General features: G+C 70.5%; 41 protein-coding genes. 15 read left to right on the top strand and 26 right to left on the bottom strand.

Annotated elements, in window-relative coordinates; all coding sequences use genetic code 11:
• The first annotated feature begins 228 nt into the window (after positions 1-228).
• The 4 genes from VGF64_13705 (at position 229) to VGF64_13690 (ending at position 4,176) form a co-directional block, all read left to right on the top strand.
• The gene (locus VGF64_13705; GenBank protein HEY1635812.1) at positions 229-1,773 is read left to right on the top strand and encodes an MFS transporter; all 1,545 of its coding nucleotides are present in this window, start codon (positions 229-231) and stop codon (positions 1,771-1,773) included.
• Positions 1,773-2,366, top strand: a complete 594-nt coding sequence (locus VGF64_13700) for a TetR-like C-terminal domain-containing protein (GenBank protein HEY1635811.1) — start codon at positions 1,773-1,775, stop codon at positions 2,364-2,366. Before VGF64_13705 ends, VGF64_13700 begins: the two co-directional genes overlap by 1 nt.
• Positions 2,367-2,437: 71 nt before the next feature.
• Positions 2,438-3,349 carry an alpha/beta hydrolase gene (locus VGF64_13695; protein HEY1635810.1) on the top strand — a complete coding sequence of 304 codons (912 nt, stop codon included), beginning with the start codon at positions 2,438-2,440 and terminating at the stop codon, positions 3,347-3,349.
• Positions 3,346-4,176 carry an aminotransferase class IV gene (locus tag VGF64_13690; protein ID HEY1635809.1) on the top strand — a complete coding sequence of 277 codons (831 nt, stop codon included), beginning with the start codon at positions 3,346-3,348 and terminating at the stop codon, positions 4,174-4,176. The genes VGF64_13695 and VGF64_13690 overlap by 4 nt, the downstream gene beginning before the upstream one ends.
• Before the next feature lie 26 nt (positions 4,177-4,202).
• Here VGF64_13690 and VGF64_13685 read toward each other — a convergent pair whose 3' ends face one another.
• A complete protein-coding gene (locus tag VGF64_13685) occupies positions 4,203-5,150 on the bottom strand; it encodes a protein kinase (GenBank protein ID HEY1635808.1) in 948 nt (315 codons plus the stop codon).
• 105 nt (positions 5,151-5,255) lie between these two features.
• Here VGF64_13685 and pdxH point away from each other — a divergent pair, with 105 nt between their 5' ends.
• On the top strand, positions 5,256-5,837 hold the full coding sequence (gene pdxH, locus VGF64_13680) for a pyridoxamine 5'-phosphate oxidase (GenBank protein HEY1635807.1): 582 nt from the start codon (positions 5,256-5,258) through the stop codon (positions 5,835-5,837).
• 4 nt (positions 5,838-5,841) lie between these two features.
• Here the strand turns inward: pdxH and VGF64_13675 are convergent, their stop codons facing one another.
• The 4 genes from VGF64_13675 to VGF64_13660 all read right to left on the bottom strand — a co-directional run bounded on the left by VGF64_13675 (position 5,842) and on the right by VGF64_13660 (position 9,768).
• Positions 5,842-6,720 (bottom strand): ABC transporter permease, encoded by an 879-nt coding sequence (locus VGF64_13675; protein HEY1635806.1) that lies wholly within the window; start codon positions 6,718-6,720, stop codon positions 5,842-5,844.
• Positions 6,720-7,694 carry an ATP-binding cassette domain-containing protein gene (locus VGF64_13670; GenBank protein HEY1635805.1) on the bottom strand — a complete coding sequence of 325 codons (975 nt, stop codon included), beginning with the start codon at positions 7,692-7,694 and terminating at the stop codon, positions 6,720-6,722. Before VGF64_13670 ends, VGF64_13675 begins: the two co-directional genes overlap by 1 nt.
• A 114-nt stretch (positions 7,695-7,808) precedes the next feature.
• Positions 7,809-8,831, bottom strand: coding sequence for a hypothetical protein (locus VGF64_13665; protein ID HEY1635804.1), 1,023 nt, complete (start codon positions 8,829-8,831; stop codon positions 7,809-7,811).
• 7 nt (positions 8,832-8,838) lie between these two features.
• Positions 8,839-9,768 (bottom strand): MBL fold metallo-hydrolase, encoded by a 930-nt coding sequence (locus VGF64_13660; protein HEY1635803.1) that lies wholly within the window; start codon positions 9,766-9,768, stop codon positions 8,839-8,841.
• 39 nt (positions 9,769-9,807) lie between these two features.
• Here VGF64_13660 and VGF64_13655 point away from each other — a divergent pair, with 39 nt between their 5' ends.
• Positions 9,808-10,737, top strand: a complete 930-nt coding sequence (locus VGF64_13655) for a fumarylacetoacetate hydrolase family protein (protein ID HEY1635802.1) — start codon at positions 9,808-9,810, stop codon at positions 10,735-10,737.
• 18 nt (positions 10,738-10,755) lie between these two features.
• Here the strand turns inward: VGF64_13655 and VGF64_13650 are convergent, their stop codons facing one another.
• Both VGF64_13650 and VGF64_13645 read right to left on the bottom strand, forming a co-directional pair.
• Complete coding sequence (locus VGF64_13650) at positions 10,756-11,139, bottom strand: Rv0909 family putative TA system antitoxin (GenBank protein HEY1635801.1); 384 nt, start codon at positions 11,137-11,139, stop codon at positions 10,756-10,758.
• 19 nt (positions 11,140-11,158) lie between these two features.
• Positions 11,159-15,580, bottom strand: a complete 4,422-nt coding sequence (locus VGF64_13645) for a DEAD/DEAH box helicase (protein ID HEY1635800.1) — start codon at positions 15,578-15,580, stop codon at positions 11,159-11,161.
• 124 nt (positions 15,581-15,704) lie between these two features.
• Between VGF64_13645 and VGF64_13640 the strand changes: the two genes are divergently transcribed.
• A complete protein-coding gene (locus VGF64_13640) occupies positions 15,705-16,469 on the top strand; it encodes a hypothetical protein (GenBank protein ID HEY1635799.1) in 765 nt (254 codons plus the stop codon).
• Here the strand turns inward: VGF64_13640 and VGF64_13635 are convergent.
• Complete coding sequence (locus tag VGF64_13635; protein ID HEY1635798.1) at positions 16,449-18,281, bottom strand: APC family permease; 1,833 nt, start codon at positions 18,279-18,281, stop codon at positions 16,449-16,451. The two genes, VGF64_13640 and VGF64_13635, sit on opposite strands and share 21 nt — an antisense overlap.
• A 159-nt stretch (positions 18,282-18,440) precedes the next feature.
• Positions 18,441-19,676, bottom strand: coding sequence for a zinc ribbon domain-containing protein (locus VGF64_13630; protein ID HEY1635797.1), 1,236 nt, complete (start codon positions 19,674-19,676; stop codon positions 18,441-18,443).
• Between the two features lie 177 nt (positions 19,677-19,853).
• Between VGF64_13630 and VGF64_13625 the strand changes: the two genes are divergently transcribed.
• On the top strand, positions 19,854-21,383 hold the full coding sequence (locus VGF64_13625) for an AMP-binding protein (protein HEY1635796.1): 1,530 nt from the start codon (positions 19,854-19,856) through the stop codon (positions 21,381-21,383).
• A gap of 100 nt (positions 21,384-21,483) precedes the next feature.
• Here VGF64_13625 and VGF64_13620 read toward each other — a convergent pair whose 3' ends face one another.
• Positions 21,484-22,287 (bottom strand): enoyl-CoA hydratase, encoded by an 804-nt coding sequence (locus VGF64_13620; protein ID HEY1635795.1) that lies wholly within the window; start codon positions 22,285-22,287, stop codon positions 21,484-21,486.
• 283 nt (positions 22,288-22,570) lie between these two features.
• Here VGF64_13620 and VGF64_13615 point away from each other — a divergent pair, with 283 nt between their 5' ends.
• Positions 22,571-24,094 carry a trypsin-like peptidase domain-containing protein gene (locus VGF64_13615; protein ID HEY1635794.1) on the top strand — a complete coding sequence of 508 codons (1,524 nt, stop codon included), beginning with the start codon at positions 22,571-22,573 and terminating at the stop codon, positions 24,092-24,094.
• A 39-nt stretch (positions 24,095-24,133) separates the two neighbouring features.
• Here VGF64_13615 and VGF64_13610 read toward each other — a convergent pair whose 3' ends face one another.
• The gene (locus tag VGF64_13610) at positions 24,134-24,490 is read right to left on the bottom strand and encodes a metalloregulator ArsR/SmtB family transcription factor (GenBank protein HEY1635793.1); all 357 of its coding nucleotides are present in this window, start codon (positions 24,488-24,490) and stop codon (positions 24,134-24,136) included.
• 136 nt (positions 24,491-24,626) lie between these two features.
• Here VGF64_13610 and VGF64_13605 point away from each other — a divergent pair, with 136 nt between their 5' ends.
• Entirely contained in the window at positions 24,627-26,147 is a 1,521-nt protein-coding gene (locus tag VGF64_13605) for an MFS transporter (protein HEY1635792.1), read from the top strand.
• 19 nt (positions 26,148-26,166) lie between these two features.
• On the opposite strand, the gene VGF64_13600 is transcribed toward VGF64_13605, so the two are convergent.
• The 7 genes from VGF64_13600 to VGF64_13570 all read right to left on the bottom strand — a co-directional run bounded on the left by VGF64_13600 (position 26,167) and on the right by VGF64_13570 (position 32,504).
• Positions 26,167-26,391, bottom strand: a complete 225-nt coding sequence (locus tag VGF64_13600; protein HEY1635791.1) for a ferredoxin — start codon at positions 26,389-26,391, stop codon at positions 26,167-26,169.
• A complete protein-coding gene (locus VGF64_13595; protein ID HEY1635790.1) occupies positions 26,388-27,536 on the bottom strand; it encodes an NADH-ubiquinone oxidoreductase-F iron-sulfur binding region domain-containing protein in 1,149 nt (382 codons plus the stop codon). The genes VGF64_13600 and VGF64_13595 overlap by 4 nt, the downstream gene beginning before the upstream one ends.
• A 153-nt stretch (positions 27,537-27,689) precedes the next feature.
• Positions 27,690-28,853: a ferric reductase-like transmembrane domain-containing protein gene (locus tag VGF64_13590; GenBank protein ID HEY1635789.1), complete on the bottom strand. Its 1,164-nt coding sequence runs from the start codon at positions 28,851-28,853 to the stop codon at positions 27,690-27,692.
• Positions 28,850-29,830, bottom strand: a complete 981-nt coding sequence (locus VGF64_13585) for an FAD:protein FMN transferase (protein ID HEY1635788.1) — start codon at positions 29,828-29,830, stop codon at positions 28,850-28,852. The genes VGF64_13590 and VGF64_13585 overlap by 4 nt, the downstream gene beginning before the upstream one ends.
• On the bottom strand, positions 29,827-30,138 hold the full coding sequence (locus VGF64_13580) for a hypothetical protein (GenBank protein ID HEY1635787.1): 312 nt from the start codon (positions 30,136-30,138) through the stop codon (positions 29,827-29,829). Before VGF64_13580 ends, VGF64_13585 begins: the two co-directional genes overlap by 4 nt.
• A 165-nt stretch (positions 30,139-30,303) precedes the next feature.
• Complete coding sequence (locus tag VGF64_13575) at positions 30,304-31,743, bottom strand: HAMP domain-containing sensor histidine kinase (protein ID HEY1635786.1); 1,440 nt, start codon at positions 31,741-31,743, stop codon at positions 30,304-30,306.
• A gap of 38 nt (positions 31,744-31,781) precedes the next feature.
• Positions 31,782-32,504, bottom strand: coding sequence for a response regulator transcription factor (locus VGF64_13570; GenBank protein HEY1635785.1), 723 nt, complete (start codon positions 32,502-32,504; stop codon positions 31,782-31,784).
• Between the two features lie 119 nt (positions 32,505-32,623).
• Between VGF64_13570 and VGF64_13565 the strand changes: the two genes are divergently transcribed.
• Both VGF64_13565 and VGF64_13560 read left to right on the top strand, forming a co-directional pair.
• On the top strand, positions 32,624-33,424 hold the full coding sequence (locus tag VGF64_13565; protein ID HEY1635784.1) for an ABC transporter permease subunit: 801 nt from the start codon (positions 32,624-32,626) through the stop codon (positions 33,422-33,424).
• A 92-nt stretch (positions 33,425-33,516) separates the two neighbouring features.
• Complete coding sequence (locus VGF64_13560; GenBank protein HEY1635783.1) at positions 33,517-34,734, top strand: NAD-dependent epimerase/dehydratase family protein; 1,218 nt, start codon at positions 33,517-33,519, stop codon at positions 34,732-34,734.
• A 196-nt stretch (positions 34,735-34,930) separates the two neighbouring features.
• Here VGF64_13560 and bioB read toward each other — a convergent pair whose 3' ends face one another.
• Complete coding sequence (bioB, locus tag VGF64_13555) at positions 34,931-36,004, bottom strand: biotin synthase BioB (protein ID HEY1635782.1); 1,074 nt, start codon at positions 36,002-36,004, stop codon at positions 34,931-34,933.
• Between the two features lie 140 nt (positions 36,005-36,144).
• Here bioB and VGF64_13550 point away from each other — a divergent pair, with 140 nt between their 5' ends.
• Entirely contained in the window at positions 36,145-36,342 is a 198-nt protein-coding gene (locus VGF64_13550; GenBank protein HEY1635781.1) for a hypothetical protein, read from the top strand.
• 69 nt (positions 36,343-36,411) lie between these two features.
• Here the strand turns inward: VGF64_13550 and VGF64_13545 are convergent, their stop codons facing one another.
• From VGF64_13545 to VGF64_13530, 4 genes are read right to left on the bottom strand one after another with little or no spacing between them, the layout of a single operon-like run.
• A complete protein-coding gene (locus VGF64_13545; GenBank protein ID HEY1635780.1) occupies positions 36,412-38,010 on the bottom strand; it encodes an ABC-F family ATP-binding cassette domain-containing protein in 1,599 nt (532 codons plus the stop codon).
• Between the two features lie 51 nt (positions 38,011-38,061).
• Positions 38,062-38,226, bottom strand: a complete 165-nt coding sequence (locus VGF64_13540) for a hypothetical protein (GenBank protein HEY1635779.1) — start codon at positions 38,224-38,226, stop codon at positions 38,062-38,064.
• Complete coding sequence (locus VGF64_13535; protein ID HEY1635778.1) at positions 38,223-38,576, bottom strand: MmcQ/YjbR family DNA-binding protein; 354 nt, start codon at positions 38,574-38,576, stop codon at positions 38,223-38,225. Before VGF64_13535 ends, VGF64_13540 begins: the two co-directional genes overlap by 4 nt.
• Positions 38,576-39,022: a hypothetical protein gene (locus VGF64_13530; protein HEY1635777.1), complete on the bottom strand. Its 447-nt coding sequence runs from the start codon at positions 39,020-39,022 to the stop codon at positions 38,576-38,578. Before VGF64_13530 ends, VGF64_13535 begins: the two co-directional genes overlap by 1 nt.
• Before the next feature lie 150 nt (positions 39,023-39,172).
• On the opposite strand from VGF64_13530, the gene VGF64_13525 reads away from it, so the two are divergent.
• On the top strand, positions 39,173-40,126 hold the full coding sequence (locus VGF64_13525) for a WYL domain-containing protein (GenBank protein ID HEY1635776.1): 954 nt from the start codon (positions 39,173-39,175) through the stop codon (positions 40,124-40,126).
• 96 nt (positions 40,127-40,222) lie between these two features.
• On the top strand, positions 40,223-41,188 hold the full coding sequence (locus tag VGF64_13520; GenBank protein ID HEY1635775.1) for an SDR family oxidoreductase: 966 nt from the start codon (positions 40,223-40,225) through the stop codon (positions 41,186-41,188).
• On the opposite strand, the gene VGF64_13515 is transcribed toward VGF64_13520, so the two are convergent.
• The 3 genes from VGF64_13515 to VGF64_13505 all read right to left on the bottom strand — a co-directional run.
• Entirely contained in the window at positions 41,185-42,285 is a 1,101-nt protein-coding gene (locus VGF64_13515) for an adenylate/guanylate cyclase domain-containing protein (protein ID HEY1635774.1), read from the bottom strand. The two genes, VGF64_13520 and VGF64_13515, sit on opposite strands and share 4 nt — an antisense overlap.
• 52 nt (positions 42,286-42,337) lie before the next feature.
• A complete protein-coding gene (locus VGF64_13510; GenBank protein HEY1635773.1) occupies positions 42,338-42,724 on the bottom strand; it encodes a DUF4440 domain-containing protein in 387 nt (128 codons plus the stop codon).
• A 225-nt stretch (positions 42,725-42,949) separates the two neighbouring features.
• The coding region (locus tag VGF64_13505) for a CDGSH iron-sulfur domain-containing protein (protein ID HEY1635772.1) at positions 42,950-44,993 on the bottom strand (2,044 nt) is incomplete at its 5' end.

Here is a 44,993-nt window from a genome sequence, read left to right as displayed (position 1 = left end):
CTCGCCGCGAGACACCGCGGTGCAGCGCCTCCTTCCAAGTCGGGTCCCCAGCGACCGTCCCCACGGTTTGTGAGGCTACGCCTTCGGTCCACAAAACACCACGTGACGTGGGCCACAGCCACGGTCTGGTCAAAGATGTTGCCCAGTCCAGACTTTGGATACGATACGTTGCGTAGCTGATGGCGGCGCTCGGGCGGGCGCCAGGTGCACACCACTCCGGGAGGTCACATGGTCGATCGAAAGTGGATGACGCTCACCGCCGTGTCGGTGGGCACGTTCATGCTGCTGCTCGACATCACGATCGTGAACATCGCCCTCCCCGATATTCAGCGTTCGCTCCACTCCAGCTTCTCCGACCTCCAGTGGGTGGTGGACGCCTACGCCCTCACCCTGGCCGCGGTGCTGCTGGTCTCGGGATCGGTGGCCGATCTCATCGGGCGTCGCCGGATCTTCACGATCGGCCTCGTCGTCTTCTCGACCGCGTCGCTGCTGTGCGGCCTGGCCGTCAATCCGCTGATGTTGACGTCGTCCCGAGCCCTCCAGGGCATCGGCGGGGCCATGATGTTCGCCACCTCGCTGGCCCTGATCGCCCAGGCCTTCCGGGGACCGGAGCGGGCGACGGCGTTCGGGATTCTCGGGGCCGTGATCGGCGGCGCCGTGGCGATCGGTCCTCTCCTCGGGGGCGTGTTGACCGACGCCTTCGGCTGGGAGTCGATATTCCTCGTCAACGTCCCCATTGGTGTCCTGGCCGTCGCGTTCACCCTGCGCTATGTGACCGAGTCACGCGACCCAAGTCCCAGTCGGGTCGACGTGCCTGGAGCCGTCACCTTCAGCGGAGCGCTGGCCCTGCTGGTCTATGCCCTGATCCGTGGCAACAGCGACGGCTGGACGAGCCCTCTGATCCTGTCCTTCCTCATCGGCTCGGGTGTGGCCATGGTGGCATTCGTGACGATCGAGGCCCGGAGAAGGCACCCGATGCTCGATCTCAGCCTCTTCCGCAAGCCCGCCTTCGTGGGCGCCTCGACGACGGCCTTCTTCATCGCCGCCTCGATGTTCTCGATGTTCCTCTACATCAGCCTGTATCTCCAGAACGTCCTCGGCTACAGCCCCCTCAAGGCCGGCCTCGTCTACCTTCCCGTCACCCTCCTCGCGTTCGTCGTCGCCCCGATCGCCGGGAAGCTGTCGGCCCGGGTGCCGATCCGCATCTTCCTCGCTGGAGGGCTGGCGCTGGTGGGAATCGCCCTGGTCCTCATGGGCGGCCGGCAGCTCGGCGCCACGTGGACCGGGCTGCTGCCCGGCTTCATCCTGGCCGGCATCGGGATCGGGATGATCAACCCGCCGCTGGCCTCGGCCGCCGTCGGGGTGGTCGAGCCGGCGCGCAGTGGCATGGCGTCCGGCATCAACAACACCTTCCGCCAGGTCGGGCTCGCCACCGGGATCGCCTATCTGGGGGCGCTCTTCCAGAGCCAGGTCCAGAGCAAGCTGGGCGACCTGTTGGCCGGCACCCCGGCCGCCGCCCACACCAGCCAGATCGCCCAGGGCGTCGCCGCCGGCGGCAGCCAGCAGGTCCTCTCCGCAGTGCCACCCCAGTTCCGGGGAACGGTCAGCCACGCGGCCAACCAGGCCTTCATCAGCGGACTCAACGAGCTGTTCATCGTGGCCTCGGTGACCGCCTTCGTCGGGGCCGTGCTGGCGGCCGTGCTGATCCGACAGCGGGACTTCGTCGTGACGTCGTACGAGCCCGATGCCGCCGCCGCGGTGGGGGCGTCCTAGTGGTCGACGCCGCTGGCCCGGTGGCCTCCCGCGGCCGGCCGCGGGACGAGCAGACCGATGAGGCGATCCTCGCGACCACGCTGCGGTTGTTGAAGCACAGCGGCTACCGGCATTTGTCGGTCGAGGCGGTCGCGGCCGGGGCGGGCGTGGCCAAGACGACGATCTACCGGCGCTACCGCAACAAGGCCGACCTGGCCACCGCCGCCCTGGCCGCCATGATCCCGGTCGACGAGCTCCTGCCGGCATCCGACGACCCGCAGCGCGATCTGGTGGACTTCCTGGACAACTTCGAGAGGGTCCACGAAGACGTCGGCCTCGACGTGATCGCGTCGCTGTTGGGCGACGGGGAAGACTCCGAGTTCACCGAGCTGCATCGTCAGCGCATCATTCACCCCCGTCAGCGGCGCAGTCGAGAGCTGTTGCGGCGAGCCCAGGAGCTCGGCCTCATCCGCCCCGATGCCGACCTCGACCTGGTCATGGAGATGCTCATCGGTTCATTCATCGCCCGCCATCTGGCCGGCAGGAAGCGCCCGCCGAGGTGGGCCGAGACCGCCGTGGCCACGGTGTGGAAGGGGCTCGAGCTCCGCCGCTGACGAGCTACAAGACGGTCGCGGCGGTCGACACGCTCCGGTGTCGCTCACGCCGAACCCCGTAGGCTGGGGGAATGACGGCCGAGGCCTTCGACCCATCCGATCACTCCATCGTCCCGATACGGGGCCGATCAACCGGCCGTACCACCCGCGCCGCCGACACCCGGACCTTCCGCTTCGAGGGGCGGGAGCTGGCGTACGAGGTACACGGCGAGGGCGACCGCCTACTCGTCTACCTGCACGGCATCCTCCTCGACGCGGACATCAACCGGGGGATCGCCGAGGCGCTGGCCCGCCGGGGCAACAAGGTCGTGCTCCTCGACCTGCTCGGGCACGGGCGGAGCGACAAGCCCGAGCACGCCTCGCTGTACCGCATCGACCTCTACGCCCATCAGGTCTTCGCCCTGCTCGACGAGCTGGGCGCCGACCAGGCGGTCCTCGGCGGCGTCTCGCTCGGCGCCAACGTGAGCCTCCAGGCAGCCGTGCTGAACCCGGAACGGGTCCGTGGGCTCGTGCTCGAGATGCCGGCGCTCGAGTGGGCCGTGCCGGCGGCAGCGGTGCTGTTCGTGCCGCTCGTGCTGGCGCTGCACTACGCCACACCCTTCGCCGCTGCCCTCAGCAGGCTGGCGCGAGGCCTCCCGAGAACGCCCTTCGCCCCGCTCAACAGCTTCGTCAACGCGGCGTCGCTCTCGCCCGGGCAGATGGCGGCCGTGCTCCACGGCATCCTCGTCGGCCCCACTGCGCCCTCGGTCGAGGAGCGGCGCACCATCGACGTGCCAGCCTTGGTGCTGGGCCACCGGAACGACCTCATCCACCCGTTGAACGACGCGACCAACCTCGTGCGCGAGCTACCAGACAGTCACCTGGTGCGGGCCCGCTCCCCGTTGGAGCTGCGGCTGTGGCCGGACCGCCTCACGCAAGAGATGGCCGATTTCCTGGCTGACGTGTGGGCCACCGACGAGAGCTCCACCAACGCCGGTCCATGAAGGTGTGGGTGAACGGGGAGCTGCTCGAGCATGACGACTCCCAGGTCGGCGTCTTCGACCACGGCCTTACCGTCGGCGACGGTGTCTTCGAGACGATCGCCGTGCGCGACGGCCGTCCCCTGGCCGCCACCCGGCACCTCACCCGCCTGGTGCGGTCGGCCGTCGCCCTCGGCCTGCCGGCTCCTGAGACCGGCGCCCTGCGCGCCGCCGTCGATCAGGTGACCACCGCCAGTGGCGCCACCGACGCAGTCATGCGGCTCGTCTACACGAGCGGGACAGGGCCGCTCGGCTCCGACCGGGGGAACGGGACGCCGACGACGGCCGTGCTGCTGGGCCCGCTCCCGGATCGCCCTCCGATCACCGATGTCGTCACGGTCCCGTGGCCGCGCAACGAGCGAGGCGCCCTCGTCGGGATCAAGACCACGTCGTACGCCGAGAACGTGCTGGCCCTGGCCGAGGCAAGGCGACACGGGGCAACGGAGGCGATCTTCGCCAACACGGCCGGCAACCTCTGCGAGGGAAGCGGCACCAACGTCTTCCTGGTTGTCGACGGTCTGCTGCTGACCCCGCCGCTGTCGGCCGGCTGCCTGGGCGGGGTGACGAGGAACTTGATCATCGAGTGCTGCGGGCTCGACGTCGTCGAACGTGACGCCCCCATCGCGGCCCTCGCCCGAGCCGAGGAGGCCTTCCTCACCTCGGCCACTCGCAACGTGCAGGCGATTCGGGCCGTCGACGGGACCGCGCTGCCCGCTTCCCCAGGGCCGCGGACGCAGACGGCGGCGGCAGCCTACGCCAACCTTCAAGCGATGAACCCCGACCCCGTGTAGCTCGGCTGACACCCAGCCGACGAACGTCAATCGACGAAGAGCTGCTCCATGTTGCCCGTCGACGCTGTGCGCCCGGCGGGGACGAACTCCCGCCAACCGTCGTCCGCGCGTCGATCGAGGTGAGAGCCGACCAACGAGAGGCTCGACGGGTCCTGGGCGACAGATCGCACCCAGGACGAGTCCATCTCGGCCGCCGAGGCGAAGCGCCGGCCCGGGTCCTTCTCCAGTGCCCGCATCACGACGCGCTCGACTTCGACGTGCACGGTCGGCAGCCACGACCGCAACGGTGCTGGCTGATCATTGTGGTGCTTGAGAGCGACAGCCAGGACGCTGGGACCGACGAACGGGGGCTGTCCGGCTAGGCACTCGTACAGCACACAGCCCAGAGAATAGAGGTCGGACGCGGGCGTCACGGGGCGACCAGCCGCCTGCTCGGGCGAGACATAGGCGGCGGTGCCGATGACCATCCCTGCCGGGCTCAGGTCTGTCGTGTCCTCGGCCGCCTTGGCGATGCCGAAGTCGGCCACCTTCACCACGTCAGCGGAGTTGATCAAGATGTTCGCTGGCTTGATGTCGCGATGCACGATGCCACGGGCGTGCGCGTGCGACAGCGCGGCGAGCACCTGGCGACCAAGGCGGGTCGCATGGCCCAGGGCCACCGGTCCCACGGCAGACGAGAGGATCGAACGCAGGGACTCACCCTCGACCAGCTCCATCACCATGAAGAGGGTCTCGCCGTCCTGGCCCGAGTCGTGGACGGTGACGATGTTCGGATGCGTCAAGCGGGCAGCGTGGTGCGACTCTCGCTCGAAGCGCCCACGGAAGCCCTCGTCTTGGGCCAGGCCCTCGTGGAGGATCTTGACGGCCACCGGGCGCCCGAGGATGAGGTCCTCGCCACGCCAGACGGTAGCCATCCCGCCCCATCCAAGCCTGTGGACAAGTTGATATCGGCCGCCTACGACCAACGGTGGCATCGCTGCTCCCCCCGGGTTGTCATACGGCCACCGCCCTCTGGCTCGCAAAGACACTGTAACGCCTGTGTTTGATTCGCGCATCACCTAGCGGCGCACAATCGTGCTGTGGCCATTCTGCGAGAGGAGGATCTCGATCCTGACCCGATACGACAGTTCCGGCGCTGGCACGAGGAGGCCGCCACCGACGCCATGGTGGTGGCGACGGGGACGCCGGACGGCGTGCCTGCAGGACGCGTGGTCCTGCTGAAAGACGTCGATCACCGGGGGTTCGTCTTCTACACCAGCTACGAGAGCGCAAAGGCCTCGGATCTACGCGCCAATCCCCGGGCCGCCCTCGTCTTCCACTGGCCTCCCGATCACCAGGTCCGGGTGGGCGGAGCCGTCCACGGCGTCTCCCGCCAGGAGACCGAGGACTACTGGCGGACGCGTCCCCGCGCCAGCCAGATCGGGGCGTGGGCCTCACACCAGAGCGCAGTCATCCCCGGGCGCCACGTCCTCGAAGATCGCGTGGCCGAGCTCGTCGAGCGCTTCGGCGACGGCGAGGTCCCCTGCCCGCCCACGTGGGGCGGCTACCGGGTCGTGCCGGACTGGATCGAGTTCTGGCACCACCAGGAGGACCGGCTCCACGACCGCCTGCGCTACCGCCGCCAGGGCGACGGCTGGATCCTCGAGCGCCTGTCGCCCTAAAGGTCTACGCGAGCACCCGCTTGCGAAAATGCCGGAACCCGTACCACAGAAACACGACGCAGAACCCGATGAGCACCGGATAGATGATGTACAGGTGCATGTGGGGCGCTCTGGTCAGCGCGGCCCGGAATCCCTCCGTGACGTAGATGAGCGGGTTGATCAGCACCACCGTCTGCAGCCACGACCATCCCCCGATCTTCAGGCCGGAGAGGCTCGTCCAGGGGTAGTAGGTGCCACCGAGGAAGGTCATGGGCAGCACCAGGAACCCGAAGATGGCCCCGATGTTGCGGGGCTCGACCCGCGAGCCGATGAGCAGACCGAGGCTGGCGCACATGACACAGGTCAGCGGGATGAGTGTCACCACGACGGGCCAGTGGATGGCGAGGTGGGCGGTCACGTTCTTGGCGTGCACCACGGAGGCGATGGGGAAGACGATGAGGGCTGCGATGAGTCCCTGGATCGCCCCGGTGGTGACCTTCCCCACGGCGACGAGCGTCACCGGGAGTGGTGCGAGCACCCGGTCCTGGATCTCCTTGGTGTAGCCGAACTCGGTCGCCATAGGGAGCGCGACGGACTGGATGCCCTGGAACATGATCGACAGGCCGACCACCCCGGCGACGAGGATGGTGGCGAACGCCGACTCGCCCGCCGTCCCCCGGCCGCCACCGATGCCCTGGCCGATGGTCGGGAAGACGTACAGGAACACGAACACCAGCAGAAACGGCTGGATGACCGTCCGCCCCAGGAACAGGCCGAGGTCCTTGCGCAGGACCGCCAGGTCCCGCTGGAGGAGGGCGACGAACGCGGCCCGGCTTGCCTGCACCGCCGAACGCGTCGGGTGGGTCACCACGCTGGAGGGTGCCTCGACACTGATCGTGGCCATCAGTCGCGCAGCTCCTTTCCGGTGAGGTTGATGAACACGGTCTCCAGGGTGGGCTCGGCGACCGACAGGTCGTTGACCTCGAACCCGCCCCGCTCGGCGGCCGTCACCACCTGGGGCAGGACGCGCGAGGCCCCCTTGACGTGGAGCCGTACCGTGCCGTCGACCTGGTGGGTCTGGGTGACGCCCTCGACCTCTCTCTCGAGCAGGTCAGCCAGGGAGGCGAGGTCGCCGTTGGCGCTCACCGTGACGATCGTGTCGGCCCCAACACTGGCCTTGAGGCCCGCCGGCGTGTCCAGGGCCAGGATCAGACCGTGGTCGATGATCGCCAACCGGTCGCACAGCTGGTCGGCCTCTTCCATGTAGTGCGTGCTCAGCAGGATCGTCTGCCCGCCGTCGTGCAGCAGGGTCAGGATCTCCCACAGGGCGATGCGGCTCTGGGGATCGAGGCCCGCGGTGGGCTCGTCCAGGAACAGGATCGCCGGCCGGTGCAGGATGGCTCGGGCCACCATGAGGCGCTGGGCCATCCCACCGGAGAGGGCGTAGACCGACGCCTCCCCCCACTTGGACAGCTGGAACAGGTCGAGCATGAAGTCGGCGGCGGACCGGGCGTCCTTGCTCGACATGCCGAAGAACCGGCCGTGGTAGAAGAGGTTCTCCCACACGTTGAGGGCGCGGTCCAGGGTGTTCTCCTGGGGCACCACGCCGATGACCTGCTTGGCAAGGGCCGGGTGGGCGACGACGTCGATCCCGGCCACGAAGGCCTCGCCGCTGGTCGGGATCACCCGGGTGGTGAGCATCCCCGCCGTCGTCGTCTTCCCGGCGCCGTTGGGGCCGAGCAGGCCGAAGATCTCGCCGGCGCCAACGGAGAGGTTGAGCGAGTCGACCGCCTTGAAATCAGTGCCCGGGTACACCTTGGTCAGGTCGACCGTCCTGATGATCTGCGCGTCCTCCGCCGGGCCCGGCGGGGTAGCCACCGGCCCGCTATCGACCGGACGTTCGGTTCTCTGCTCGCGGTCTACGCGCCCCATGGCCATGGCTGATCGTTCGCTCCACAAATGATTATCGGCCAAACGATACCCCGGACGAGCTCAGAGTCCTGTCTCCCGCAGCGTGGCCAGCCCGCCGGACGAGTCGACGGCCTGTCGCAGCTGGGCGGCGCCGGCTGGCCGTCCCTCGAGGTACCGGTCAAGGAAGTCGATCGACATCCGAGCGACCAGGTCGACCTGGCGCGTGAGCTGATCGCCCTGGTACGGGCTGCTGTGGGTGCCGCCGACGATCATCACCAGGGCCTTTGGCGGCCGGGCCCGGTTGTAGGCCAGGACGCTCGTGTCGGGGACCACCCTCTCGTCGGCGGAGCCCTGGATGAACAGCGCCGGTGGCGACGCCACCCGGCCGAAGTACGTGCCTCCGGGGAAGGGCAGCGGTGACCCCGCCATCACGACGACGGCCCTCACCCGCGGGTCGAGACAGCAGGTGTTGAAGGCGACTCCCATGGTCGTCACACCTCCGAGCGAGTGGCCGGCCAGCCCAATCCGCCCGCTGTCCACCATGCCGGCCAGCTCGACCGGCGGAGCCCGCACCATCTGGTCGATGACGAACCGGACGTCACCGGGTTGGTTGACGTAGTCGGCGACGACCGCACCACCGGGCGCGTGGGCGCCGGTCAGCGGGAACTCTGGGGCGGCGACCACGTACCCCGCCTCGGCCCACGAGCCGAGCAGGGCACCGAAGTCGGCCGGCGCGCCCCCGCTCCCGGGGGCGAAGACGACGAGCGGGAACGGTCCGGCGGCGGTGTCCGGCGGAGCGTTGGGCCGGGCGGCGGGGCCGGGCGGGCCGAGCGCCGGGTACAGCATCGTCGTCACCAGCGTGCGGCTGGGCTTGGCGGGGGCGCCGCCCTGCGCCGCCGTCGGCCGGCTGGTGTCGACGAACGGACGGACCAGCATGCCGACGGCGAAGGGCCCGGCCGGCGGTCGCCCCGTCGGCGCCGCCGTCGTCGCCGTGCCCGCGCTAGTCGAGGCCCCGTTGGAACCGGAGCCGCACGAGGCGACGACGAGAGCGGCGACCAGGCCCGCGCCTGCGATCGCCGCACGTCCTCCGCGCCGCAGCCTCATGGCGCGCTCAGTGGTACGAGGCCATCGCCTCGATCAGCTGCAACACGCCCGACCGCTCCCGCGTGGGGTCCAGCTCCCGGTAGATGCTGTCGACGGTGACGACGATCCGTTCGGTGTCCACCCAGCCCGCGAACGGGCCGAGGTCGATGTCGCGCACGGCGTCGGCGGCGGACATCCCCGCCTCGAACCGGCTGGTCGCCTCGTCCCGAACCCACACCAGATAGGCGCGCACCCCGCTCACGCCGCTGGCGCCGGTCACCGGACCGTGACCGGGGACGATGGTCTCGGCGCCGAGCGCGGTGATGCGATCGCACGCCGCGATCCAGTTGGCGATCGGACCGGCCCACATCACCGGCGTGACCCCCACGAAGAGGATGTCGCCGGTGAAGACGGTCCCGGCGTCAGGGACGTGGACGATGACGTCGCCCAGGGTGTGCGCGGGCCCGACCTCCAGGAGCTCAACCCGGCGGCCTCCCACGTCGAGGTCGAGGCGACCATCGAAGGTCCGGGTCGGCGACCGAAGCGTGATCTCGTCGAAGTGGAAGGGGCCGAAGGCGTCCTTCACGAATCCCGCCAGAGGCTCGTCGAGGTCGGCGGACACCAGCTGTCCGAGGAGCCCGGGCGGGGCGTCGGAGATCTCCGCCGCCGCGGCCCGGGATGCGATCACCTCGGCATCCGGGATCAGCTCGTTGCCGAAGCAGTGATCGCCGTTGGCGTGCGTGTTCACCACCGTGGAGATCGGCCGCCCCCCCAGCTGGCCGTGCATGGCCAACAGCATCTCGCCGGTCAGGCGCAGATCGAACAGGGTGTCGACGAGCAGCGCCTCGTCGTCACCGAGCACCAGCCCGGCGTTGCTCCAACCCCAGCCGCCGTCGGGTTGCAGGTAGGCGTACGCGCCGGGGCCGACAACATGGAGTCCTCGCTCGTAAGGGATCACGGGGTTTATCTTCGCCTCGGGCCGGAGAGGGTGTCGAGCATGCGCTGGGTCACGTACACGTCGCCGACCCTCGGTGCCGACCGTCCGGGCCTGGTTCGCGACGACCTGATCCGCGGCCTGGAGGAGCCTACGAGGCTGCTCGACCTGCTGGGCGACGAGGCGACGATGCACGCCGCGGCCCAGCGGGCCGTGTCGAGTCCCCTCGAGATCGTCCCGATCAGCGGCGCTCGTCTCCGCTCACCGGTCCCGATGCCCCCGTCGATTCGGGACTTCATGGCCTTCGAGTCCCACGTGGCCAACAGCCGCCGGCGCCTGGGCCAGGATGTCGACCCCGACTGGTACGAGCTGCCTGTCTTCTACTTCACCAACCCGGCCGCCGTCTGCGGGCCACACGACGACGTGGCTGTCTCGCCGGGCAGCTCCCAGTTCGACTACGAGCTGGAGATCGCCGCCGTCGTGGGCCGCCCCGGGACGAATCTCTCGCCCGAGCGGGCCGAATCGCACATCGCCGGCTACATGGTCCTGTGCGATTGGAGCGCGCGCGACCTCCAGATGCGGGAGATGCGCCAGCTCCTCGGACCCGCCAAGGGCAAGGACTCGGCCACGTCACTCGGTCCGGTCCTCGTGACACCGGACGAGCTCGAGTCGCGGCGTCAGGGCCGCGCCTACGACCTCGAGATGACCGCCTCGGTCAACGGGGTCCCGTACAGCCGGGGCAATCTCGCCGAGCTGTACTGGTCCTTCGGACAGATGCTCGCCTATGCCTCGCGGGGCACCCGGGTGGAGACCGGCGATGTGCTCGGGAGCGGCACAGTCGGCAGCGGCTGCATCCTCGAGCTGTCGGGCCTCCACGGCCTCGAGCGCTATCCGTGGCTCCGCCCGGGCGACGAGGTCCGCCTCGAGGTGGAGCAGCTGGGCGCCATCACCGCCACGATCACCGAGTCGGCACCGGTGTTACCGCTCAGATAACGGGGGATCGCCGGGGCGCTACTGATCCCCGGGGCTGGGCGGGCCCTCGTCGCCCTCGCCCTTCGACCCACCACCAGCGTCGCGTCGCTCGAGACGCTCCACGTACCCCTGGGCCTTGTCCGCCGTACCAGCGATCTTGTCGTGGTACTTGCCCTTGGTCTTGTCGTCGGCGGTCTTCGCCGCCTTGTCGATCGCTCCCGACATCGTGTCCTTGCGGTCGGCCGCCGCGTTCTGGGCCTTGCCGGCGAGCTCGTCGGCCTTGGCCTCGAGCTTGGCGGCGAGCTCCCCGGTCTTCTCGCCGGCCTTGTCGGCCTTCCCCGAGAGATCGTGGTCCGTCGCGGCCGCCTGGGCCTTGTCGGCCAGCTCCTCTGCCTTGGCCTTGGCCTTGTCGAACAATCCCATTGCCTCTCCCCTTCGTTGCCTACGCGTCTCGAACCTCGAAGGTACCCTGCGATCGTCCGACGGGGGGCGCCGAGCCTCCGAGCCCGGGGTCTACGGGCAGGCCATCGCGGTACACCACCCGGTTCGACCGAATTGCCGGGACTCGGGCGCCGGGAACCACGATGCCCACCAGGTTGAGCGGATCGGCGGCGCTGACGCGGACCACCTCGCCGGCGCGCTGGGCCCGCCGCACCCGACGCAGCTCCTCGACAGCGTCGGGCAGCGCGTACTGCTCGCCGACGAAGCCCGACACGAAGCGCCCGCCACGGATGAGACCCCTCGCCTCCATGCGACGGAGGGCCCAGATCACCTCGCGCCAGGGAACAGCCAGGTTCTCGCGGGTCATGAGATCCCAGAAGACCACTCCCCAGCGGGCCAGCAGCTGCTCGGCCACCGTCTCGGCCAAGCCGTCGGCGTCGTCAACGGATTGGGCGTCCGGCAGCAGGGCCCACCGGCCCTCTCCGCCCTCGCGCCACGCCGAGGCCCGGCGGCGGCCGAGGGCGCGCCTCCGGTCGTGGCCGTGCTGTCGCCGGCGCCACATCTCCCTGGCCGACAGGAGGGACCGAACGGCCTGGAACCCGTCGGCCGTGACCAGGCCTCGCGACACGAGATCCCACAAGCCCTCTTCCACCTCGACCGGAAGCCGCCGGGTGAACGCCCGCAGCTCCGAGTGGAACAGCGCTCCCCGGGCCTCGAGGGCTTCGAGAACCTCCCGGGCCGCCCCGTGGGCGGGCTCGACGGGCTCGGCGTCGCCCCGGTAGGCCTGGAGCAGCCACGGCAGGTCCTCTCGCACGGCGAAGGTGATGGGAGTGGCCCGGGACGGCGTGGCCGCGCCCCGTCGGGGCGACCCATCCGAGTCTTGTGACCGCACGCTTAGCCGTCCCCACGCCAGCTCGCCCGACCGGCACAGGTCCTCCAGCCACGGCGACTGGTATCCCTCGACGCGAGCCGGGAAGACGGCCTCCTCCCACGCGCCGGCGGCCACCTCGAAGCCCTGGACCTGATCGACGACGGCCAGCACACCCCGCCGCCCCTGGCGCTGGGCGCCCGGAGCGGCGTACTGCCACCGCAGGAGGAAGCGCATGAAGTCCTGAGCCGTCACGGGGTCGATCTCCTGCCGGAGCCGGGTCCGGGTGTAGGAGTGGATACGCGTGAGCAGTCGCCGCGCGCACCACTGCTCCTCGACCTCGACCCCTGGGTCGAACGAGCCGCGGATGGCGAAACCCTCGGCCTCCAGACGGCCGAGGGCGATGCGGACGGTCCCGGCCGACAACGCCGTCCGCTGCGCCAGGTCCTCCACCGTGACCGGGCCGGTCACGTCGAGGTGGCCGCGGATGACCTCGGGCGCCGTCTCGTCGGGGTCCGGCGGCGGGCCGGACGCCACGGCTGCGGGCACCGGGAGGTCAGGCGCAAACGCCGCCTCGGGCAGCAGCGCCTCGACCTCGCGGCGCCGCTCGATCGCGCACCAGAGTGCTCCCCCGGCGACCATCGCCGTCGTCGCCCGGCCGGCCGCCGGCAGCTGCTCGAACCAGTCCTGATGATCGGGCATGGGGCGGGCCACCACGAGCGACAGCAGCAGGTCGTGAAGCTCCTCGGCGTCGCGCAGCTCGGGTGCGGCCTCTTCTCGGACCCGGGCGATGGCAGTCTCGTCGAGCCGACCGAGCTGGTCGGCGTCCACGGGCAGGCTGCGGCGGAGCTGGACGGCTCGAGTGCGCCGCTCCTCGAGCGGGGCATCGTCGAGGAAGGTGTACGGCCGCCCGTTGAGTATCTCGTGGGCGAGGACGGACGGCTCGGCCGTCTCCACCAGGTGCACCCGAACTCCGCCCGTCTCCAGGCGTCCGACGAGGTGACGCAGTCCGTCGATGTCCATCGCCTCGTGGAGGCAGTCGTAGAGCGTCTGGCGCACGAGCAGGTGACCGGGAACGGCGACCGGTCCGGCGACGGCGTTCTCCTGACAAGCGGCCAGCGCCGGGAAGACGGCGGCCATCAGGTCGTCGGACTCCATGCGCTGGATGGGCAGCGGGTTCCGCCGTCCGCCCCTGAAGCGCAGCACGGCCAGGGCGCGGGTGAGGTTCCAGCGCCAGCGGGCGGTGAACATCGGCGATGCCAGGACCGCCTGGACGAGCACGTCCTCGACCGTGGGTGAGCGCAGCATCCTCGGCGTGTCGGCCAGCGGGAAGCTGTGCTGTGGCCCGAGCGACAGCACGACCGCATCGTCGTTGGCGGCGGCCTGGAGCTCGAAGTCGAAGGTGGCGCAGAACCGCTTGCGCAGGGCGAGCCCGAAACCTCGGTTGATCCGTCCACCGAAAGGCGTGTGGGCGACGAGCTGCATCCCCCCGGTCTCGTCGAAGAAGCGCTCGAACACGACGTCGTCGGTCGTCGGCAGGACTCCGAGGACGGCGCGCCCGGCGGCCAGGTACTCGACCATCTGGGTCGCCGCCTCGGCGTCGATGCCGCACACCTCGACCAGGTGGGCAACGGCGCCGGGCTTGTCGCCCGCGGCCAGCCTCTCGTCCACGGCCCGGCGCAGGCCCGAGACCTCGGCCGAGAGCTCGTCCGTACGGGCCGGTGCCTCGCCGAGCCAGAACGGAATGGTTGGGTGGACGCCCTCGGCATCGACGACCCGGACCACGCCCTGCTCCACGCGGCGGATCCGCCAGGAATGAGAGCCGAGGAGGAACACGTCGCCCGCCATCGACTCGATGGCGAAGTCCTCGTTGACCGTGCCGACGAAGGTGTCGTCGGGATCCAGCAGGACGCGGTAATCACCGACCTCGGGGATGGCTCCGCCGCTCGTCAGCGCGGCCAGGCGGGCACCCCGACGCCCCCGCAGCGAGCCGTTGACCCGGTCCCGGTGCACGTATGCGGCTCGCCGACCCCGGCCGGTCTGGACACCGTCGGACACGAAGTCGAGCACCCCTTCGTAGTCGGCGTCCTCGAGATCGGCGTACGGCGCCGCGTGCCGGAAGAGATCGAGCAGGTCTGTCTCCTTCCACTCCTCGGCCGCCACCTCGGCCACGACCTGCTGGGCGAGGATGTCGAGAGGCGCGACCGGAGGCTGGAGGGCGTCCAGGCGACCCGCTCGCACCGCGGTCAGGAGGGCGGCGCACTCCAGCAGCTCGTCCCGGGTCAGGGGAAACAGGCGACCCGAGGGCGTGCCCGCACGGGAGTGGTTCGAGCGACCCACCCGCTGGAGGAACGTGGCGATGCTCCTCGGTGAGCCGACCTGGCAGACGAGCTCTACCGGCCCGATGTCGATGCCGAGCTCGAGCGATGCCGTGGCGACCAGGGCTCTCAGATCGCCGGCCCGCAGCCGCGCTTCCACCCGCTGGCGCCGCTCCCGGGAGAGGCTGCCGTGATGGGCCGCCACCTGCTCCGGGCCGAGTCGCTCTCCCAGCTGGTGCGCCAACCGCTCCGACAGGCGGCGGGTGTTGACGAAGACCAGGGTCGTGCGGTGCTCCCGCACGTGGCCGGCGATCCGGTCGAGGACCTCCCCCAGCTGCTCGGTCGACGCGGCCGCGCCGAGCTCGGTGCCCGGGAGCTCGAGGGCGAGGTCGAGGTGGCGTTGATGGCCGCAGTCGACGATGGACGCCTCCGGTCGGTCGCCGACGCCGACGAGCAGGCGGCCGATGGCCTCGATCGGGCGCTGGGTGGCCGACAGGCCGATGCGCTGGGGGCGCCGACGGTGCTCCTGCGGGCCGCCCTCCCGGGCCGGCTGCTCGTCGGGGCCGGCCTCCCGGGCCGGCTGCTCGTCTGGGCCGGCCTCTCGGGCTGGCCCCTCCTGCACGTGCTCCAGGCGCTCGATGGTGAGGGCCAGGTGCGAGCCTCGCTTGTCGCGAGCCATGGTGTGGATCTCGTCCACGATCAGGGTGTCTACGTGGCGGAGCAGTGCCCTGCTCCGCTCGGCCGTGAGGAGCAGGTACAGGCTCTCAGGGGTCGTGATGAGGAAGGTCGGTGGCACCTTGAGCATGGCGGCGCGCGCCGAGCTCGGGGTGTCGCCGGTCCTGACGGCGACCGTCAGGTCGGGAGCGTCGAGGCCCAGCTCCCTCGCCGTCTCCTCGATCTCGCGCAGCGGACGCTCGAGGTTCTGATGGATGTCGACGGCGAGGGCCTTGAGCGGCGACACGTACACGACGCTGGTGCCGGCGACGCCCTCGCCCCGCTCGTGGGCCCGGTAGAGGGCGTCGATCGCCACGAGGAAGCCAGACAGCGTCTTGCCCGACCCCGTCGGAGCGGCGACGAGGGTGTCCCGCCCCGAGCGGATCTGCGGCCAACCCAGTCGCTGCGGCTCGGTGGGACCCTCGGGAAAGCGGCGCTCGAACCAGGAGCGAACGGCCGGGTGAAAGTCGGCGAGTGCGTCCTCCCCGAGGGGCGGTGCCGGGGACGGGGCGTGAGTGGTCATCGGCACTATTTCATCACAAGGGTGTTATTTCGAGCCATCGGATACCCGCGCAGCCAGGGGCCGCCGGCGGCGAGGAAGGGCCGCGTGTCCGGGGCGGCCGAGCCGCCGGAGCTACCGTGTCCGCGTGCTCCGGCTGTTTCCGCGCGTGCGAGGCGCGCCGCCATCGGCCAACGGGGCGTCCTCGTTCCATCTGTGGTGGCGTTTCGACCACCCCGAGCTGCTCGACGAGGTGACGGCGGTGCTGGAGGTCGTCGTCCCGCCGAGCGTGCCGCAGCTGTACTTCTGGGCCCTCCAGGCCGGTTTTCACGATGGGCAACACACCGTGGGCGCAGGTCACACCGGCCTCCAGTGGCTTCCGACCGGCTCACCGAAGCCAGCAGTCAACTGGGGCGGCTACCACGCGGGCGGTGGCGAGCTGGGCGGCTCGCTCTCGGGACTGCCCGGCCTGGACGGCAACCCCAACACGCGGTTGTTTCCGTGGCAAGCTCGGCGCCAATACGAGTTGTGGGTGCAGCGGGTGCCGTCATCACCTGGACCCGACGGCACGCACGTGTGGCGGGCCTCCGTGCGCGACCTGTCGTCGGGCGAGCAGACCGTGATCCGGGATCTGCACGTCCCCGGCCGCTACCTGGCCGACCCCGTCGTGTGGTCCGAGGTCTTCGCCCGTTGCGACGACCCCACGGTGACCGTCCGCTGGAGCCGCCTCCGGGCGGTCACGGCCGCCGGCCGCTCGATCGCCCCCGAGGCCGTGGCGGTGACCTACCAGGCGAGGAGTCAGGGCGGGTGCGACAACACGACCGCCCGTCTCGACGAGGACGGCGTGGCTCAGGACACCAACGCAGCGCGCAGCGTGCCCAACGGGAGTGTCCTACGCCTCGGGCCGGGTTGAGTCTTCACTCAGGCGGAAGGGCAGTCGGGCCACCACGACGTCCGTCTCTCGGCGGAGACGGCTGGCCAGGATGCCGCCACGCTGGTTCTGCAGGAGCTGGTGACGCCACTTCCGCGGCTCGATCTCGGATATCAGCACCACCACCCGACCGAGGGCCCGAACCTCGGGGGAGGTGACGTAATCGACGATCGGCGCCGCCACCGCGCGGCTGCGAGACCGCAGGACAACCAGCTCGACCCCCGGGTTCCACCTCGACCATTCGGCTTGGATCTCAGCGGCCTCGTCTTCGTCGTGCTGCGCGGTCACGGCGATCACCCGGTCGCCCATCGACTCTGCGAAGCTCAAGGCGTCGGCAATCAGGTTCGAGACCCGGTTGATGGGCACGATCACCACCGTCTCCGCCCGTGCGGGAGGTGGCGGCGTCGATCCCAGGCCCAGCGCCACCCCTGCCCTGCCGTAGTAGACGTACACCCGGCTGAACAAGAACATGAAGATGGGGATGGCGACCACCACGACCCAGGCACCCTCGGTGAACTTCGTGGTGAGGAAGATCAACAGGGCCGCCGCGGTCATCACCGCTCCGGTTCCGTTCAGCATTGCTCTGTTCCGCCAGCCCGGAGGCCGGGTCTTTCGCCAGTGCCGGACGAGCCCCGATTGCGAGAGGGTGAAACCGGTGAACACGCCGATGGCGTAGAGGGGGATCAACGAGTTGGTGTTGCCGTTGACCGCGATCAGCAGGATGCCCGCCAGGACAGCCAGGCTCACCACGCCGTACCGATAGACCTGCCGCTCACCCTTGAGGTGGAACACATGGGGCAGAAGGTTGTCGTAGGCGAGGATGCTGGCGAGATTCGGTAGCCCCCCGAAGGCGGTGTTGGCCGCCAGGCACAGGACGAGGGTGGTAGTCAGGTCGACCGTGAAGTACAACGCTCCGCGACCCACCGAGGCGCTGGTGATCTGGCTGAGCACGGTCACGTTGTGTCGCGGCGCGATGTGGAACTTCACGGTTAGCACGGCCAGTGCGATCAGCATGCTGCCGAGGATCGCCCCCAGCATGACCTCGGTGCGCATGGCCCGAACCGCCCGTGGCGCCCGGAAGGCGGGGACGTCGTTGGCGATGGCCTCCACGCCGGTGAGGGCGCTGGTGCCGTTGGCGAAGGCCTTGAGCAGCAGCAACACTCCCACCGTGCTCACCGCTCCGGCCGTCGGGGCCGGGATCACGCCGGAGCCGGGCGCCGGTCCCGAACGAAGCAGACCGGCGGCGATGACCACGTAGGTGCCGACGATGAACACGGCGGTCGGGATGATGAACAGCCGGGCGCTCGTCGCCAGTCCTCGTAGGTTGATGGCCGTCAGGAGGACGAGAATGATGAGACTCGCGATCAGCGGGTGCTTGGCCAGGCCCGGAAAGGCGGAGATCAGGGCGGCGACACCGGCGGCGATCGACACGGCAACGGTGAGCACGTAGTCGACGATCAGCGACGCGCCAGCCAGGAGGCTGGCGCGGTGGCCGAAGTTGTCCTTCGACACGGCGTAGGCGCCCCCACCGTTCGGATAGGCCTCGATCACCTGCCGGTAGGACAGGACGAGGAGCGCCAAGAGGAGCACGATCACGCCCGTGACCGGCTCGATCGCCGACAATGCGCCCGCCCCCGCTGTCGCGAGGACGACCAGCATCGCCTCGGGGCCGTACGAGATGGACGTCAGGGCGTCGAGCGAGAGCGCGGCCAGGCCCTGGACAGAAGTGATCTGCTCGCGCGACTCCTCCGTGCCTCTCCGTGCGGCGCCGAGATGTGGCCTCAGGTTGTGCACCTATCCCCCGACCCCGTGCCAACTGGGACCCACCTGCCCATTGGCCAGTCCCTATTGCATGTCCGCCGGCGGGTTGTCTGGCTCTCCCGCACTATATGGCCGGTCGCACCGACTTGGCAGGTTTCGGAGCGGTGCGTCCGCCGCCGCCAGCGACCGACCTCAGGCGCCGCACGCGCCCGCGGCGGCGCGGGATCCGCAGTAGGCGACGCTCTGCGCGGCCGGTGAGGAGGTGACGAGCATCACGTCGCCGGGCCTGAGGTCCACCGTCATCGCGAAGCTGGGCTGGAAGGCCTCGGGGTCGTCGCTGCTCGTCACCTGACCGGTCGCCGTGCCAGGCACGCTCGAGGGCTTCAGACGGAACTGGGCGTGGCCGCCGTCGACGATCGTGCTCCCCGACATCGTGTCGCACGGCGGGGTCGGGTCGTTGCTGCAGAACCGGTAGGCGCGAAACGTCGCTTGTCCCTGTCCGTCAGCTCCGATGTGCAGGATTCCGCCGTGTCCGGTCCAGTCCCCGGTCAGCGAGGCCAGGCCAGGAAGCGCACTGACCGCGGGCGCGACGGGCGGAGCGGTCGTCGGAGGGAGGGTCGATGGCCCGACGGTCGGTGGTGCGACGGTCGATGGCGCGACGGCCGGCGCCGGCACCGTCGTGGGAGAAACGCTCGGTGCACGGGCGATGTTGGCGTACGGTGACACGGACCGAGCGGCGAAGCGCCCGGCCGCCGCAGACTCGATCGTGCCCGGCAGGCCCGAGACGGCGTTTCCCTGGCCCCGTCCACCGGTCGCACCGGCATAGGCGCCCAAGCCCGCCGCCGCGAGCACGAGCAGCGCGGCAATCAAGGCTGCAGTTGTCGAGCCCGCAGCCCAGCGCCTCGGCGGCCGTGCTCCCGGCCCCTCGCCGAACCCAGCCGATGGCGCGACCGACGGCTCCGTGGGCCGCCACGTCGACGGCCCGGGTGGCGGCCCAGTCGGCGCGGCGGCCCACGGAGCTGCGTTCGCGTCGGCAAGACCCACGGGTTGCTGCACCGGGGGTGGCCCGGTCCGGGGCCACGGCGGCGGTGCGACACCGACGGGCCCGGTCGCCGGCTCGTACGGGGGTGGGACCGTGCCGGCCCAGGTCGGCGGTGCGACACCGACCGGGCCTGCCGACAGCTCCAATGGCAACAGCGCCGGGGGCGGGAGGGACGGCGGCGGTACCGGCTGGGACGCCGAGGCCGCCACCGGGCGGAGGGCCGCGCCGTTCAGGGCCGCGCCGCAATCCCGGCAGTAGGTGTGATCGGGCTGGGCTGGGTGCCCGTAGGGGCAATGAGCGGGCACGGCCCACCCGCACTGCCCGCAAAAACGGTCGCCTGCGAGCACGTCGTGCCCGTTCACGCAGCGTGCCAGGGCCGTTGCCACCTCCCTCCCTGATTACCCGAGCAGCGTACCGACCCTGACACGGACCGTGGTCGAGTGGCCCTCGACGGCCAGGCCACGGGCCTACGATCCGGAGATCGCCCGACGCCTCCGGGAGGTCCAGGTGGCCCTCACGGGGATCCGCTGCGGCACCCTGAGCTGACAGACCGGGAACCGCCCGTGCTCCTCCACGATCTCATCGACCGCAGCGCCACCGAGACCCCTGACGCGGCCGCGGTCTCCGTCGGGGCGACGACGATGACTTTCCACTCCCTGGCGGCACGCGTGGCACGGGTCGCCGCCGTCGTCGAAGCGCTGACCGACCCCGGCGACCGGGTCGCCGTGATCGGCGAGAACTCCCTGGCCTGGGTGGAGTGTTACTACGCGGTGCCCCGCGCCGGCCGCGTCCTCGTCTTCCTGAACCACCGGCTCGCCCCACCCGAGCTGTCCGGGATCGTCGCCCGTTCGGGTGCCACGCTGCTTATCCGGGCGACCGGCTCTCCGGAACAGTTCCTCCCGGACGCCGGATCGATTCCGTCGATCCGAACGATCCTCGATCTCGACCGCTACGAAGCCCTCGTGCGGAGTGCGGCACCCGCGCCGCCGGTCGCGGAGCGGGCGGACGAGCCAGCGTGGATCATCTACACCAGCGGCACGACCGGCACTCCGAAAGGAGCCGTGCTCACACACACCAGCCTTCTGGCTGCTGTCGACGTCACCGCCGCCTGTCGACCCGTGGCGGCCGACGAGGTGTACCTCTTCCCGTTCCCGCTGTGCCACGTCGCCGGGTACAACGTCCTGAACCATCATCGCCACGGCCGCCACGTCGTGCTGCTCCGCCGCTTCGATCCCGCGGACTTCGTCGAGGCTGCGGCGCGGTACCGGGCCACGACGACCTCGCTGGCGGCCACCATGCTGGACGCCCTCCTCGACCACCTGGACAGGCTCGGTCGGTCGGTGCCCTCCATTCGATCAGTGGCGTACGGCGCGGCGCCGATGCCGCCGACACTCGTCGCCCGGGCCAGCAGCCAGCTCGGCGTGGAGCTCGCCCAGGGCTACGGCATGACCGAGCTATCCGGCAACGCCGTGTTCCTGGACCCCGAGGCGCACCGGCGCGGTCTCGCCGGCGAGCAGCATCTGCTCGCCGCCGCCGGCCGGCCCGGTCCCGGCGTCGCCCTACGACTGATCGACGACGAGGAGCGTGACGTGCCGGTGGGCACCGTCGGCGAGATCCTGGTCCGTGGCGCTCAGGTCATGTCCGGCTACTGGGACGACGAGCCCGCGACCACCGAGACCATCCGCGACGGATGGCTTCGCACCGGTGACGTCGGACGCCTGGACGAGACCGGGTTGCTGTACATCGTCGACCGCAAGAAGGACATCATCGTCACCGGCGGAGAGAACGTGGCGTCCCGAGAGGTCGAAGACCTGGTCCACTCGCACCCGGGGGTGCGGGAAGTGGCGGTGATCGGCGTGCCCGACCCCCGCTGGGGCGAGAACGTGTGCGCCCTCGTCGTACCGCAGCAGAGCGGGACCGACCCCACATCCGAGGTGATCGCGCTGGCGCGGTCACGACTTGCCGGCTTCAAGGCGCCCCGACACGTCGTTCTGGTCGACAGCCTTCCCAGGAACGCCAGCGGCAAGGTGCTCAAGGCCGACCTGCGGCGGTGGCTCACCGACAATCCGGAGCGGCTCGGCGAGCGCGGCTGACCGCACGCGCCGACCACGCGTCCGAGAACTCACCTCACGTTCAGACCACCAAAGTCAAATGATCCCCCCGCCTGGACGAGGTAGTCGCCGAGGCGCCAGATCAGTCGCGATACACGGGGGGTCGGCGCTGCCTGCGGGCCCGGACCGCCTCCTCGAAGTTCTCCGTGGTGAGGCGCACATAGAGCTGGGCATGGCCCTCGTGGTCCATGTGGGCGTGCAAGCTGCCGGCGTCGAGGCTCGCCCACAAGAGACGTTTGGTGCCCTCCACGCCCACCCGGCTGAAGCCGATGATCCGTTCGGCGAGCTCGTAGCAGGCGTCCAGCAGCTCGGGAACAGGCACCGTCCTCGACACCAGGCCGATGCGCTCGGCCTCCTGGGCATCGACATCGCGCCCAGAGAGCAGTATCTCGAACGCGCGCGACGATCCGACGGCCCTGGGCAACAGGTAGCTGATCCCGAGCTCGCTCGACGTCAAACCGTTGTTGATCCCCGCCGCTCGAAAATATGCCTGCTCCGACGCGATACGGATGTCAGTTGCCACCCCGAGACAGAATCCGCCCCCGATGGCGGGACCGTTGATCGCCCCGATGACCGGCTGGTGAATTCTGCGGATCGCGAGGATCACGTCGTGGAGCAGCTCCATGGCCCGCCAGGCGATCCCGGGCGTCGTCAGCCCGGCGATGTCCGGGACCACACCCGAGTCCTCCAGATCGGCCCCCGAGCAGAACGCGTCGCCCGCCCCGGTGACGACGACGACGCGGGTGTCGTTGTCGAGGCTGACCTCCTCCAGGGCCTTCCGCAGCGGGATCATGACGTCGAAGGCCATGGCGTTCATGCGCTCGGGCCGGTTCAACGTGATGAGGGAGACGTGCGGGCGGGGCTTGTCGATCAACACGAAGGACATGGACGGGTGATGCTAAGGCGTCGGCGCTGTTGCTGGCGGCTTCGCCGCCCCGGTCGGGGCCCCATCCCCGCCCTCCTCCGAGCGGCGGGACCCCAACCCCGCCGCCGGCCGTCTGTTGCTGGCGGCTTCGCCGCCCCGGTCGGGGCCCGGCGGGGCCCGGTCCTCGTTGTGCTCGACAGTTCTTCGGGGGCTCCTAGGCTCTTCTCAGGTCCCTCACAGCCTCGCCGACCAGGATGTTCCCTTGGCGCCACGCTGTCGCAGGGACGCCGAAGGGAGAGAGGCAATGAGCGAAGGACACGCCGGCGGCCCCGACGAGGGCAAGGAGCGTCCGTCGCAGGAGTTCGATCGCCCACAGCCGGAGCAGCCGGGCGACGAGGAGACCTCGCCCTGGTCGCCGGCGGGCCAGCAGCCCCCGGCCGAGCAGCCCCCGGCCGAGCAGCCCCCGGCCGGGCAGCCCCCGGTCCAGCAGCCTGCATCGGAGCAGCCCCCCGCCCAGCCGCCGGCGGTGCAGCAGCCCTCGCCCGAGCAGAGCGTTCCGCAGCAGGGCTGGCCCTCGCCCGGCCCACAGACCGATCCGTTCATGCGGCCCGTCGCCACGCCGTGGTCGCTCGACCCCCCGGGGCCACCGCCGCCCGAGAGCCCCACCCTCACCCAGCCGGCGGCCAGCCAGCCGAGCAGCAACGGCGGCGGCCCCCCCGGCCGGATCTGGATCGTCGCCGGTCTCGTCGCCATTCTCATCGCCGGCCTGGTCGGCGGGGTGATCGGCTCGGTGCTGGAGAAGCCCTCCAGCTCGTCGAGCGCGATCATCACGCCGAAGTTCAGCTCGAACGCCAGCGTGCTGCCGAAGCCCGGTGACGTCCAGAGCATCCTCGCCCGGGTGGAGCCGGCGGTCGTCAACATCAACACCCAGGGCGGTGGGGGTCGCCTCGGCGGCTCGGGGGCGGGTACCGGGATGGTGATCAACAGCAACGGCCAGGTCCTGACGAACGCGCATGTTGTGTCGGGCGCTACGAGCCTGAACGTCACGTTCGCCGGCCAGAGCCAGACCCACCCGGCCACCGTCACCTCGGCGGACCCCAGCGCGGACGTGGCCCTGGTGCAGATCCAGGGCGTCAGCGGCCTCCCCACCGTCACCCTCGGCGACTCTGGAGCCGTGCAGGTCGGTGACAACGTCCTGGCCGTCGGCAACGCGCTGGACCTCGGGAATCAGCCCACGGTCACCGAGGGCATCATCTCGGCGCTCAATCGCACCCTCAACTCCGGGGGTGAAAGCCTCTCGGGTCTGCTCCAGACCGACGCAGCCATCAGCCCCGGGAACTCCGGTGGGCCCCTCGTCAACTCCGCCGGTCAGGTGGTCGGGATGAACACCGCCGTGCTGACCGGCAGCTCCCAGGAGCCGGCCCAGAACATCGGCTTCGCCATCCCGATCAACCAGGCGAAGACGAAGATCTCCCAGCTCAAGCCCGGACAAGGGGTCAACAACGGGAGCGCGACGGCCCCGAACGGTGCCTTCCTCGGAGTCGGTGTCGCCGACGCATCGGGCTCGACACCCGGCGCGCCCGGTGGGTCTGGTGCTCTGGTCGAGCAGATCGTGCCGGGCTCACCCGCGAGCCAGATCGGCCTCCAGACGGGTGACGTCATCGTGTCGCTCGACAACAAGCCGGTCGCCAGCGCCAGCGACCTATCCTCTGCCATCAGGCCCCACCATCCAGGCGACCACGTTCAGGTCGCCTGGACACGGAACGGGGCCCGTCAGTCCGCCACGGCGACGCTCACCAACTCCCCTGCCACCGGACAGGGCGGCTGAGAGCCGGGGCCCGCTCCGGTCGCTCAGTCCTAGTCGCGCTTACTCGTCGACCGTGATGACGGCGGCGGTTGCCGTCTCGGACCTGGCCCCGGCCAGTACGGCGTCGAGCAGGCCGGGGAACCTGGCGTCCAGGTCCTCACGGCGGAGCGCCACCATCTTGCGCTGACCGTCGTAGCGCGCCCGGACCACACCCGCCTCCCGCAGGACCCGCAGGTGATGCGAGCGGGTCGACTTGGCCAGCCCCGGCGAGCCGGGCAGCCCGCCCAGATCGCTGCAACAGAGCTCGGTGGTCTCGGCCAGGGCGCTCACCGTCCGCAGTCGCGACGGGTCGGCCAGCGCGTGCATCACTGACGCCAGGTCGATGTCCTCGACCGCGGGCCCCGGCAGCTCACGCAACGCCGACACCCTCTTGTGTGTTCATTGTCACGTTCCTGCTCCAACCGGCCTCAGCCGGAATACCTCAGATGGTAGCGGAGTTGGACGGTTCTACGTACATCGAACTCTCTGACTCACCGAGAGGGGCGGCTTCCCCATGACGATGACCGAACGTCAGCCGGCACCCGCAGAGCACTCGCCAACGGATGCGGCTGAGGCGGCGGCGGAACCCACCTACGATCCCCGTCGCTGGCGCTCGCTGCCGATCGTGCTGTCGGCCACGTTCATGTCCCTGTTCGACGTGTTCGTGGTGAACGTCGCCGCACCGAGCGTGCAGCACGACCTGCGCGCCTCCTCGGCGACGCTCGAGCTCATCGTGGCCGCCTACTCGTTCACCTACGCCGCTGGGCTCGTCACCGGGGCCCGGCTGGGAGACCTCGTCGGCCGGCGGCGGATGTTCGTGACCGGACTGGGGCTGTTCGCAGTGGCCTCGTTCCTCTGCGGCGTGGCGCCGACCGGCGCCGCCCTCGTCGCCGGACGTCTGGCCCAGGGTCTGGGTGCCGCGGCGATGGTTCCCCAGGTGCTGGCCATGCTGACCGTCAGCTTCCCGCCGTCCGAGCGGCCGCGAGCGTTCTCGCTGTTCGGAGCCACCGTCGGCCTCGGCACGGTGTCCGGGCAGGTGCTCGGCGGCGTGCTGCTGCACCTGAACATCCTCGGTCTGGGCTGGCGGCCGATCTTCCTGGTCAACGTGCCCATCGGCATCTTCGCCATCGTGGCTGCCTTCCGTCTCCTCCCCGAGTCGCGGGCCACGCTGGCTGACCGCCTGGACCCACTCGGGGTGATCCTGCTGAGCACGGGCATCGGCGCCGTCACCGCTCCCCTCGTCCTCGGCCGGAGCCAGCACTGGCCGCTGTGGACCTGGGTGTCCTTCGGCGCCGGTGCGCTGCTGGTGACGTCGTTCCTGTGGTGGGAGCGACGTCTCGGCGAGGGCGGCGGTCACCCGCTGTTGCCCCTCGAGCTGTTCAGGCATCGCGCCTTCAACCTGGGGCTCCTGGTCAACCTGGGGTTCTTCTCCTTCTTCGGTAGCGTGCTGCTCACCCTCACCGTCTTCCTCCAGGAGGGCGTGCACGATTCGCCGCTCACCGCCGGCCTGACATTCGCCCCCCTCGGCGTCGCCTTCGCTGCCTCCTCGTTGGCCGGACGGCGGTTGCACGCCCGTTGGGGCACGTGGGTGATCACGGCGGGCACCGCGGCCGCGCTGGTCGGCATCGTCGGGCTCACGTTGGTCGTGAGCGAGGCGGGGCTGTCGGCATCGGCGATCGAGCTGTCGCCGGTCCTCGTCCTCATCGGCATCGGCAGCGGCCTGGTGGTCCCGCTGATCGTCTCGGGGGTGCTGCAGAGCGTCCCGGGCAGCTCCGCGGGTGCGGCGTCAGGCGTGCTGACCACGACGCAACAGTTCTCGATCACGCTGGGCATCTCGGCCGTCGGCACCATCTTCTTCTCCAGGTTGGCCAGCGCGGGAATGGTCGCCGCCATGCAGGCCGGTCTCATCGCCGACCTGGCGCTGGTCGGGCTGGCCTTGGCGATGACCATCCTGCTGGCCCGGCCTCCGGCCACCGAGGGCGCAACCGCCGAGGCCGAACTGGCGTCGCTCAACCCGGCCGAAGAGAACGCCTGACGGCTGTGGCTCGTCCGGCTCAGTCGAGCCGGACGAGCAGGGCCAAGGTGGGGCAGGCGGCGACGGCCCGACGGGCGTGGTCCTTCAGCTCGGGCGGCACGGGATCGGGGTTCACGATCGGGTAGCCCCAGTCGTCGAGGCGGACCCACTCGGGCAGCAACTCGGCGCACAGCCCATGGCCCTCGCAGGTGATGGGGTTCACCACCAGCCGCATGTTGCGACGACGTCCGGCCGTCTCCATCATCGGCTCCTCGGCGGTGCCGAGGACACGAGATCGGGCCGGACGGGTTCGGCCCAGCAGCGCCGGTGGCGCCCGTGCCAGTCGACGTCGGCCGAGAAGACCTCGAGGGCCGAGGCCACCATCCGCGCGGCCCCGTCGGGGTGGTGGCAGGCGCCCCGACCGGCGACGTCGGTGGCCCAGCGCTGCAGGGTGGCCAGGGTGTCCGGTCCGCCCTCGCCCCGATGGACCTGATCTAGGGCCCGGGCGATCGCCGCCAACCCGTTCACGCAGGGACCGCACTGGCCCGACGACTCTCCGGCCAGGTAGCGGGCGATGCGAGTCGTCTCGGCCAGCCCGCAACCCCGCCGGGACAGCACCACTACAACCCCGGCACCCAGGGACGCCCCTACCGGCCGCAGCTGATCGTCGCTCAGGCCCAGGCGCAGAGAGTGCTCGGCGTCGAGCCAGCGACCGGCGTACCCCCCGACGAGCACGGCGCGCACGTCGTCGGCGGCGCCGCCACTGGAGGCGATCGTGTGGGCGATCGAGGTGCCGGGGGCGATCTCGTACACGCCGGGCCGGGCCACCTCCCCGGACATGGTGATGAGCGTCGACCCGGTGTGGCCGGGTGTCCCGATCTCGCGGAACCAGTCGGGTCCGAACCGCGCCAGCAGCGCCAGATGGGCCAAGGTCTCCACGTTCTGCACCAACGTCGGCCGCCCGCCCACCCCCTTCTCGAACGGCCGGGGCGGGACGAAGGTCGGCTTCGCCGGTCCGCCGTTGAGCCAGTGGACGAGGGCGCTCTCCTCCCCCACCACGTAGCCGCTCGGTGAGGCGGCCAGCTCGATCCCGATCGGGTCGAGTCCGATGGCGCGCCGCTCGTCGATGGCCGCCTCGACGCTGAGCCAGGCCCGCCGGGCGGTCTCCTCGACACAGATGATCGCCCGCCTGGCGCCCACGGCCTCGGCGGCCAGCACCATGCCGTCGAGCACGAGATGGGGAGCGGACTGCAGCAGCAGCTTGTCCTTGGCGCTGGCCGGCTCACCCTCGGTTCCGTTGGCGACGACGACAGGTCGCCGTCCCCCTTGGGCAACCGCGGACATCTTCCGGGCGGTCGGAAAGCCCGAGCCTCCCCGACCTCGCAGTCCGCTGGCCTCGACCGCCCGCATCAGTGCCTCTCGGGGGCCCCGCCTCTGGTCCCCACGGAGGGGCGGGGGTCCCACCCGCTCCATGTGGCCGGACAGGCGCGTCGGACCTTCGGACCCGGAGCCCCACCGCAGGAGACGAGGGAGCCCAACAGGGGGTGCGACCGGCGCCACGGCTCAGTCGCCCCCCTGGCCCGCCGGGCTCGAGACCGCTCCGGGCGTCGCCCGCAGGGTGCCGCGCACGGCGTTCGACGACGGGTCGGTCTGGAGGCGAACGGTGAGCGTCATCGCGGCCCCCGTGGCGTTCGTGGCCGTCATCATCAGCCGCGTTCCCTCGAGATCGGTGACCTTGCCGCTGTACAGACCAGGCTGCTGAGGCGGTCCGAGAGTGACGCTGCTCGTCGAGAGGTCCACGCCCTCCGTTCTGGCCGCCCGACCTTGGATGGTCACGACGAGCCGCCCGCTCACGGTGCCCTCGAGCGCCGCGTCGATGCGCACCGTCACCAGTCCGCCCGCGTCGGGTGCGCTCTGCACGATCGTGCCCTGCAGGGTGTCCGAGAACGGCGCCTGCCCGAACGGGCCGGGCGCGGCCGTAGACGGAGGAGCGCTGGCGCCGGACGAGCTTGAAGTGCCCGAGCCCGGCGTCGCAGTCGAGCTGGAGGCCAACAGGTTCGACGGGGTGCCGGCCCGCCGAGCCCAGCCCGACCCGAGGGGTCCCGTGAATGCCCACGCGGCGATGACGACAGGGACGACCACGGTGGCGCCGAGCCCGGCGAGACGCGGGCCCAGCGGCGCCGGCCAGCCGGCGAGCACCCGCCACCAGATGGCGACGATCACGGCGCCGATGCAGACGATGATCACGACTTGCATCCAGGTGGCCTTGGGGTCGGTGCCCGTGCCGAGCCCGTGCACGACCGCCAGCCCCCAGCACCCGTAGGCCAGCCAGTGCACGACCCGCCACGCCGGGTAGCCGAGGCGTTGGCGCACGGCGCTGGTGATGAGCAGGGCCAGCAGCAGGTCGAAGGCAACGGCCCCGAGGCCGAGCCAGACGGAGCGGTATGTCCCGTGGAACGGGATCACCGAGTCGAGCCATCCGATGGGGGCGAAGCCGTCAGCCACCGCCGACACGATGTGGACGACGAGGAACGCGAGGGCGAGGAGCGAGAGATTGCGATGCAGACCGGAGGTCACGAAGCGCGGCCAGCGCTCGGAGCGCCAGCGCACGGTGGCCATGACGCCGAGGACCGTCGACCCGGTCAGCAGCAGCAGCGAGACAGCGCCGGCGCTGCGGGTCAGGTACCACAGAGGGCTGCCGGTCGTCGCAGCGAGCAACGGCGTCACGTCGCCCCCTCGGCCGGCTGTACCACGGAGCCGGCCTCCAGGGCCGGCTCTGCCGGCCAGCCGCCGACAGTCACGACCCGGCCGTCCTCGGCGACCAGACGCGCCGGCAGGGCCAGCTCGCCCAGCCACGACGGCGCGCTGGCGCCGCGAATGATTGCCGCCGTGCTCGCGGTGTTGGCATCCACGCAGCTGCGGGCGGTCACGCTCACCGTCCGCCAGGGGCCGCCCGCCGGCTCGCCGGTCCGGGGGTCGACGATGTGGTGGACGATCTGTCCCCCACGGCTCCAGCGCCGCACCGTCGTCGACGAGGTCGCCAGCCCGCCGTCGGCGACCGTGATCGTCTGTCCGCTCCCGGCGTCGTCGCGGTGGTCGTCGGTCACCCGGACGGCCCAGCCGCCCGCTGGTGGCTGGCCGCAAACAGCGAGGTCTCCTCCCACGCTGACGAGCACGCCGCAATCGGCGGCGGCATCTGCGGCGGCGAGATGGGCGGCGCTGGCGGCCCGATCGACGGCCAGGGCCTTGGCGATCGCGCCCAGGTCCAGCTCGACGCCCGCCGGCACCTTGACCCATCCCTCGGCGGGGTCGATCTCGATCGCCGACCAGCCCCCGGCCGGCTCCGAATCCACGGCCAGGGCAGGGCCGACCGGATCGACATCGGCGAAGTCCCGGTCGTAACCATTGAGGCGAACGGCGCGACCGATCGTCGGGTCCACGTCCCCTTCTGTGAGCTGAGCCGCCCGCAGCGCGACCACCAACGCCGTCATCAGCAGCGGACCGACGTGCACCCGGCGACCACCCGCCGCGTTCAGGCGCGCGAGCTCGGCGTCGGGCCGAAATCTGCTCGCCGCCACGTCCATCTCCGCCAGCTCGTGCTCCACCGCCTGGCGCACCGCCGGGATGGCTCGCGGAGCTGTCACGAGCACGCTCACCGTCGTGCCGAGGGCGGGAAAGGTGACCGAGGCGAGTGTGCCCGTCACGTCCCGCCCGAGACGACGTGATGCGATCGCCCCGTCGGTACGGGCGCCTGCGCCGCCGGCTGGAGGCCGCTCGTGTCGCTGCTCCCGTCCGGCGGCGTCACGGTCGTCGTCGTGCTCGCGTCTCCGGACCCGCTCTGGCCCCCCTGCACCGTCGAACCGGAGCTGGAGCTCGACCTCCCCGGAAGGGCGTCCGCAGCCGCCGCCGCAATGAGGCCCGTGGCCGCGATGGCGGCGGCGGCGACCCATGCGGTCAGCCGGGAGAGCCGACGGAGGCCCTGCTCTCGGGACCGGGGGCTGGGAGCGCTCATCATCTACAGTTTGACGGGCGAGCCTGGGAGCCAGCTCAGAATCACCTAATGATTCGACTGTGGCCACCCGCCGAGCCTGCCCCCGGGGGCTGTGAGCCGGCTGGGGGTCAGCCGGGCGGTCGCCAACAGATTCCTGCGAGGCGTGGACCCGCTTGGCGCTCGAGCTCAGTTGGAGAGGGCGGCGGGACCCGCGCCCTGTCGGGGCAGCTCGACCAGGAACGACGCCCCACCGCCGTCGCGCGGCCCCGCCCGCACCCGTCCGCCGTGGGCGTCGGTGATGGCGGCGACGATCGACAGGCCGAGGCCCACCCCGCCGTTGTCGCGGGAGCGCGACTCGTCGGCCCGGTAGAAGCGCTCGAAGACCCGCTCGGCCGCCACGGGGTCGATGCCCGGCCCCTCGTCGGCCACCTCGAGCACCGCGTTGCCGTTCTCGGAGCCCACCTTCACGCTCGCCGGGCAGCCCGGCGGCGTGTGGGTCCGCACGTTGGCCAGCAGGTTGTCGACGACCTGACGCAGGCGGCGGGGATCACCGACCACGGTGACGGGCGAGTCGACGGCGAAGCTGAGCGGGCGCTCGGGCTCCACCGCGTGGGCTGCCTCCACGGCCTGGCCGACCACGGCTGCGAGGTCGACCGGCTCCCGGTCCAGCGGGCGACCCTGGTCGAGGCGGGCCAGCAGCAGCAGGTCGTCGACGAGCGCGCCCATGCGGGTGGCCTCGTCCTCGATCCGTTGCATCGACATGGCCAGGTCCTCGGGCCGCCGGTCGGCTCCCCGCCGGAAGAGCTCGGCGTAGCCCCGGATCGAGGTGAGCGGCGTGCGCAGCTCGTGGGACGCGTCAGCCACGAATCGTCTGAGGCGCTCTTCGGAGGCCTTGCGCTCGGCGAAGGCGGCCTCGATGCGCGCCAGCATGGCGTTCAGGGCGATCCCGAGCCGGCCGATCTCGGTCCGAGGCTCCGTCCCCGGGATGCGGCGGTCGAGCTCCCCCTTGGCGATCGCTCCCGCCGTCTCGGCGATGTCGTCAAGTGGTCGGAAGCTGATCCGCACCAGCCACAGCCCGACGAGCACGGCGAGGGCGATGACTGCGCCGGTCACCGCCAGCTCGATCCATCGCAGATGGGACAGCGTCGAGCTCACGTCGCCGAGCGGCAGGGCGACGACCGTCGTGGCCGACAACCCGGGCAGCGTGGTGACCCGCACCCGGTAGCTCGGGCCCCCCGACTGGGAGGACTGGGTGTCGAAGGTCGTCGAGACCGGGGTGAGCGGATTGTTTCCCGGACCAGGCGCCGGCAAGGGGTCCGGTAGCCGGGGCGTGAACGCCTGGCCGGCACCGAGTGGCACGGCGTTGCCATTGCCGCTCACCACCAGCCCCCCCTGGCTGTCGCGGACCTGGAAGAACACACCGGCCAGGGCACCTCGGTCCAGACGACCGCTCACCAGCAGACCTCGAGTGAGCCCGTTGTTCAACGCCGTCAGCTGCTGGTCGACCCGACCGAACAGGAACGACTGGAGGGCCCGGTAGCTGGCGACGTCGGACACCACGAAGCCCACGACGAAGAGGAGCACGAGCGTCCCCAGCAAGCGTTGACGCAGCGAGAGCCTCCGCATCGCCACCCCAGGACCGGGTAGGTGCCGCCGGCGCACGATCAGGCCTGCGGGAGGCGCAGGCTGTAGCCCACCTGGCGGCTGGTGTGGATGAGCGGGGGTCCCAGCGGGTCCAGCTTCTTGCGCAGGTAGCTGATGTAGGTCTCCAGGACGTTGGGATCGCCCTCGAAGTCGTACTGCCACACGTGCTCGAGGATCTGCACCTTGGACAGGACCCGCCGGGGGTTGAGCATGAAGTAGCGAAGGAGGTTGAACTCGGTGGCGGTGAGGTGGACGAGGACGCCGCCGCGCCACACCTCCCGGGTGTCCTCGTCGAGCATCAGGTCGGCGAACTGCAGCTGAGCTCCCGACTCGGCCTCCCCCTGGGTGCGGCGCAGGATTGCCCGCGCCCTCGCCACCAGCTCCTCGAGGCTGAAGGGCTTCGTGACGTAGTCGTCGCCGCCGACGGTCAACCCGGCCACCTTGTCCTCGGTGGCGTCCCTGGCCGTCAGGAAGAGCACGGGCACCCGCAGCCCGTCGCTCCGCAGGCGCCTGGTCACCTCCAGGCCGTCGAGGTCGGGGAGCAGCACGTCGAGCACGATCAGGTCGGGGCGGAAGGACGAGGCGGCGGCCAGCGCGGCCCGCCCCATGCTCGCCTCCTCCACCTCGAAGCCTTCGTAGCGCAAGGACGTGCCGACGAGGTCCCGGATGTACTGCTCGTCGTCGACCACCAGGACCCTCGTGGCCGGCTCCGACCCCCGCGTAGGGCTTTCCTTCCAGCTCATCACCACTGATGATGGCAGCCCGACCTGGGAGCTTGCTGTGAGCAACGCCCCCAGCAGCCACATTCACAGAGCGCTCCCAGATGGGGAAACCCCGGAGAGCCGGGTATGCTCCGGCCGGCGTGATTCGGGTCGAGTTCATCAAGCAGGTCCGCCGGGCACGGACCTACATCGCCCTCGGCGTCCTCGCTCTGATCCCGATCATCCTGACCGTCGCCCTCAAGCTCAACCCACCGAGCCCGTCGAGCAACGAGCGGGGCTACTTCGACGTGGCCACGCACTCGGGGATCAACGTGCCGCTGGCGGCTTTGACCGCTACCAGCGCTTTCCTGCTGGTCATCGTGGTCTCGCTCTTCGCCGGCGAGACGGTCTCGGGCGAGGCGACGTGGGGCACCCTGCGCTACCTTCTCGTGCGCCCCGTCTCCCGGCCCCGTCTCCTGGCCACCAAGCTGTTGGTGGCCTCGGTGCTGTCGGTGGTGGCGACCATCGTCATCACCGTCGTCGCCCTCGTGGCCGGGATCATCGCCTTCGGCTGGCACCCGGTGCTGACCCCGTCGTTCCAGATCGTCTCCCAGACCTCGGCGATCGGAAAGCTGGCGCTCGGCACCATCTACGTGGCGTGGAGCATGGCGTCCTTCGTCACCTTCGCCTTCCTGCTGTCGACCATGACCGATTCGGCCTTCGCCGCCGTGGCCGGCGGCGTCGGGCTCGGGATCGTCAGCCAGATCCTCAACAACATCTCGGCCCTCGACTTCATGAGCTTCGCCTTCCCCACGCACTACATCGACGCCTGGCACGGACTGTTCTTCCAGCCGACCCGGACCAGCGACATGGTGCACGGGGTGCTCTTGGAGCTCCCCTACGTGGCGGTGTTCCTGGGTCTGGCCTGGTGGCGGTTCCTCCGCAAGGACGTGCTGAGCTAGCCCGACCGAGCGTCGCGTTAATGCTCAGAGAACTTTAAGGTTTCTCCCAGGTCCCCGAGAGCTTGAGCGGTAAGTATCTCCCCATGGCCTCAATGACCGCACTGACCCGCCCGGACAGTTCCATCTCCGCAGCGGGGCCTTCGTCCAGGGTGCTGATCCTCGGCGGCGACGGCTTCCTCGGGTGGCCGACGGCGCTGCATCTGTCCCGTCGGGGCCACCAGGTCGGTGTGGTCGACAACCTCTGTCGCCGGAGCTACGACGACGAGATGGGGGTCGACAGTCTGGTCCCCATCGCCAGCCTGGAGCGCCGGGTGCGGGCCTGGACCGAGGTCAGCGGGCTCGCGATCACGCCCTACATCGGCGACATGATGGACCCGGACTTCGTGGAGACGACCCTGGCCGACTTCCGGCCCGACGCCGTCGTGCACTTCGCCGAGCAGCGCAGCGCCCCCTACTCGATGATCGATCGGTCCCATGCCGTCTACACCCAGGTCAACAACGTGGTGGGCACACTGAACCTCCTCTACGCCATCGCCCAGATCAACCCCGACATCCACCTGGTCAAGCTGGGCACCATGGGCGAGTACGGGACGCCCAACATCGACATCGAAGAAGGCTTCATCGAGATCCGCCACCGGGGCCGCACGGACGTGCTGCCCTTCCCGAAGCAGCCCGGCTCCTTCTACCACCTGTCCAAGGTCCACGACTCCCACAACATCGCCTTCGCCGTGCGGACCTGGGGGCTACGGTCCACCGACCTGCACCAGGGCATCGTCTACGGCCAGGAGACGCCGGAGACCATCCTGCACCCCGACCTTGCCACCCGCTTCGACTACGACGCCGTCTTCGGCACCGTGCTCAACCGCTTTGTGGTGCAGGCCAGCGCCGGCTATCCCCTCACCGTCTACGGGAAGGGTGGCCAGACCAGAGGGATGCTCGACATCAGGGACACCCTCGCGTGTGTGGAGCTGGCCATCTCGAACCCGGCCGCCGCCGGCGAGTACCGGGTGTTCAACCAGTTCACCGAGTCCTGGTCGGTGATGGACCTGGCCGACATGGTCGTGCGCGCCACAGGCGGGTCAGCCCGGATCGAGACGATGACCGATCCACGGGTGGAGGCCGAGGACCACTACTACCGGGCGGCGCATACCAAGCTGCTCGACCTCGGGCTGGTGCCCCATCTCCTCTCCGAAGGTCTCATCCGCTCCCTGATGGCCGTGGCCGAGCGCCACGCGGCACGCATCATGCCCGAGGCCATCCCGCCCACGGTCGACTGGCGTCGCACCGGCAGCCAGGTGGGCGCCCTCTAGACCTGGGAGCCTGCCGGCGTGTTCAGCTGGCGCTCTCGCCGTGCTCGGGACACCGTCCCACCGACCGCAGCGGGGTCACGAGCACCGTGAGCCGGCGCCCACAGGACGGGCAGAAGCGGGGAGGGTCCAGCGATCGGCGACAGCCCGGGCAGTGCTCGACGGGTTGGCCGCAGCCGGTGCAGTGCGACCGCGCCACTCAGATGACGGGGCTGAGGGCCCCGATGGGCATCCGCAGGTCGGCCAGCATCCGCAGATCGTCCTCCGGCGGCCGACCCAGGGTCGTCAGGTAGTTGCCGACGATCAAGGCGTTGATCCCCGCGGTCATGCCCATGGCCTGGAGCTGGCCGAGGGTGACCTCCCTGCCCCCCGCGTAGCGGAGAATCACGCCCGGCAGGGCCAGGCGGAAGAGCGCTATCCACCGCAGCGCGTCCATGGCCCCAACGATGGGCCGCTCGGCCAGCGGCGTGCCGGGACGGGGATTGAGGAAGTTGACCGGGACTTCGGCGGGGTCCAGCTCCCGGAGCTGGCCCAGCAGCTCGAGGCGCTGCTCGTCGCTCTCGCCCATGCCGAGGAGGACGCCGCAGCAGAGCTCCATCCCGTGCTGGCGCACCAACCGGCACGTCTCCGCCCGCTCCTCCCAGGTGTGCGTCGTCACGATCCGGCCGAAGTACGAGCGCGCCGTCTCGATGTTGTGGTTGTAGCGGTGCACGCCGGCGGCGGCCAGACGCCCCGCCTGCTCGGGTGAGAGGATCCCCGCGCTCACGGCTACGTTGAGCCCGGTGCGCTCCCCGACGAGGGGCACCAGGTCGATGATGCGCTGCAGCGTGCGCTCGTCGGGACCGCGCACGGCCAGCACGAGGCAGAACTCGGATGCCCCCAGCTTCGCCGTCTCCTCGGCAGCCGCCAGCACCTCGCCGGTGTCGAGGAAGGGGGTGGCCTTGACGGGCGAGTCGAACCGGGACGACTGGCTGCAGAAGGCGCAGTCCTCGGGGCACCCGCCCGTCTTGGCCGACAGGATCCCCTCCACCTCGACCGTCGGCCCCCGCCAGGCCAGCCGGACCTCGTGGGCCAGGGCGGCCAGCGATGGGATCGCCTCGTCGGGAAGCAGTGCCAGGGCGCGGAGCTCACCCCCGTCGAGCGGTCGCTTCTCGTCCAGCAGCGCGGCGCCCGCGGCCGACAACACCGAACGAGCGGGGCGCGCCTCCGCGCTGGGCGAAATGGCCACCTCTCGGGCCAGCGGCGCGCCCGCTTCCATGGGCTCGATGGTCATGGAGGCGACACGCTAGCGGCTGCTCGGGGCGGCGCTCGAAGGAGGCCGTGGGGCGAGGGCCGGACTGCGCTCCATTTCGCAGAGATTCGCAGCCACGTCAACCGAAGTTGGCCACCCGTTCAGGTGGGGATGCTGTGCTGGTGCGAGTGGACGAGTGCAGCGCCGGCACCAGAGTCGAGGTGGTGAACCGCTTCACGTCATCCTGGAGCCGGGGCTTCGTCGTCGCCGAGGTCCTCGAGAGCGGGTACCGCGTCGAGCGCCTGTCGGACGGGTCCGTCCTCCCGGTCGTGTTCTCGTCCGGGGACGTGCGCCGCGTCGATCAGCCCCAGCCGGCCTGAGGCCGGCCCGGGAGGCCGGCCCGGACAAGATCGCTCTCGGCGCTTCGCGCTGAGGCCTGCAGCGAGGGCTCAGGAGAGGGCGACCAGATCGGCCAGCTCGCCCCGCCAGGCGTCCTCCACCCCGTCGGGCAGGAGCAGCACCCGTTCCGGGCGCAACGCCTCGACCGCCGCCTCGTCGTGGGTGACCAGCACGACCGCCCCCTCGTAGCGGGCGAGGGCGTCGAGCACCTCGGCCCGGCTTGCGGGATCGAGGTTGTTGGTGGGCTCGTCGAGGAGCAACACGTTCGCCCCCGAGACCACCAGGGTGGCCAGCGCCAACCTGGTCTTCTCTCCCCCCGACAGGGTCCCGACGGCCTGGTGGACGGCGTCACCTGAGAAGAGGAACGATCCCAGGACGCTGCGAGCCTCGGACACCTCGAGGCCGGCGGCGGCCGAGCGCATGTTCTCGAGCACGCTGGCGTCTCCATCCAGACGCTCGTGCTCCTGGGCGTAATAGCCCAGCCGTAGCCCGTGTCCGGGCGTCACGGTCCCCGTGTCCGGCCCCTCCAGCCCCACGAGCACGCGCAACAGTGTGGTCTTGCCGGCGCCGTTGAGACCCAGCACCACCACCCGCGAGCCGCGGTCGACGGCCAGGTCGACGTCGGTGAAGACCTCGAGCGATCCGAAGGATTTCGACAGACCGGTGGCAGCGAGGGGTGTGCGCCCACACGGCGTCGGGCTCGGGAAGCGCAGCCGGGCGACGCGGTCGGCCCTGCGGACGTCGCCGACGCTCGCCATCATCTGGTCGGCGCGCCGGGCCATGCCCTTGGCCGCCTTGGCCTTCGTCGCCTTCGCCCGCATGCGCGCCGCCTGGTCGCGCAGCGCGGTGGCCCTCTTCTCGGCGTTGGCCCGCTCCCGGTGCCGGCGGCGCTCGTCGACCTCACGCTGGTCGAGGTAGGCACGCCAGCCGAGGTTGTAGACCTCGAGGGCCGCCCGGTTGGCGTCGAGGTGGAAGACCCGGTTGACCGTCGATCCGAGCAGGTCGCGATCGTGGCTGATGACGACCAGGCCACCGGCATGGGCGCGTAGGAACTCCCGGAGCCAGGCGATCGAATCAGCGTCGAGATGGTTGGTGGGCTCGTCCAGCAGCAGCAGCTCCGCCCCGCTGAACAGGACCCGGGCGAGCTCGATCCGGCGGCGCTGACCCCCGGACAGCGTCCGCAGCGGCTGGTCCAGCGCCCGCTCGCCGAGCGCCAGACTGGACGCGATCGAGCTGGCCTCGGCCTCGGCGCCGTAGCCGCCGAGGACCTGGAAGCGGTCCTCGAGGTCGCCGTAGCGACGAAGCACCCGGTCCACGGCGACCGGGTCGTGCCCGCCCATGGCGGCGCGGGCCGACTCCATCTCGTGGCTGAGGTGGTCGAGGCCGCGGGCCGACAGGATCCGCTGGCGGGCCGGCACATCCAGGTCACCGGTCCGCGGATCCTGCGGCAGGTAGCCGATCGCCTGCGGGCGGGTCACCTCGCCGGAGGCCGGCGCGATCTCGCCGGCCAGCGCCCTCACGAGGGTCGTCTTGCCTGACCCGTTGCGTCCGACCAGCCCGATACGGTCGCCGGCGGCGACGTGGAACGCCGCCGGCTCCAGCAGCAGGCGCGGCCCGACGCGCAACTGCAGGTTGGTGGCGGTGAGCATGGTGAGGCTCCTCGGGAGGATCAGGGAGGGACGGACGTCGTCGGCCGTCAGCTATTCGGTCAGGAACCTCACGAAGACCAGGATATAGGCGCCGCTCATCGCCGCCGCCGCCTCCTTCGTCGAGGTGCGCCCGGCACCGGCGGCGTCGCTCGCCGCGCCCTGCGGCCTCTGCCATTCACCCGACGCAGTCGCCCCCGCCATCGGGCACGACGTCACGGCTCGAGGGCAGCCCTCTGCCGTCGGGGCAGTTTGTTCATGACGAGCTCGTAGGAGTGGGCGATCATGTCGAGGACCTCGTTGTCCTCGATCGTTCCGTCGAGGTCGACCGTGTTCCAGTGGCGCTTGTCCTGGTGGTAGCCAGGGCGCACGGCAGCGTGCTGGGCACGAAGCTCGAGGGCGAGATCTGGGTCGCACTTGACGTTGACGCTGCCGGGCAGTCCGACGAGCGACACGAGGGCGAACATGCGCCCGCCGATCCTGAAGACGGCGACCTCGTCGCCGAATGGGTAGTCCTCGACTGCGCCGGGGTACGCCAGGCAGGCCACCATCACCTCGTCTCGGGACATCACTCCTCCCAGTCCAGCTGTGGCTCGGGGACGCCACACGAACGGGCGAAGTCCTCCGCCTCGGCCCGCCGTACCGTGTCGCCCCTCGGATAGCGGAACACCGCGTCGGCGAAGACGATGAACGTGTCGTCGCCCGAACGGAAGTTGCAGTACCACCCCCCTCGTCGCTGGAGCCCGGAGCTGAGCGCAGCAGCGAGCCCGTCGGCGTCCCCGACAGGCGCTTCGAAGTGGATGAAGGTCCACGTCCTCGGCTGGCCGGCGTCGACATCTCCGGCGTCGATGCGAGAGATCTCGTCCACTCGGAGGGGGAGGTCCTGCAATAGCGAGCCGACTCGGAGGCTCTCGGCTATCAGGACACCGGTGACGACGGTGCAGCCAGGGCCATGCCGCGCTCCACCCAGCGCCTGCTTTCCCTGGTCGAGACCATCCATGTCAGTTGCCACCATGACCCGCACCTCCGGGGCATCCCCAACGTGGGCCCGTGCAACGACCCTCGTTGCCTGGCGGTCACCCTGACCTCGCCCCGCTCCCTCGCCAGAACCCTACGACACCAACCCTGACATCTTCTGTCAGGTCTCGGCGCTACGATTCCACCCGTGCGAGCGAGCCGGCTGGTGTCGCTGCTGTTGCTGCTGCAGAGTCGTGGACAACTCACGGCGCCGGAGCTGGCCGAGGAGCTCGAGGTGTCGGTCCGCACCGTCTATCGGGACGTCGAGGCGCTCTCCGCTGCCGGAGTCCCGGTCTACGCGGAGGCCGGCCGCGGCGGAGGGTTCCGTCTGGTCGAGGGCTACCGCACGCGGCTGACGGGGCTGTCCGCACGGGAAGCCGAGGCGTTGCTCATCGGCGGGACGCCCGGACCCGTCGGCGAGCTCGGCCTCGGCACCGTCTTCGCCGCCGCCCAGGCCAAGCTGCTCGCCGCCCTTCCGAAGGACGTCGCCGACCGCGCCTTCCTCGTCCGCCAGCGCTTCCACCTGGACACCGCGGGTTGGTTCCGAGCCTCGCACGTCCCGGCGCACCTCGGGCCGGTGGCTACGGCGGTGTGGGAGGGCCGCCGCCTCGAGATCGTCTACCACCATCTCGACGATGACGAGGACGCCCGACGCGTGCTCGATCCCCTGGGACTCGTGCTCAAGGCAGGCATGTGGTACCTGGTCGCGGGGCGAGACGGCCAGACACGCACCTACCGGGTGTCGAGGATCAGGTCGGCTCGGGCCCTGTCCGAGGAGTCCGCCCGCCCGCCCGACTTCGATCTCACCCGCTACTGGGCCGACTCGGTGGCGAGCTTCGAGGTCGGCGCCAAGAGGGTGACGGCATCGCTGGACGCCACTGAGAAGGCCATCGCCATCCTCCGCCAACGGGGATATCACACCGAATCGGTCGCACCGCACGACGGCTGCACCGTGGTACGGACCTCGGTGAGCTTCGACGACCTGGGCAGCGCCGCTCGCGAGCTCGTGGCGTTGGGTGGCACGGTCGAGATCATCGACCCACCTGAGCTCCGCGAGAGGGTGCTCATGACGGCGCGGGACGTGGTGAGCGTCTACCGCTGAACGGGCCGAGGCTGGCTGCGGCGCGCCGAGCCGCCTACGGTGGCGCGACCAGGACAACGGCCGCGGTGGCCGGGCCGGAAGGGCATGGAGCTGAGCGTGGACTCGTTTGCGGGGAAGTTGGCCATCGTCACCGGAGGCGGCTCAGGAATGGGACGAGAGCTGGTCCTCCAACTCGCCGCCGAGGGATGCTCGGTCGCTACCTGCGACATCGACCCTGCCCGCGTGAGCGAGACGGCCGGGCGAGCCCCGGTCGGGAGCCGGATCACGACGCACGCGTGTGACGTGTCGGTCGAGGACGATGTCCTCCGCTTTCGCGACGAGGTGACGACCCAGCACGCGGCCGACCACGTGAACCTGGTGTTCAACAACGCCGGCATCGGAGGAGGCGGCAGCTTCATCGCCGACGACCGGGCGGATTGGGAGCGGACCTTCGCCATCGACTGGTGGGGTGTCTACTACTGCACCCGGGCCCTCCTGCCGCTGCTCATCGCCAGCGATGACGGGTATCTCGTCAACACGAGCAGCGTCAACGGCTTCTGGGCCTCGCTCGGTCCCGGAGTCCCTCACACGGCATACAGCACCGCCAAATTCGCCGTGAAGGGGTTCTCCGAAGCCCTGATCGAGGATCTCAGGATCCACGCGCCGCACGTCAAGGTGGCCGTTGTCATGCCCGGCCACATAGGGACCGACATCGTGGTCAACTCCCGCCGCATTCTCGGCGGCCCCGAGCTCGACGACATCCCCGACTCCGACCTCGAGCAGATGCGAGCGCAGATCGCCATGCGAGGCCTGCCGGCGGACGACATCTCGACTGAGCAGCTGCGCCAGATCGTCAAGATGATGGTCGAGGGTTTCAGTCAAAACGCGCCGGTCACCGCCGCCGAAGCGGCGACGATCATCCTCGACGGCGTTCGGGCCGGACGCTGGCGGATCCTCGTGGGCGACGATGCCAAGGTTCAGGACTCACGGGTCCGGGCCGACCCCGAGCGGGCCTACGACTACAACGACACCGACTTCGGCACCGCCCTGCTCGGCGCCCGGCCGGACCACCCGCACGACTAGCGTCCGCGCAGTCGGTAAGTGACGGTGGCTTCGTCGAAGCCCTTGAGAGAGCGAGCTGGTTGTGCTTCGAAGCTGAAGGCGTCGGCTGCCTCACGTCGCACCGTCTCGGAGACGAGGACGCTTTCGCCGTCCGCGACGCCGACGAGACGGGCCGCCAGGTTGACGGTCTCGCCGTAATAGTCGCCGAAGAGGCCGACGACGGCCCCGTGGGCGAGTCCCATCCGTACCGGGTACGGCGACCGCTCGACGAGATCGAGGGCGATCTGGCACGCCGGTGCTGCGTCCTCGACCACGAACATGGCCTCGTCGCCGATCAACTTCACGACCCGGCCGCCGACCTCGGTGACCACGTCCCAGACCAGCTCCTCGAACCGACGCACCATCTGGGCCAATGCCGCTACCGACTCGGCGCGAACGGCTTCAGTGGACCTGACCATGTCGGCGAAGCCGACCGTGCGTTCCAGGGTGACCGCCGCCATGTCCTCGTCCGTTGACCACCGCTGGTACGAGACGAGGACGAGGTGGCGACGGAAGACGGCGTTGACGGCGTCGAGGACCTGCGGGAGCAGCTCGCGCCCACTGGCGGAGTACTCCTCGACGACCTGGGAGTACCTGGTCCCCGCGTCCAGCTTGGGGACCTCGATCCCGATCCGGATGGCGCTTGCGACCGATTCGGCCAGGCGCGCCATCGACGAGCCGATCACTCGTGCGACACCGAGGGTGGCGTCCTCGCCCACCATGCTCTCCAGGCCCACGAGAAGGCGCAGCGCCTCAGCCGCGTCGGGAGTGACCTCGAGCGGCATCGGGCCCGAGGCGGGCAACCCCAGCGCCAGCCAGAGGCGCCGGACCAGGACAGGGTCGAGCCCCGATCTGTTGGCGAAGTCGTCGAATCCGAACGCCTCCCCTGGCGGTCGGATCGACAGGTCGAGCGACAGGCTTCCGAGCCCGGCGAGTCGCGCCGCCCGCACGACCTCCTCGGTAGTGGCGCCCAGCTCGAAGAGCCGGCCGATAAGGCGCAGGCGATCCTCGGCGTCCGGCGCCGAGGGGTCGTACACGCCGAGCCGCTCGAGCTCGGTGACATCCGGGCTATGGGGCACCGCTGTATCTCAGCACCTCCGGGACACCTGAAGGAGCCCGGTCAGTCTGCGGCTATGCCAGTGGTGCGTTGGTGTTGAAGGTGTCGATCGCCATTTTCAGGCTGCCGTCGACGTCTCTCTTCCAAACCGCCACATACTTCCCGTTGTCGACCAACGAATCGCTGTCGGGTGGCTGTATCCCCATCGTGTAGTTCCCGACCTCGATCTCCAGGTCGCCACCGTCGAGCACGTCGACCGTGTCGAGCTCGAGAGATTGCCCGCCGGCGGCGAACATCTCCTTGCCGAACGCCTCGATGCCAGCCCGGCCCTCGATCATCGGCATGTTGGGCGCCAGGAACCTGGCGTCCGCCGTATAGAACGCGGCCATCGCAGCGGCGTCGTGTGTCGCGAATACCTTCGAGAAATCCTCCGCCCGGCCCTCGATCTCGGCTCTGCTCATCTTGGCCCCCCTTGTGGCGAGAGGGGCCGACGAACTGACGGCCCGCTCGCCTCACTCCGCAGTCTCCTGCGGAGCCGCGATGCTGTCAACCCTCACCGCAGGTCTCGGGCGCTCGAAGCTACGCCTGCAACCGCGCCCGAGAGAGGCGGAGACCTGAGCACTCCGATGAACGGGCGGCGGGTCCTCGCATCGACGCCGCGCCGACGGCCACGCGAACCTGACGGCTCAGGCGGTCTTGCCCGTCTCGATCCATCGCTGAAAGACCTGGACCTTCTCCTCCGGCCAGGCTCCGTCGCAGGGCATCGACCCGTTGCGCAGGCGCGCGAGAACGTCGTCGGCTCGCGCGCCGACGTCGTCGTAGGACCAGAGGTCGAAGGCGAATTTCATCGACTGCCGGTCGCGCTGGCGAAACAGCGGCTTGATGTGCTTGGCAAAGCTCACTGTCTCGTCCGCGGCCGGCAGGACCACGGGCTGCTCGTCGCCCTCGCCCGGAGAGGGCACAGCGGACACCCGACTGCCTGGAGGGCCGGCGGTGCCCCAGCTCCAATGGGGCATCGGCATGCGCTCAGGTGGCTGGGCACCGGCCTGGGAGTTCTCGAGGGCGAGGCGCGACCCCCACTCGATGTAGGAGGCGAAGGCGGAACGAAACTCGGGATCGCTCGGCAGCCCCGCCTCGTCGGCGGACCGAAGGATCAGGGCAACCCAACGAGCCCGACTCTCCTCGGTGAGCCCCTTACCGATGTGCTGCTGGACCATCCGCGAATAGCCCCCGTACTCATCGCTGTAGGCGGACGGCCCGCCGAACACCTCGCCGAGCCACTTGGCCACCCGCTGCGGATGGTCTGCAGACATGTTGGCGAACAGCGGGGCCAGCAGCGGGTCCTCGGGGACGTACCTCTCGTAGAAGAGGCGGGTCATCCTCGTGAGCGCCGGGAGGCCGCCGCACCAACCGAACATCGTCGGCTCGCGGTCCGGGTCGAGGGCGGGGTCATGGAAGTCGACGTACCAGTGCATGCCGCTGCAGAAGGGCTTGTTCTGTGAGTGCCCGCAGCGACAGAGGGCGTAGTGCTCGTACGACGCCCCTGCGTTACGCGCCACGTCGCCACCCTCCTCGCTGACGAGATCGACACCGCCGGTTATCCGGTACGGGCCGTCGCGAGAGACCTCGATGGTGGGCTCCCTACGGTTGTCCCAGTCGACCTGGTCGCGAACCTCGTCGCCGTCGATGGCGTAGCTGAGCGCGCCTGAGGGGCAGTCACGAACGGCCCGAACGATCTCGTCCATCCGCCCTCCGCTCGGCGCCACGAACGGCTCCTGGCCGGTTCGGAACACCGTGGACAGGCGGTCGCTGCACAGGCCCGAGTGCTGACAGGTCCCCCGGTTGTCGAGGATCGTCACCTGCTGACCCACGTACGTGTCGCAGCGATCCGGGACCCGCTCGGGATCCTTGGCTGCGGTGAACCCGATCGCGGCGTGGGTCCCGTCGCAGAACGGCTTCATGGCCGAGCCGCCACACCGGCAGAGAGCCATCGCCGGGCGGGCCGGGAGAGCCTGTCCCAGCCAGTTACGAAGGTTCTCGGCGTTGACGACGAGGTACGGGCCGTCGGGCGCCAGCTGGATCGCGGGCGCCATGCTGGTCTGCAGACTGCGCAGCTCCGCCGTGCGAGCGTTCGGGTCATCGGCATCGAGCTGGCAGGCGAGATCCTGCAACGCCGCCGTCGCCTCGTGCAGGCCGGGCCTCGCCGCTGAATGCGTGCCGAGACGAGTGCACAACCGCGTCGCCTCCTTGGCCAGCTGCCACACCTCCGCCTTCACGGAGCCATTGGTGGAAACGGGGCCGTCGGCGGCCACACCCGGCTTCTCCGCGGGCGTCGGCGCCAAGACGCCGGCGAGCGGGCGGAGCACGCTATCGACCACTCGGGCGGCCACGGCCCTCGCCTGTCCAGGCGCGACATCGCTGTGGCCGCCGACGACCGCCGTCGTCAGCCGGTAGGCGCGGTCGAACAACGTGGCCAGCTCCCGCCGGTCCTCGCCGACGGTGACACCTCCCACCGCTTGTGAGAGCTCGGTGGCACGCCCGCCCAGCGACTCCAGCTCCTCCCCCTCGCCTCCCCCGGCAGATGCAGCATCCACGGCCGGTCGCGGGCGAGCGCCCCAGTCCGAGAAATGGGCCTTCAGAGACTGCGCCGTGTCCGACAGTGCGGAGCCAACGGGGGCCAGGCTCTCGGCGACCTGGCCACCGGCACCCGATGCGATCTCTCCGGCAAGG

It is taken from the genome of Acidimicrobiales bacterium, from assembly GCA_036491125.1.
In the GTDB taxonomy this organism is placed as follows: domain Bacteria; phylum Actinomycetota; class Acidimicrobiia; order Acidimicrobiales; family AC-9; genus AC-9.
Note: the sequence above shows the minus strand (reverse complement) of the source record. Positions and strands in the feature narration are given on the sequence as shown.

Bases quoted from the DNA above. Each gene is read 5' to 3' on its own strand.
- VGF64_13705 (HEY1635812.1), top strand. From the start codon at position 229: ATGGTCGATCGAAAGTGGATGACGCTCACCGCCGTGTCGGTGGGCACG.
- VGF64_13695 (HEY1635810.1), top strand. From the start codon at position 2,438: ATGACGGCCGAGGCCTTCGACCCATCCGATCACTCCATCGTCCCGATA.
- VGF64_13690 (HEY1635809.1), top strand. From the start codon at position 3,346: ATGAAGGTGTGGGTGAACGGGGAGCTGCTCGAGCATGACGACTCCCAG.
- VGF64_13685 (HEY1635808.1), bottom strand. From the start codon at position 5,150: ATGCCACCGTTGGTCGTAGGCGGCCGATATCAACTTGTCCACAGGCTT.
- VGF64_13675 (HEY1635806.1), bottom strand. From the start codon at position 6,720: ATGGCCACGATCAGTGTCGAGGCACCCTCCAGCGTGGTGACCCACCCG.
- VGF64_13665 (HEY1635804.1), bottom strand. From the start codon at position 8,831: ATGAGGCTGCGGCGCGGAGGACGTGCGGCGATCGCAGGCGCGGGCCTG.
- VGF64_13655 (HEY1635802.1), top strand. From the start codon at position 9,808: ATGCGCTGGGTCACGTACACGTCGCCGACCCTCGGTGCCGACCGTCCG.
- VGF64_13650 (HEY1635801.1), bottom strand. From the start codon at position 11,139: ATGGGATTGTTCGACAAGGCCAAGGCCAAGGCAGAGGAGCTGGCCGAC.
- VGF64_13645 (HEY1635800.1), bottom strand. From the start codon at position 15,580: ATGACCACTCACGCCCCGTCCCCGGCACCGCCCCTCGGGGAGGACGCA.
- VGF64_13620 (HEY1635795.1), bottom strand. From the start codon at position 22,287: ATGTCCTTCGTGTTGATCGACAAGCCCCGCCCGCACGTCTCCCTCATC.
- VGF64_13615 (HEY1635794.1), top strand. From the start codon at position 22,571: ATGAGCGAAGGACACGCCGGCGGCCCCGACGAGGGCAAGGAGCGTCCG.
- VGF64_13605 (HEY1635792.1), top strand. From the start codon at position 24,627: ATGACGATGACCGAACGTCAGCCGGCACCCGCAGAGCACTCGCCAACG.
- VGF64_13600 (HEY1635791.1), bottom strand. From the start codon at position 26,391: ATGATGGAGACGGCCGGACGTCGTCGCAACATGCGGCTGGTGGTGAAC.
- VGF64_13595 (HEY1635790.1), bottom strand. From the start codon at position 27,536: ATGCGGGCGGTCGAGGCCAGCGGACTGCGAGGTCGGGGAGGCTCGGGC.
- VGF64_13580 (HEY1635787.1), bottom strand. From the start codon at position 30,138: ATGAGCGCTCCCAGCCCCCGGTCCCGAGAGCAGGGCCTCCGTCGGCTC.
- VGF64_13575 (HEY1635786.1), bottom strand. From the start codon at position 31,743: ATGCGGAGGCTCTCGCTGCGTCAACGCTTGCTGGGGACGCTCGTGCTC.
- VGF64_13570 (HEY1635785.1), bottom strand. From the start codon at position 32,504: ATGAGCTGGAAGGAAAGCCCTACGCGGGGGTCGGAGCCGGCCACGAGG.
- VGF64_13560 (HEY1635783.1), top strand. From the start codon at position 33,517: ATGACCGCACTGACCCGCCCGGACAGTTCCATCTCCGCAGCGGGGCCT.
- bioB (HEY1635782.1), bottom strand. From the start codon at position 36,004: ATGACCATCGAGCCCATGGAAGCGGGCGCGCCGCTGGCCCGAGAGGTG.
- VGF64_13545 (HEY1635780.1), bottom strand. From the start codon at position 38,010: ATGCTCACCGCCACCAACCTGCAGTTGCGCGTCGGGCCGCGCCTGCTG.
- VGF64_13535 (HEY1635778.1), bottom strand. From the start codon at position 38,576: ATGTCCCGAGACGAGGTGATGGTGGCCTGCCTGGCGTACCCCGGCGCA.
- VGF64_13530 (HEY1635777.1), bottom strand. From the start codon at position 39,022: ATGGTGGCAACTGACATGGATGGTCTCGACCAGGGAAAGCAGGCGCTG.
- VGF64_13510 (HEY1635773.1), bottom strand. From the start codon at position 42,724: ATGAGCAGAGCCGAGATCGAGGGCCGGGCGGAGGATTTCTCGAAGGTA.